The organism is Microcoleus sp. B13-B6 (genome assembly GCF_036705405.1).
In the GTDB taxonomy this organism is placed as follows: Bacteria; Cyanobacteriota; Cyanobacteriia; order Cyanobacteriales; family Microcoleaceae; genus Microcoleus.
In genome coordinates this window covers 1-44,391 of record NZ_JAUBUJ010000072.1, presented here as the reverse complement: position 1 = coordinate 44,391, position 44,391 = coordinate 1, and the positions used below count along the sequence as shown (strand labels likewise).

37 protein-coding genes and 2 pseudogenes are annotated in these 44,391 nt (G+C 44.8%); 22 read left to right on the top strand and 17 right to left on the bottom strand.

Annotated elements, in window-relative coordinates; genetic code table 11:
- Both QUB35_RS26425 and QUB35_RS26420 read right to left on the bottom strand, forming a co-directional pair.
- Positions 1 to 1,397 (bottom strand): annotated as a pseudogene (locus QUB35_RS26425) (hypothetical protein); the annotation flags it as partial.
- 142 nt (positions 1,398 to 1,539) lie between these two features.
- Positions 1,540 to 1,701 carry a hypothetical protein gene (locus QUB35_RS26420; protein ID WP_333144625.1) on the bottom strand — a complete coding sequence of 54 codons (162 nt, stop codon included), beginning with the start codon at positions 1,699 to 1,701 and terminating at the stop codon, positions 1,540 to 1,542.
- 144 nt (positions 1,702 to 1,845) lie between these two features.
- On the opposite strand from QUB35_RS26420, the gene QUB35_RS26415 reads away from it, so the two are divergent.
- The 7 genes from QUB35_RS26415 to QUB35_RS26385 all read left to right on the top strand — a co-directional run bounded on the left by QUB35_RS26415 (position 1,846) and on the right by QUB35_RS26385 (position 11,845).
- A complete protein-coding gene (locus tag QUB35_RS26415) occupies positions 1,846 to 6,846 on the top strand; it encodes a tetratricopeptide repeat protein (RefSeq protein WP_333144624.1) in 5,001 nt (1,666 codons plus the stop codon).
- Between the two features lie 57 nt (positions 6,847 to 6,903).
- A complete protein-coding gene (locus tag QUB35_RS26410) occupies positions 6,904 to 7,962 on the top strand; it encodes a hypothetical protein (protein WP_333144623.1) in 1,059 nt (352 codons plus the stop codon).
- Entirely contained in the window at positions 7,950 to 8,897 is a 948-nt protein-coding gene (locus tag QUB35_RS26405; RefSeq protein ID WP_333144622.1) for an NAD(P)-dependent oxidoreductase, read from the top strand. Before QUB35_RS26410 ends, QUB35_RS26405 begins: the two co-directional genes overlap by 13 nt.
- The gene (locus tag QUB35_RS26400) at positions 8,894 to 9,610 is read left to right on the top strand and encodes a class I SAM-dependent methyltransferase (RefSeq protein WP_333144621.1); all 717 of its coding nucleotides are present in this window, start codon (positions 8,894 to 8,896) and stop codon (positions 9,608 to 9,610) included. The genes QUB35_RS26405 and QUB35_RS26400 overlap by 4 nt, the downstream gene beginning before the upstream one ends.
- Complete coding sequence (locus tag QUB35_RS26395) at positions 9,607 to 10,257, top strand: HAD hydrolase-like protein (RefSeq protein ID WP_333144620.1); 651 nt, start codon at positions 9,607 to 9,609, stop codon at positions 10,255 to 10,257. The genes QUB35_RS26400 and QUB35_RS26395 overlap by 4 nt, the downstream gene beginning before the upstream one ends.
- A complete protein-coding gene (locus QUB35_RS26390) occupies positions 10,247 to 10,660 on the top strand; it encodes a sugar 3,4-ketoisomerase (protein WP_333144619.1) in 414 nt (137 codons plus the stop codon). Before QUB35_RS26395 ends, QUB35_RS26390 begins: the two co-directional genes overlap by 11 nt.
- 72 nt (positions 10,661 to 10,732) lie before the next feature.
- A complete protein-coding gene (locus QUB35_RS26385; RefSeq protein WP_333144618.1) occupies positions 10,733 to 11,845 on the top strand; it encodes a DegT/DnrJ/EryC1/StrS family aminotransferase in 1,113 nt (370 codons plus the stop codon).
- Between the two features lie 69 nt (positions 11,846 to 11,914).
- Here the strand turns inward: QUB35_RS26385 and QUB35_RS26380 are convergent.
- From QUB35_RS26380 to nadD, 4 genes and pseudogenes are all read right to left on the bottom strand, one after another.
- Positions 11,915 to 12,706: pseudogene (locus tag QUB35_RS26380) on the bottom strand (glucose-1-phosphate cytidylyltransferase).
- A 90-nt stretch (positions 12,707 to 12,796) separates the two neighbouring features.
- A complete protein-coding gene (locus QUB35_RS26375) occupies positions 12,797 to 13,756 on the bottom strand; it encodes a GDP-mannose 4,6-dehydratase (protein WP_333144617.1) in 960 nt (319 codons plus the stop codon).
- 966 nt (positions 13,757 to 14,722) lie between these two features.
- On the bottom strand, positions 14,723 to 15,742 hold the full coding sequence (locus QUB35_RS26370) for a type I glyceraldehyde-3-phosphate dehydrogenase (protein WP_333144616.1): 1,020 nt from the start codon (positions 15,740 to 15,742) through the stop codon (positions 14,723 to 14,725).
- Between the two features lie 191 nt (positions 15,743 to 15,933).
- Positions 15,934 to 16,650 carry a nicotinate (nicotinamide) nucleotide adenylyltransferase gene (nadD, locus tag QUB35_RS26365; protein ID WP_333144615.1) on the bottom strand — a complete coding sequence of 239 codons (717 nt, stop codon included), beginning with the start codon at positions 16,648 to 16,650 and terminating at the stop codon, positions 15,934 to 15,936.
- Positions 16,651 to 17,270: 620 nt separating this feature from the next.
- Between nadD and murC the strand changes: the two genes are divergently transcribed.
- The 4 genes from murC to QUB35_RS26345 all read left to right on the top strand — a co-directional run bounded on the left by murC (position 17,271) and on the right by QUB35_RS26345 (position 21,401).
- The gene (gene murC / locus QUB35_RS26360) at positions 17,271 to 18,827 is read left to right on the top strand and encodes a UDP-N-acetylmuramate--L-alanine ligase (RefSeq protein ID WP_333144614.1); all 1,557 of its coding nucleotides are present in this window, start codon (positions 17,271 to 17,273) and stop codon (positions 18,825 to 18,827) included.
- A gap of 150 nt (positions 18,828 to 18,977) precedes the next feature.
- Positions 18,978 to 19,934, top strand: coding sequence for a UDP-N-acetylmuramate dehydrogenase (gene murB, locus QUB35_RS26355; RefSeq protein ID WP_333144613.1), 957 nt, complete (start codon positions 18,978 to 18,980; stop codon positions 19,932 to 19,934).
- A gap of 417 nt (positions 19,935 to 20,351) precedes the next feature.
- Positions 20,352 to 20,702 carry a YbaB/EbfC family nucleoid-associated protein gene (locus tag QUB35_RS26350; protein WP_333144612.1) on the top strand — a complete coding sequence of 117 codons (351 nt, stop codon included), beginning with the start codon at positions 20,352 to 20,354 and terminating at the stop codon, positions 20,700 to 20,702.
- Between the two features lie 207 nt (positions 20,703 to 20,909).
- A complete protein-coding gene (locus QUB35_RS26345; RefSeq protein WP_333144611.1) occupies positions 20,910 to 21,401 on the top strand; it encodes a low molecular weight protein-tyrosine-phosphatase in 492 nt (163 codons plus the stop codon).
- Positions 21,402 to 21,404: 3 nt separating this feature from the next.
- Here the strand turns inward: QUB35_RS26345 and QUB35_RS26340 are convergent, their stop codons facing one another.
- Together QUB35_RS26340 and QUB35_RS26335 are read right to left on the bottom strand one after the other, a co-directional pair.
- Positions 21,405 to 22,145 (bottom strand): response regulator transcription factor, encoded by a 741-nt coding sequence (locus QUB35_RS26340; RefSeq protein WP_333144610.1) that lies wholly within the window; start codon positions 22,143 to 22,145, stop codon positions 21,405 to 21,407.
- A 518-nt stretch (positions 22,146 to 22,663) separates the two neighbouring features.
- Complete coding sequence (locus QUB35_RS26335) at positions 22,664 to 24,262, bottom strand: glucose-6-phosphate isomerase (protein ID WP_333144609.1); 1,599 nt, start codon at positions 24,260 to 24,262, stop codon at positions 22,664 to 22,666.
- 463 nt (positions 24,263 to 24,725) lie between these two features.
- Here QUB35_RS26335 and dusB point away from each other — a divergent pair, with 463 nt between their 5' ends.
- From dusB to QUB35_RS26315, 4 genes are all read left to right on the top strand, one after another.
- On the top strand, positions 24,726 to 25,736 hold the full coding sequence (gene dusB / locus QUB35_RS26330; protein WP_333144608.1) for a tRNA dihydrouridine synthase DusB: 1,011 nt from the start codon (positions 24,726 to 24,728) through the stop codon (positions 25,734 to 25,736).
- 99 nt (positions 25,737 to 25,835) lie between these two features.
- Positions 25,836 to 26,756 carry an ornithine carbamoyltransferase gene (argF, locus tag QUB35_RS26325; RefSeq protein WP_333144607.1) on the top strand — a complete coding sequence of 307 codons (921 nt, stop codon included), beginning with the start codon at positions 25,836 to 25,838 and terminating at the stop codon, positions 26,754 to 26,756.
- A gap of 190 nt (positions 26,757 to 26,946) precedes the next feature.
- The gene (locus tag QUB35_RS26320) at positions 26,947 to 28,257 is read left to right on the top strand and encodes an AAA family ATPase (RefSeq protein ID WP_333144606.1); all 1,311 of its coding nucleotides are present in this window, start codon (positions 26,947 to 26,949) and stop codon (positions 28,255 to 28,257) included.
- Entirely contained in the window at positions 28,254 to 28,745 is a 492-nt protein-coding gene (locus QUB35_RS26315; protein ID WP_333144605.1) for a hypothetical protein, read from the top strand. The genes QUB35_RS26320 and QUB35_RS26315 overlap by 4 nt, the downstream gene beginning before the upstream one ends.
- Positions 28,746 to 28,888: 143 nt before the next feature.
- Here the strand turns inward: QUB35_RS26315 and QUB35_RS26310 are convergent, their stop codons facing one another.
- The 7 genes from QUB35_RS26310 to QUB35_RS26280 all read right to left on the bottom strand — a co-directional run bounded on the left by QUB35_RS26310 (position 28,889) and on the right by QUB35_RS26280 (position 34,492).
- On the bottom strand, positions 28,889 to 29,473 hold the full coding sequence (locus QUB35_RS26310) for a Uma2 family endonuclease (protein WP_333144604.1): 585 nt from the start codon (positions 29,471 to 29,473) through the stop codon (positions 28,889 to 28,891).
- 185 nt (positions 29,474 to 29,658) lie between these two features.
- Positions 29,659 to 31,275 (bottom strand): family 10 glycosylhydrolase, encoded by a 1,617-nt coding sequence (locus tag QUB35_RS26305; protein ID WP_333144603.1) that lies wholly within the window; start codon positions 31,273 to 31,275, stop codon positions 29,659 to 29,661.
- Between the two features lie 83 nt (positions 31,276 to 31,358).
- On the bottom strand, positions 31,359 to 31,508 hold the full coding sequence (locus tag QUB35_RS26300; RefSeq protein ID WP_445252033.1) for an alpha-E domain-containing protein: 150 nt from the start codon (positions 31,506 to 31,508) through the stop codon (positions 31,359 to 31,361).
- A gap of 4 nt (positions 31,509 to 31,512) precedes the next feature.
- The gene (locus QUB35_RS26295; protein WP_333144602.1) at positions 31,513 to 32,298 is read right to left on the bottom strand and encodes a hypothetical protein; all 786 of its coding nucleotides are present in this window, start codon (positions 32,296 to 32,298) and stop codon (positions 31,513 to 31,515) included.
- The gene (locus tag QUB35_RS26290) at positions 32,291 to 33,658 is read right to left on the bottom strand and encodes an AAA family ATPase (RefSeq protein ID WP_333144601.1); all 1,368 of its coding nucleotides are present in this window, start codon (positions 33,656 to 33,658) and stop codon (positions 32,291 to 32,293) included. The genes QUB35_RS26295 and QUB35_RS26290 overlap by 8 nt, the downstream gene beginning before the upstream one ends.
- Positions 33,659 to 33,978: 320 nt before the next feature.
- Positions 33,979 to 34,260, bottom strand: a complete 282-nt coding sequence (locus QUB35_RS26285) for a type II toxin-antitoxin system RelE/ParE family toxin (protein WP_006634284.1) — start codon at positions 34,258 to 34,260, stop codon at positions 33,979 to 33,981.
- Positions 34,250 to 34,492 carry a CopG family transcriptional regulator gene (locus QUB35_RS26280; protein ID WP_333102366.1) on the bottom strand — a complete coding sequence of 81 codons (243 nt, stop codon included), beginning with the start codon at positions 34,490 to 34,492 and terminating at the stop codon, positions 34,250 to 34,252. The genes QUB35_RS26285 and QUB35_RS26280 overlap by 11 nt, the downstream gene beginning before the upstream one ends.
- Before the next feature lie 108 nt (positions 34,493 to 34,600).
- Between QUB35_RS26280 and QUB35_RS26275 the strand changes: the two genes are divergently transcribed.
- Together QUB35_RS26275 and QUB35_RS26270 are read left to right on the top strand one after the other, a co-directional pair.
- On the top strand, positions 34,601 to 36,664 hold the full coding sequence (locus tag QUB35_RS26275; RefSeq protein ID WP_333144600.1) for an Eco57I restriction-modification methylase domain-containing protein: 2,064 nt from the start codon (positions 34,601 to 34,603) through the stop codon (positions 36,662 to 36,664).
- Between the two features lie 134 nt (positions 36,665 to 36,798).
- Positions 36,799 to 38,163: an MFS transporter gene (locus tag QUB35_RS26270; RefSeq protein ID WP_333144599.1), complete on the top strand. Its 1,365-nt coding sequence runs from the start codon at positions 36,799 to 36,801 to the stop codon at positions 38,161 to 38,163.
- 89 nt (positions 38,164 to 38,252) lie between these two features.
- Here QUB35_RS26270 and QUB35_RS26265 read toward each other — a convergent pair whose 3' ends face one another.
- Both QUB35_RS26265 and QUB35_RS26260 read right to left on the bottom strand, forming a co-directional pair.
- Entirely contained in the window at positions 38,253 to 39,611 is a 1,359-nt protein-coding gene (locus tag QUB35_RS26265) for a calcium-binding protein (protein WP_333144598.1), read from the bottom strand.
- Positions 39,612 to 39,826: 215 nt separating this feature from the next.
- Positions 39,827 to 41,269 carry a calcium-binding protein gene (locus QUB35_RS26260; RefSeq protein ID WP_333144597.1) on the bottom strand — a complete coding sequence of 481 codons (1,443 nt, stop codon included), beginning with the start codon at positions 41,267 to 41,269 and terminating at the stop codon, positions 39,827 to 39,829.
- A gap of 53 nt (positions 41,270 to 41,322) precedes the next feature.
- Here QUB35_RS26260 and QUB35_RS26255 point away from each other — a divergent pair, with 53 nt between their 5' ends.
- The 5 genes from QUB35_RS26255 to QUB35_RS26235 all read left to right on the top strand — a co-directional run bounded on the left by QUB35_RS26255 (position 41,323) and on the right by QUB35_RS26235 (position 44,234).
- Positions 41,323 to 41,526, top strand: a complete 204-nt coding sequence (locus QUB35_RS26255) for a hypothetical protein (RefSeq protein WP_333144596.1) — start codon at positions 41,323 to 41,325, stop codon at positions 41,524 to 41,526.
- A gap of 4 nt (positions 41,527 to 41,530) precedes the next feature.
- The gene (locus QUB35_RS26250) at positions 41,531 to 42,067 is read left to right on the top strand and encodes a GNAT family N-acetyltransferase (RefSeq protein WP_333144595.1); all 537 of its coding nucleotides are present in this window, start codon (positions 41,531 to 41,533) and stop codon (positions 42,065 to 42,067) included.
- Positions 42,068 to 42,316: 249 nt separating this feature from the next.
- On the top strand, positions 42,317 to 42,439 hold the full coding sequence (locus tag QUB35_RS26245; RefSeq protein ID WP_333144594.1) for a hypothetical protein: 123 nt from the start codon (positions 42,317 to 42,319) through the stop codon (positions 42,437 to 42,439).
- Between the two features lie 96 nt (positions 42,440 to 42,535).
- On the top strand, positions 42,536 to 43,282 hold the full coding sequence (locus QUB35_RS26240) for a HEAT repeat domain-containing protein (RefSeq protein WP_333144593.1): 747 nt from the start codon (positions 42,536 to 42,538) through the stop codon (positions 43,280 to 43,282).
- 37 nt (positions 43,283 to 43,319) lie between these two features.
- Positions 43,320 to 44,234, top strand: coding sequence for an Rpn family recombination-promoting nuclease/putative transposase (locus QUB35_RS26235; RefSeq protein ID WP_333144592.1), 915 nt, complete (start codon positions 43,320 to 43,322; stop codon positions 44,232 to 44,234).
- The last annotated feature ends 157 nt before the right edge of the window (positions 44,235 to 44,391 follow it).

The window sequence follows — 44,391 nt, the reverse complement described above, 5'->3', positions numbered from 1 at the left end:
ATTGCTTGGGATTGTTCCAATTCGCTCTGAGTCTGATGCAGTTGTAACTGGAATTGTTCCAATTCACTCTGAGTCTGCTGCTGGATTGCTTGGGATTGTTCCAATTCGCTCTGAGTCTGATGCAGTTGTAACTGGAATTGTTCCAATTCACTCTGAGTCTGCTGCTGGATTGCTTGGGATTGTTCCAATTCGCTCTGAGTCTGATGCAGTTGTAACTGGAATTGTTCCAATTCACTCTGAGTCTGGTGCTGGATTGCTTGGGATTGTTCCAATTCACTCTGAGTCTGGTGGAGTTGTAACTGGGATTGTTCCAATTCACTCTGAGTCTGGTGCTGGATTGCTTGCGATTGTTCCAATTCACTCTGAGTCTGGTGCTGGATTGCTTGCGATTGTTCTAATTCACTCTGAGTCTGATGGAGTTGTAACTGGGATTGTTCTAATTCACTCTGAGTCTGATGGAGTTGTAACTGGGATTGTTCTAATCCACTCTGAGTCTGCTGCTGGATTGCTTGGGATTGTTCCAATTCGCTCTGACTCAGTTGCAATTGCAACTGAAATTCTGCCAATTCACTTTGAGTTTGCTGTAGGAGAGCCTTGTTTTGCTGGAATTCTGCCCGCGTCTCATAGGGCATATTGTATAACAGAGGACTCGGCTCGACATTTAATTTCAAGTGAAAGTCACTTGAAAGCTTGGAAAGCTCGATAACGGCGATCGCATTTGCTTGAGAAAAAGGCGAGCCGTATTCCACATAACTCAGTTCAAGAGCATCTAACTCTTCCCAAAGCACGTTAAAACCACGGTCAGTTGTTTCTCGGTCTATTAGCTTTAAACAATTAACTGAGACAGCCTCTTGAGGAATTCCATATTTTTTCCCTAACAGATATAAATACTCTTTACTAAACTGAATATACCATTCCCCGTCTATAAGTTTTCCAAAAGGAACGGTAATCAAGGCTTTGCCATCAGGAGCAAGTAGGTCGTATATCTTAGCAATTGCTTTTAAGGGACCTTCACGATCGCGGTTTTCTTCCTGCTCTCCATATCCACCCGAAGGATCTCCTTTTTGTCCAATGTGTTCGACTGTAGAAAGTGAGACAATCGCGTCGTATTTGTCTTCGGACGGCAGGTTCATTAAGTCTTCATTATCTACCCCTACTTCTACTTCAAATTTATCTACAATTCGTCTTGATGTTATACCAAGCGTTTCACTCAAATGATTTTCATAATGAGAGAGTACATTTCCAACTTCAAGTATGCTTGCTGGTTTTTGGAGAGCGGCCAAAAAGTTAAAAGCAATAGGTATCTCTACAGCTCTTTCGGTAGGGTTGTTAAATTTTATCCGGTTGTAATAAAGTTTTGTTTTATTAAAAGAAAACGTTCTTTTCCATTCTTGCATTGTGGATTCTCCGGTCTTTTCTACATTAAATTTAGTCGGATTTGAGAGTTTTGTGAATTGACGCAATTGATACTGCTACCGATTCCCTTCGACTCATCGGCAAGTCAACCGGATTTTCGCATAAATGATCCCCAAGCGCAGCTTATATTACCCGCATTTCCGTTAGTCTGTTAGGACTGGCTTGCGTCGCTATATGTTCCGTCAGGTTTAATCTCTCATCAAGCAATGTCCCCGCAATTTGTGGTAAGGAATGATTTTCACCTGTTGCACTTACCCAGCCCTCTGGCTGTTTGTGCTGCAACATCAAATACATCGCCTCTCAATAGTCCGGGATTCCACCACAGTTTACACTAAGGTCAGGTCATTAAGATTACATCTTGTCAAAGGTACACAACTTAGTGTAACCTGAAGTTGCTCATCAGCTTAGCACGATTGACAGTAACTCAAGATGGAAGCCAAAAAAACTGCCGTTGATTATTTGGACGAGGGCGATCGATTTCTAGAGGAAGGGAATATGGAGGAGGCGATCGCCGCCTACCACCGTGCCATTGAGCTAAATCCTGACCACTCTTGGTCACACCACAATTTAGGGGAAGCTCTAGCAAAACTTGGTCAATTTGAGGAAGCGATCGCAGCTTATCGGCACGCGATAGAACTCAACCCGGATTTTTCTTGGTCTTATCATCACTTGGGGGATGCTTTAGATCGACAGCAACAGTGGGAGGAAGCGGTTGTTGCTTTCCGCAGGGCCATTGAACTCAATGCCGAACATTTCGGGACTTACTGTGGCTTAGGGCAGAGTTTGGTGAAGTTGGGTCAGTTGGATGAGGCGATCGCTGCTTACCGCCGTGCCAGTGAACTTGAACCAAATGCAGATTGGATTCAGTATAGACTGGGGGAACTGCTACAACAGCGAACTCAGTTGGATTTGGAAGGGGCGATCGCTTCTTATCGCCGAGCGATTGAGCTAAATCCCGATGAAGGATCTTACTATAACTTAGCAGAAGCACTAGCAGCCCAAGGAAACACAAACGAGGCAAGCCTCTGTTACTACAAGGCTTTTAAGCTAAATCCCCATAATATGCAAGCTAATCAAAAACGCCCTCGGATTTATGATTGTTTTACTTTTTTTAATGAAATAGATCTTCTTAAAATTAGAATAGAGGAATTAAAGGATGTTGTCGATAAGTTTATTTTAGTAGAAGCCACTAAAACCTTTAGTGGCAATCCTAAGCCTCTATATTACCAAGATTTTATTCATGAATTTGCTGAATATCAGGACAAAATTATTCATTATGTTGTCGATGATATGCCAGAAGTGATCGATGGCGACAGGTGGCCTCTGGAAATTCACCAGAGGGATTGTATCATTCGACCTTTGAGAGTTATACATTGTGACGATGAAGATATTATATTGATAAGTGATTTAGATGAAATCCCGAAAAAAGAAAAAATAGGAGATGCTATCGAGCTGCTTTCAAATCATAAGTTTGTCATCTTTACCCATGATATGTATCATTATCACTTAGATGATTTTAAGAGTAATTGGTGGTGTGGTACAGTAGCGTGTAAATACAAAGATTTTAAAATTAGAACTGCAACCCAAGTTAGGAGGTCGGACGAAGGTTTTTGGAGTCCAAATTGGAAAGCAGCAGATATTAGAAAGGAAGGATTTCAACACCCTTACATTGAGAAGGGGGGTTGGCATTTAACTTATTTTGGAGGCACCAAAACAAGAAGGTACAAAGTGCAGAGTTTTGCTCATGCAGAGGGAGATAATTCTAAAGAAAAAGGAATTCCTTTGATAAATTATGATGTAGCAAGACCGACCAATGATGAAGAGTCTCTGGGTAAATACTATTACGATGTCAGAGATGTTGAAGGTAAAGATATACCAGATTATCTAAAAAATAATATCCGTCAATATAGACACTTTTTAAAGCCAAAAATGACGCAAATGGCGCTGGCTCATGCAGATTTGCATTTAGAATTAGCATTATATATATATAAACAAAATTTGGATATAGCCGTTAATCTGTGGTGTAGGGCAATGCAATTAAATCCCGAAATAGGGAAAAAAAGAAGCTTTTTATCGGAATTACCACCTGTAGATTATTTTAAAATTTCTCCACAACAACTGTGTAATCGCTCGGGGCAACTGATTCAAAATAAGGATGGCTATCAGTTGGTGAGTTGTTCAGAAGAAGGTCAATTAGTTTCTTTCGGTCCTTATATTAATGTGCCTGACGGGATTTATCGAGTCAAGATAGATGTTGAAATGGATACCAGAGAGGTGAAAGAAACACATAATCATCAGATTTTTGGCTTTAAATTTGATATAGTCACCGATCATGGTAACAGCGTAGCTTGGGACGAGAAGGTAGATATCCAAGATACTCAGATTGAATTTTATTTGGAACTAACGAATGCCCAAGAATTACAAGTGAGATTTTATTCTATGGGCAATAACTTTGCAATTAATTCTATCGAATTAGCGTTGCTTTATCGGCTACAACCAAATCAATCAATTAATTCGGACCAAGATTCCGGTAACAAACGAGACATGAATATTCAAGCTTACTTTGAATATATAAGGCAGAAAAATTTAGAGGAGTTCTTAGCTGAAAAAAAACACCATTCAGGAGAAGAAATATCAAAACCTTTTGAAGATTGTTTAGAGTTAGGAAAAAAAATAACTGAACAAGGATATTGGGAAGGGTCGATTAAAAATTACCGTCAGGCTTGTCAATTAAATCCTGAGTATTTTGGTTCTTATGTGGAATTAGGAAAAAGTTTAGAAAAATTGGATCAGCTAGATGAGGCGATCGCGACTTATCGCCGTGCCAGTGAGCTTGAGCCAGAGGCGGATTGGATTCAATATAAACTGGGGGAAGTGCTGCAACAGCGAACTCAATTGGATTGGGAAGGGGCGATCGCTTCTTATCGTCGAGCTATTGAGCTAAATCCAGATGCGGTGCAAGCCTATTGCAATCTACTGACAATTGAACCAGATAATTGGGAACTTTGGTGGCGCTTAGGCAAGGCATTCGTAAAACTAGAGGAATGGGAAAAAGCGATCGCTGCTTGTCAGAGAGCGATCGAGCTTAACCCAAAAGAAGCATTAATTCACTATGAATTAGGGGAAGTTCTTGAAAAACAGGATCATCAGGAAGAAGCTATCTTCTCATACCGCAAAGCTATGGAACTCGATCCATCTTTGATGTCAAATGATAACTCTCTGGGAAAACTCTTGGCTAAGTTGCTTCAGATGAAGCAATTCCCACCCCAGGAAAAATTATTTTTGCAAACAACAAATCACCTCACAGATGCAGCTTTTGTGCAAGAATCTTTCTGTACTTATCTGAAACGCTCTCTACAGGATGAAGGAATTGCAGAATTTCTGGAAGTTACCCGATCGCTGACACGGCAGCAAATACTTGCGAACATCTGCTGTTCCCAGGAATTTCAGTTGAGGTGGGGCTTTTGTTTATCCACAGCAATGTCACTATCTTTTGAGGAATTGCACTGGCATACAGGAAGCTTTTTTGCAAAACAAGGGCTTTGGGAAGAGGCGAGCGCAGCCTACCACAAAGCAATTATCCTCAAACCAGAAATCGCGATCGCTTACAGCCGTTTGATAGAAGATAGGGGCACGCAAAATGAAATAGATGAGCAATCCGCTTTAAGGTCGAGTTTTTTTAAGTCAATACTAACCAATCCAGATTCGTCAGAAATATACACTTGTCTAGGAAAATTTTTAGCAATCAGAGCTAGGTTTGGGGAAGCCATAGAAATGTATCAAAAAGCAATTTTGTTACAACCTGACTCTTCAAAACAGGGAGAAGTTTACTCAGAAATAGGACAAGCACTTTTATCTAGTCATCAGCTAGATAACGCTCTTGATTATTTTCAAAAATCACTTCAAACTAATCTTGTAAAAAAAGAAATATATAGCGCAATCGCACATATATATTCTCAAACTAATAATGTAGATTTAGCCATTAGTTTTTTTCATAAAGCTCTCGTTCTAGATCCAAAAAACTCAGATTACTATATCCATCTTGGTCATTCTTATTGCCAAATAAATAATTTAGAGTTAGCAATTAGCTGTTACAAAAGTGCTATAAAAAATCCCCCGGTACACCATCATGCCTATATGTCCTTGGTCAATTGCCTCATAGCACAAGGCAAGCCAGAAGACGCAAACTTTATTCTCAAAGAGTTAATTAGCTTAAATATCCCCTTACCTTACACAGAGAAGCTAGAAATAGCCCAGCTTATGCAAAAAGTGGGTTTGTCAGAAGAAGCAGATACCTATCTCCAAAAACGGCAAATTCATCCACCTATTCAAGACATAATTAACTCAGTAAAAGACTGGGCTGTTACTTCAAGTATACAAGTTAGTAACTATATAGAAATACACCCACCTCACATAGTAGAGTTTCCTAATCCACCGAGAACTATACATGAAGATTTAGATCCTAGAGTAGTTCTTCCCAATCAATTTGAATCTCCAAAAACCTTTGTTGTCATAGTGCCGCAGGGACGGTATTCTGCCTGGGATACTACTACAGCAGCTATTACTTCAGATAACAAGCTACTGAATGAACTTACTACGGACTTCCAAGATCCTCACAACATACCTGCTTACCATATTGAAGGTACAGTAGCTGCTTTATCAGCGAATACAGCAGGTAAGAGTTATTACCATTGGCTGTATGATATGCTACCTAGATTTGGACTGCTAGAGCTGAGTGATATAGATATAGACAGCATCGATAAATTTTTAGTCAGTGGGTATTTTTTGAACGCTCACAAAGAAACTCTGGAAGTTTTAGGCATTCCCTCCCATAAAATTATAGACTCTCTGACTTATCCTCATATCAAAGCAGATAGGTTAGTTGTTCCATCCTATGCAGGAATAGTCAACTATCCAACTAAATGGATAGTTGATTTTCTGAGGAAAAAAATTTTACCCCGGGCTGATAATTCCAAATCCGAGCATCCAGAGCGAATACATTTGAGTCGGGGCAGTGCTATGTACCGCAAAATAATTAATGAGAATGAAATGCTAGGTGTTTTGCAGGAGTACGGGTTTACGACTATAGATCCTGCTACCATGTCTATAGTTGAACTAGCTCCGCTGATGGCTAATGCTAAAGTTGTAATAGGTTATGGAGGCGGAAATGCTAACTTATTTTTATGCAGCCCTGGAACTAAAGTAATAGAACTTTTCTCCCCTTATTTCATAGGTCCTAATTACAGAATGATCAGTCATCATCTTGGTCTAGACTACTACTATTTGATAGGAGCAGAAGGTATTGTCTGCCCTTACTTGCGCCAAGTGATTTATCCCGGAGATGGTTATGTAGATAATCTGATCGAGATCGATTCCCTAAAGCACTTGTTCACCCTGGCTGGAGTCGAGCAGAGGAGGAGAGAACTCTGAGGTAAAAAATTAACTTAGGATTTTATGCTCGGTTACTGATGAATGAGGAAGAATTGAATGGCTAGGATTCTAATCGGAGGCTCAGGTGGGGCTCCATCTAACAACTTTATCCGCTCATTACGCGAATCTTCTCGTAATGACTATCTGCTCGGTATGTCTTGCATTCCTTCAGATTTATTCTTAGCAGATACCGAAGAAAAGTATCTGGTTCCTTATGCAGTAGCTCCTGAATATCCACAAGCAATACTGAGTTTATTACAGAAGACTAAACCAAACTTCTTACACCTGCAAAATGATTTTGAGGTGCAAGCTATCTCTCGCCTCCGAGAACAAGTTCAAGCACTGGGAGTCAAGCTTTTTCTGCCTACCTCAGATACTGTGGAAAACTGTATAGATAAGTACAAATCCTACCAAATTTGGAGTCAAGCTGGGATTAAAGTGCCTGAAACTATCCTGCTCGATACTCCAGAAGACCTAAAATTGGCATTTGAAAAGTTTGGTCAGAAGGTTTGGGTGAGAGCCGTTACTGGAGGGGGGGGACGTTGGGCACTCCCAACCGATAACTTTGATTTTGGCAAGTTATGGATCGATCGTTTTCAAGGTTGGGGTGAATGTACAGCAGCAGCGTGCCTAACCTCCCAGAGCATCACTTGGCTATCCATTTGGTACGAGGGAGAACTGGTAGTAGCACAAACCAGGCGACGGAGAAGTTGGAACTTTGGCAACCGTACACTTTCTGGAGTCACTGGAATTACAGGGGTTGCGGAAACCTGTTCCGATACGATTGTAGACCAAGTGGCTCAAGATTCTATCTTAGCAATTGACCCGAAGCCACACGGAATATTTGGGGTAGACATGACCTACGACCAACAAGGGTTGCCTAATCCTACGGAGATTAATATTGGTCGATTCTTTACCACCCATTACTTTTTTACTAAAGCTGGCTTAAATATGCCAGAAATCTACTCTAATATTGCTCTAGAGGAAAAATTCCCAACTCTTGATCGTAAAATTAATCCACTACCAAATGGCTTGGTGTGGATCAGGGGTATGGATGTGGAACCTGTGATGACAACTGTTGAAGAAATGGAAAAAATGGAGCAATGCCAGCTTTGAATTTATTGGATGGAAAGACAGTTTTAGTGACTGGTGCTACTGGGTTCATTGGCACTCATCTAGTGCGTCGTCTGTCCCAGAATCCGGCTATTCATCTAGTGCTTCTCACCAGAAAACCTTTGACCCAAAGTCAATATGGCATAACTTCGGTAGCAGCAGCTCTCGACCAACTGACCCCAGAAACATGGCAAGCAGCAGGCATAGAAAAAATTGATGTGGTACTTCATCTGGGCGCATTTACTCCCAAAAGTAATGATGCCATTAATGCGGTGGAACAGGTGTACCGAGACAACCTTCAAGGAACCCGCAGCCTATTAGAAAGTCTCCCAACTCCGCCTCAACGGATTGTTTTCGCTAGTACCCTTGATGTGTATGCCCCACTACCTGATGGCGTAGCTTTGAGTGAATCCTCACCAGTTGAACCTGGTAGTTTGTATGGGGTCTCAAAGCTATTTTGCGAACTATTGATTCGCTCCTATGCTCGCCAGCGAGATTGCAGTTGCGCTATTTTGCGTTACGGTCATATATTCGGTCCTGGCGAAGGAGCTTATAAGAAGTTAATCCCGCAGACTATACAGCGATTGCTCCGAGATGAAGCTCCAATTTTGTATGGGGACGGGAGTGCAGAGCGGGATTTCTTGTATGTGGAAGATGCAGTTGAAGCAACTTTACGAGCTGCTACTTCCGAGATTCAGGAACTCGGCCCCGTCAACATAGTGCGGGGAGGATCAAGCTCAATCCGCAGTATCACTGAAACCCTCATCCAACTTACTGGTTTTTCAGGGAGTATTCAATATTTAGCGGATAAGCCAAACGGACAGTCTTGGCGTTTTGACAGTATAAAGATGCAGGAACTTCTAGGAAAATGGAAACTTATTTCCCTAGAACAGGGACTAAAAGAAGAAGTTAATTATTTTCGGAGTTATAGCCAATGAGCCATATTGATGAACAAACCAGAGTTGAACAAATATCAGATTGGTATTTACGGGAGCAGCTTGATTTTGACAAGCGGTTAATCGGCTTCCGCTACCAAAGTCTGAAACCTCACTTGCAAGGGCCAGAAGGATTAGAACTCGGACCAGCAGAAGGCGAAATGACCCAATTATTGTTACAAGACTTTGCCAGATTAACCTCAGTAGAAGGCTCCGGCGACCTGTTGGCAAATATTCCTGATGCTCCTAATTTGTTAAAGGTACACGCACTATTCGAGGATTTTGCTCCCGATAAGCAATTCAATACCATTGTTATGGAACATATACTGGAACATATAGAGGAACCCGTGGCTTTATTGCAACGCGCCAAACAGTGGCTAGCTCCCGGAGGAAAAATTCTCGCAGGCGTGCCAAACGGTAATTCTATTCATCGGCTTGTAGCTGTCAAAATGGGGCTGCTGAAACACCCTTGCGAACTCAATGAACGAGATCATGCCTTGGGGCATCGCCGAGTGTACACACCTGAAACATTTAGGCATGACTTAGAGGCGTCAGGTCTTTGTATTGCTGAAATGGGCGGTGTATTTTTCAAACCCGTTTCCAATCAGCAGATTCAGGACAACTGGAACGAAGAGATGATTCAAGGTTTTTATGAATTGGGTAAGGATTTTCCAGAGTATGCGGCGGAATTGTATGCTGTTTGTGAACGGCCATGATTCAATTCGTTATTCTCGACCTAGACGGCCCCATTTTGGAGGGAAAATTTCGACATTATGCCTGTTATAGTCAAATCTTGAGGGAACAAGGCTATACACCAATTAGTTTGGAAAGCTATTGGCAGATGAAGCGAGAGCAAGTGAATCGCAGAGGACAGTTAGCTGCCTCTGGAGCTGAATCAATTTATGAACCATTCTTACAGGCTTGGCTGGAATTAATTGAACAGCCACAATTTCTAGCATTAGATCGGCCACAACCCGGTATAATAGATAAATTACAACAATGGCGCAATTCGGGACTTCAATTAATTTTGGTCACTCTGCGACGCTACCCAGAACGGCTTCATGCTCAACTGGTTGAATTAGGGTTAGATACTCTTTTAGATTATGTATTGCCGTGCGATCATCAATTAGGAGCAAATGGCAAAGTGGCACAGGTTAAAAAAGCAATTCCCCAGGTATCTCCTGAAAATTCTATTTGGATTGGGGATACAGAGGTAGATGTTGAAGCTGCCCGATTACTGGGATGCCCCATCTGGGGAGTTACCTGCGGTCTTCGCACAGAATTATACTTAGCATCGCTATCTCCTGATTTTTTAAGTTCTGACTTAGTAAGTATTAATTTGAGGTGTATAGATGGGAATTGAGCAATGTCGCATCATTGAATTACCCAAAATTTCCGATCCTAGAGGAAACTTAACTTTTGTGGAGGCTAATAGACATATTCCCTTTGATATAAAGCGGGTTTACTATCTTTATGATGTTCCAGGGGGATCGGAACGAGCGGGTCACGGTCATAAGCAATTGCAACAGCTATTTATTGCTATGTCAGGGAGTTTTGACCTACTAATAGATGATGGGCATGAAAAAAAGAAGTATCACATGAACCGTTCTTATTACGGCTTATATGTTTGTCCTATGATCTGGCGAGATCTTGATAATTTCTCATCAGGAGCGGTTTGCATGGTTTTGGCCTCTGATTACTACGATGAGTCCGACTATTACCGTGAGTATCAAGATTTTATTGAAGCTGTAAATCAGAAGAAGTGAATATGACCTCACAACAAATAATAAATTTCATTACCCACTCAATTTAAATATTTAACTAAGGAGCGAAGATCGATGCTTGTTCCCTTTCTGGATCTAAAAGCACCCTATCTCGAACTAAAGGAAGAATTCGATACTGCTTACCAGCAAGTAATGAACTCTGGCTGGTATCTGCTCGGGCAAGAATTAGAAGCATTTGAAGTGGAGTTTGCTGCATATTGCGAAGCGAAATACTGTATAGGAGTTGGTAATGGTTTAGAAGCTTTACACTTAATCTTGAGAGCTCTCGATATTGGTCCGGGTGATGAAGTTATCGTACCCGCTCATACTTACATTGCTACCTGGCTGGCAGTTTCCTATACCGGAGCTACACCAGTTCCCGTCGAGCCTGACAAAAATACCTATAACATTGACCCAGCACTCATCGAAATTGCGATTACAGAACGCACCAAGGCAATTTTACCAGTGCATCTTTATGGCCAACCTGCGGACATGGATTCAATCAATCAAATCGCAGCACGATACGGGCTGAAAGTGATTGAAGATGCTGCTCAAGCTCACGGCGCGCGGTACAAAGGTCGGCGGGCTGGCAGTTTGGGAGATGCTGCGGGTTTTAGCTTCTATCCCGGAAAGAACTTGGGCGCTTTTGGAGATGGGGGTGCAGTTGTAACCAATAACCATCGGGTGGCAGAGCGAGTAAAAATGCTCCGCAACTATGGATCTAAGGTTAAGTACCACAACGAAGAAAAAGGATTCAACTCTCGGTTGGATGATGTGCAAGCAGCTTGGCTGCGAGTCAAATTAGCCAAGCTAGACGAATGGAATGAGCGGCGGCGGCTGATAGCTAGTTTTTATCTTGAAGCTCTTGACGGTTGCCCGGGTTTGACATTGCCTTATGTGCCAGAGTGGGCTGAACCTGTTTGGCATTTATTCGTTATCTGTCATCTCGATCGTACCGCATTACAAAAGCATTTTTCTAATGCAGGCATTGGCACTTTAATTCATTATCCAATTCCACCACACTTGCAGTCAGCTTATGCTGAACTAAATTGGCCATCCCGAAGTTTAATAGTCTCGGAAATGTTAGCCAAGGAGGTACTCAGTATTCCTATAGGGCCTCATTTATCAAAAGAGGGTGTTAATACAGTTATTTCACAGATGCATTCCTTCGTGAATTTATCTCACTAATCGAGTTTGGCGACCCGTTTCTCAAGGAACCATTGAACTCAGTGATAAACACCAAACAATCTCCCATTCTTACTTCCTCTCCCATTCCCACACCTTCCCAGGAGCCTCTCTATTATCGGACAGCTCATTCAAATACTTATATTCCCGGTAAGTATCCATCACGAAAAACAAACCGCCGTGTCGGTAAGCCATTAATTGCCCTTCTGCAGCCAAACGCTGTAGCGGCTCTTGCTCTAAAACGCACTCATCTTCCCCCAAATAATCAAAAATACGGCGGTTGAGTATCATGTATCCCGCACTTGCCCAGCCGTCTACTTGAGGTTTCTCGACAAACTCCCGCACGCTGCCGGAATTGTCTACATCTAAAATTCCGAAGCGAGAAATAGGACGCACTGTCATCACAGTTGCCAGCTTGCCGTGGGACTTCTGAAAATCAACCAGTTTGCTAATATCTACATCAGTAACTCCATCCCAGTATGTCACCATAAAGTTATCGCGATCATCGATGTATTTCTCCACCCGCTTCACCCGCCCCCCAGTAATGCTTTCCGAGCCAGTTTCCGCCAGCGTCACCTTAAAATCTTGCTCGCGATGATCCTCGTGATAAGTAATGCAATTCTGGCTGCCCAAGCAAATAGTAAAATCATTATTCATCGCTTCATAATTGAGGAAAGACTCCTTAATCATGTTGCCCCGATAACCCAAACACACAAGAAAATTATGAAATCCTTAATGGGCATAGGTCTTCATAATGTGCCCGAGAATCGGACGCCCGCCCACATCAACTAGGGGCTTAGGACGAAATTCTGTTTCTTCTCGGAGACGTGTCCCCAAACCGCCGGCTAATATAACTACTTGCATTGTTTCACATCTTGAAAAGGGTACACAACCGCTGATAATTCACAACAGGTATTTATTGCAAACAAAGAGCTATTTTTTCAGAAAAAATCCTCACACCTTACCAATTCTCGCTTCCACCATCATCCGCACCACATCGGGCATTTTATATTTTGCCTCCCATCCCAACTTTTGCTTCGCCTTACCCGGATTTCCCCTCCCAACTGCAATCTCCGTCGGTCTGTAGAGACTCGCATCCGTTACCAAATGTTCCTGCCAATCCAAACCCGCAGCAACAAACGCTGTCTGCACAAACTCCTCCAAAGGATAACTTGCACCCGTAGCAATTACATAATCGTCCGGTTCTTCCTGCTGCAACATCAAATACATCGCCTCCACATATTCCGGCGCCCAACCCCAGTCCCGCTGCACGGAAATATTTCCCAAATGCAGTTTTTCGGAACTGCCCGCAGCAATTCGGCAGACAACAGATACAATCTTTTGGGTAACAAACCTCTCGGGCCGCAGGGGCGACTCGTGATTGAACAGAATACCAGAACACGCAAACAAATTGTACGCTTCCCGATAATTCGCTACTTCCCAAAATGCCGTTGCTTTCGCTACCGCGTAAGGACTTCTGGGGCGAAAAGGCGTATTTTCATCCGCTGCACTGCCTCCAGTATCCCCAAAACATTCGCTAGAACTGGCATTGTAAAGTTTAATTTTGCCGCCTGTAAACCGAATTGCTTCTAAGAGATTCAATGTGCCTGTGGCAATGCTTTCGAGGGTTTCTACGGGTTGTTCAAAAGACAGACCGACGGAACTTTGACCTGCTAGATTGTACACTTCGTCGGGCTCTATTTTAGCAAGCACTTGCAAAACGCTGCGAAAATCGTTGAGAGACATGGATTCTAGTTTTACTCTGTCTCGGATGCCCAAACGGGCCAGGTTTCCGAAACTAGACATTTGGGCGTCCCTGGAGGTGCCACAAACTTCATAACCTCGCTCGAGCAACAGTTTAGCTAAATAAGCTCCGTCCTGACCTGATATACCGCTAATTAACGCTTTTTTCATATTACATTTTGCTTTTAAAACTACACCGTAGCTGTTGCTATGGGAGCATCTCACCTTTGCAGCCCTCCGCTAGAAATTGGAGTTTTGAGGCAGGAGGCAGGAGGCAGGAGGCAGAAGGAAAGAGGAAGAAGGAAAGAGGAAGAAGGAAGGAGCCAGAAGAAGGAAGGAGCCAGAAGAAGTATTTTTACAAATATGAGATGCTCCCGTTGCTATTTTTCCAGGTTTTTAACTTTTATAGTCGGAATTTTTATTTTTTTAATATTTGGGATTTTCCCAGGATTTACCAGAGCAAGTTTAAGCGGTTACTACAAACAAACAACAAATTTATCATCAAGCAGACCCGAAAGCCCGATCGAAGTATTATTGCAAAAAGTTCGATGATCGATAGCTGGGAGTAGCAGCATAAGGATATCCTAGGGACACCGCACTGCCGTCTCCCACGGATATCGGGTAGGGACACCGCACTGCCCATAGGTGTCAACTTAACGTACCACCGATAGTCCGACAGGGGGCGTTGCTGAATACAGGTATGAATGGAAGATTTCCCAATTGCTATAAGCCCTCGGAGGCTGAGCTTTGTAACATCAAGCGAAAAGTTGCTTCATACCGTGAATCAGCAACGCCCGACAGGGGTTGAAACCCCTGCCTCAAAGCTAAAGTCCTCTGAAGAGGACTAAAAAACTCATTAGTCCTCTTCAGAGGACTTTAGCTATTAGACAGGGAATTCATTCCCTGGCGGACTAACGGGTGGGCGGGAGGACTGGTGGACAAAAAGCTTAAGTTAACACCATTGCCCACTGCCGTCTCCCTACCATATTTCATTTTGTACTCGCCAACTATCGACTGCCAAAAGTCTCTAGCGCTCGAAAACAGAAATAACCAGTCAGCTAGAAATCGACTCAAAAGTACAAAATATCAGCATTTTTTACCTTCTGCCGAATGACTAATACCTTCTGCCTTCGGGTACTAGGCTTCCCAACGTTCGGCGACCAATTCAGCCAAGTCAACCACCCGCTGACTGTAGCCCCACTCATTGTCGTACCAAGCCAAAACCTTTACCATGTCGCCATCCATCACCAGCGTTAAGCTGGAATCCAGAATCGAAGAAGCATCACTTCCGCGATAGTCGCATGAAACTAAAGGCAAATCGTTGTACTCTAAAATCCCTTTCATCGAGCCAGAGGCAGCTTCTTTGAATACTTGATTTACTTGCTCGGTAAAAGTCTTTTTCTCTACCTGAGCCACAAAATCAACTACGGACACATTGGGAGTCGGCACGCGCATGGCAATACCATTTAACTTGCCCTTCAATTCTGGAATCACCAAAGCCACAGCTTGGGCTGCTCCGGTAGAAGTCGGCACAATATTCATTGCTGCCGCCCGGGCCCGCCGCAAGTCGCGGTGGCTGGCATCCAGCAAGCGCTGGTCCCCAGTATAGCTGTGGGTAGTGGTCATCATGCCTTTGACGATGCCAAAATTTTCGTGCAGCACTTTCAGTACAGGAGCTAGACAGTTGGTAGTACAGCTAGCATTGCTGATGACAGTGTAGTCACTGTGCTTGTAGTTGTGGTGGTTGACTCCCATCACATAAGTGCCAACTTCAGAACCCTTGCCTGGAGCGGTAATTAGCACTTTTTTAGCGCCGGCAGTGATATGCTTCGATGCACCAGCTTGGTCAACGAAGACGCCGGTCGCTTCAATAATCAGATCAATACCCCAATCTTTCCAAGGCAAGTTTAGCGGGTTGCGATCGCTCACGCATTTAACTGTCTTCCCATTTAGGGTAATGGAATTTTCATCCGCACTGATGTCCACATTCTTCAACGTTCCCATCATGGAATCGTATCTGAGCAAGTGAGCATTACTTCTGGGATCGGAAGTGTCATTAATAGCTACCAACTCTAGCTGGCTGTTTTCTCTGCCCAGCCAGCAGCGCGCAAAACTGCGCCCGATACGTCCAAAACCATTGATCGCGACTCGAATCACTTTAGTACCTCCTAATGATGGCAGCCCCTAGCTCAGGCTTAAATTTTGGAAAAATTTAAGAATTGACTTATGAGACAAGATCATATCGCAAAGGTTGATCCTTTATAACTTTTTGTGTCGATCAAAAAAGCTTGAACTTTTCTAGAAGGCTGAAATTGCAAGGCAGAAGGCATTAGGCTTTCTGCAGCTGGTTACTGGTAAAGCTGATGGGCTGCAATATAAGTCCCGACAACTTCCGGGACTAAGTAGCGGAGGTCGATCCTTTCGGCGCAGCAGCGGCGGATGTGGCTCGACGAAATCTCGATCGCAGCCATCGAAAGCACATCCCAGCGCATTTCCACGTCCAAAAGAGCCATTTGTTCGGCAACTCGTCGGCCCACAGCAGTCGCCTGAACCTGCATCCTGTCCCCCCCGAAATCGAGGGGTTTTCCACCCGGACAATCTCCCCACTCGGACAGTCCCCCAATCTCCCCGGTTTCTGCTGTCACTCGATCTCCGTGACTCGGACGTGGGGCCACCAACCAGTCGCACAACCCGGCAATTTCGGCGCATCGGTGCCATTTGGGAAGAGTAAGGAGTGCGTCACTACCAATAATCCAGTACCAGCGATGATCGCCAGGATACAATTTTTGCAAATACAGCAGGGTGTCGATCGCAAAACAACTGCCTCTGGGATTTGCCGACCGCGGCGAAATTACGAAGTCTGGGCGATCGCCGATCGCCAAAGCCAGCATTTCCCGCCGCCGCTCAAAACTTGCCAAATCCGGGCGCTCTTTGTGAGGAGGAGAGCGATCCGGTACCCAAATGACTCGATCGAGAGCAAATTGACTCGCAGCCGTCTCGGCTACCAACACGTGACCCCAGTGAACCGGGTCAAAAGTCCCCCCCAAAATCGCTATTTTCCCCATATTTCCCCAAAATCAGGATTAGTAGAGACATCGCGCCAATTTTATGTTTATACACTTTTAACCGTAAACTCTATCGCTTTTCGACTTATTCGACTAACTGCATAACTTGGTATATATACAATTAAGTGAGAATACATATTATCTATAGTTGAGTTGCGATCGTGTCAATCTCTGACTTTCAAGAAAAAATAACCGTAGGAGTAGATAAATGACTACAAAATGAGCGAAATTTTGTTGTTCGTGGTAGTGTTTGTAAATCCTTATGGGTTTTACCCTCAATCTTGGTAGAAAGGTTGTGGGGCTTTTGCTGCCGTATCCCAGCACAGCAGGCGGATAGAAATAGAAAGAATGCAGGAGTATGCAACCACCCAAAATTAGTCTATTGGCACAGGCCCCAGACCCCGTTTTCTCTTACCTGCAATTTTCGAGCTGTGACTGTTCCGGAAAACTACTCGGTACTAAGTCATATAGGATACAAGACAAACATCTCTACAAGTCCCTCAAATCTAGGGACGCGCAGAGAATTTTGTACAAAATCTCTAGCGAACTGTATCCTGAAAAAACAATTCTTGATATGATATCGCGTGTTATTGGCGTGGTGTGGTGTGTGAGGAGCAAAGATGCCGAGTTCTGTTGATTTTAGCGGTAGACCATTTCATTTCATCGGCATTGGTGGGATTGGGATGTCAGCCCTTGCCTACATTCTAGCTAAACGCAAGTTGCCTGTGTACGGCTCCGACATTAAATCGAGTCACATAACCGAGCGCTTGCAAGGAATGGGAGCTCATATTTTTTGGAGTCAAGACGCCAGCAATTTTGAACTATTTCAAACGGCCCTTAACGGTAGCAGTCCCGACTGCGGGCAACAGGAAAGGGCAGTATCCTCGATAGTCGCGGGTACGGTAGGGACTTCTGTCGCGACAGCCAAAGCTGTCCAATTGAACGGCAACGGTTCAAGCGCCCAAGCAATTGCGGGATTGCCTCAAGTAGTATGTTCGACGGCTATTCACCCAGCCAATGCCGAATATCGAGCTGCTTTAGATTTGGGCTGTCCGATTTTTCATCGATCGGATGTGTTGGCAGCGTTAATTCAAGATTACCAAAGCATAGCCGTAGCCGGGACTCATGGCAAAACTACTACTAGCAGCTTAATCGGGTTCATGCTGATGGCTGCGGGTCTAGACCCGACCATCGTAGTAGGAGGCGAGGTAAATGCTTGGGAAGGCAATGCCCGTTTGGGGGAAGGCCCCTACTTAGTGGCCGAGGCTGATGAATCCGACGGTTCTCTCGTTAAGCTAGTAGCCAAAATTGGCATAGTAACGAACGTGGAACTGGATCATCCAGACCATTACGATACCCTTGACCAGGTAATAGACACTTTTAAGGTGTTTGCCCAAAACTGTCAAACCTTGGTGGGCTGCATTGACGACCAAATCGTCAAAGACTGCCTTGGGCCTCATGTCAGTTATAGCTTGCAGCCGGACAGCGGTGCTGACTACACGGCTTCGGGCGTGGAGTACGGGGCAGAAAGCACCAAGGCTCGGATTTGGGAGCGAGGAGTTTTCCTGGGGGAAATGGAGTTGAAGTTGCTCGGCACACACAATCTCAGCAATGCACTAGCTGCGGTAGCAGTAGGCCGATTGTTGGGGTTAGAGTTTTCGGCGATTGCCAAAGCGATTGCTGGCTTTGAAGGAGCTCGCCGCCGTTTTGAGGTGCGGGGCTTTCACAATGACATCCTGTTTGTGGACGACTACGCCCACCATCCTAGCGAAATTCGTGTCACCTTGGCGGCGGCTCGCTTGCGTATCGAAGGTAGCGAAAAAAATTCCAAATCCCGAAGAGTGGTTGCAATTTTTCAACCCCACCGTTACAGCCGAACTCTGACATTTTTGCCAGAATTTGCTCAATCTTTTGGGGATGCTGATTTGGTTGTGGCTTGCGATATTTATAGTGCTGGGGAACCGAATTTAGGAGAGATTAGCGGGCAGCAGGTTGCTGATTTGATTGCGAAAGAAGGCCGAGAGGTTGAGTTTGCGCCTTCCCTGGAGTCAGTCACTAAGTTTTTAACCAAAAATCTGCAACCGGGGGATTTGGCTCTGTTTTTGGGCGCTGGTAATCTGAATCAGATTATTCCAGAGGTGATGGCTTTTTATCAACAAGCCGATCGCCCCGATTAGCTCGCGAACTGAGTAGAGTCGATCGACATTATGGCGTTGCACGTTGGGCCGAAACTTCTGTCGGACGGCTCGCTCAAAGGGGCGACATAAGTTAGCTAAATGGATTTTAAACCACGTCTTCGAGCGAAGGTATTTTTAAGGATTTTCAAGATGGTGACTATCTCGAATGACTCCTCTGTTAAGGACAATCGGCGAGTGTATTCTCCTATTTCTTTGCGGGGAACTGATTGCAAGATTAACTCCCAAGTTTCGCTGGCGGGCCTGACTTCCTTCCGAGTCGGTGGCCCTGCCGAGTGGTACGTTGCTCCCCGCAGTATGGAGGCTTTGCAAGCGAGTTTTGCTTGGGCTGATTCTGAAGGGGTGCCTGTGACTCTGCTGGGTGCCGGTTCTAATTTGTTGGTGAGCGATCGGGGTTTGTCCGGTTTGGTCGTCGGCACTCGCTACCTGAAACAGGTGAATTTTAACCCAGAAACAGGTCAAGTTACAGCGGGGGCGGGGGAGTCAATTCCCCGCCTTGCTTGGTTGGCGGCTAAACGGGGCTGGAAAGGTCTAGAATGGGCAGTCGGCATACCGGGCAGCGTGGGAGGGGCTGTGGTGATGAATGCAGGCGCTCACAGAGGCTGTACTGCTGATATTCTGGTCAACGCTCGCGTCCTATCCCCTGGTGGCAAGGTGGAAATTCTGACTCCCCAAGAGTTGGAGTACCGCTACCGGACTTCGGTGCTGCAAGGGGGCGATCGGCTAGTAACAGAAGCGACTTTCCAGTTACAGCCGGGGTTCGACCGATCGCAAGTAATGGCAGAAACTAATGACCATTTCAGCCAGCGGCGGACAACTCAACCTTACCACTTACCGAGCTGTGGCTCAGTCTTCCGTAACCCCGGCCCCAAGACTGCCGGTTGGTTCATCGAACAAGCGGGACTGAAGGGATATCAGATCGGCGGCGCACAAGTAGCGCAGCGCCATGCTAATTTTATTCTTAACTGCGGGTCGGCAACGGCCAATGATATTTTTCAAGTGATCCGCCACGTTCAACAGCAAGTCGAGCAGCGGTGGTCGCTGTTGTTGGAGCCAGAAGTTAGAATACTGGGAGAGTTTCCCTTCTAAGGCATCATTGAAGTAATACGGAAACGGCAGACTGCCAGCCCACACACCATCACAAAGTAGTTGTCAAGAACCTCAGCCCTGACGGCATGAGGCTTGAAAGAGAAATCTAACAAGCCATCTTGACCCGCCTTGCGTCTTAACTGACTACGTTTTTTGAGTCACGACACCGGGCGAATGCGAAGCTAGTTCCCTGCTCTGTCGCTAGTAGTTAAACAGTTCTAAGGTCACTGGAACAGTGCTGCTAGCCCGCGCAAGCTCAGAAAACATTGGCAAAGCTAACTTTACCCCAGAAATGGGAGATTGAGGACAACCATATCCTCACGGGGGGGGCAACCATACCCCCCTACCCCGCAAGGGGATTAAAATTAAATGTAAAGCCGTCCTGTAAGGACGGGGTTTCAGACCCGAGGAATTTTGATGACAAAATCAGGACAGGGATTTGGCTTCGGCCTGGGCAAAATGAAAGAACTGACTGAAGCTTTCAAAAAAGCTCAGCAGGTTCAAGAAGGAGCTAAAAAGCTCCAAGAAGAGTTGGATGTCATGGAAATTGAGGGAACTGCCGGCGGCGGCTTGGTCAAGGTTTTTCTTAGCGGCAACCAAGAACCCCGCCGCGTGGAAATCTCACCGGATGCCCTCGGTGAAGGTGCTGATGTGGTTTCTGAACTCGTCACGGTGGCGATGCAGGAGGCTTACGCTAAGTCTACGATGACGATGCGGGAGAAAATGGAAGAACTCACCGGTGGACTAAATCTCCCCGGTTTCGGTTAGTCATTAGTCATCAGTCATTAGTCATCAGTCATTAGTCATTAGTCAATGGTGATGGATGTTTAATAACGGCTTGATAGCTAATGACTGGTTGATTGGTATGAAGCAGGAAACCTTGGTAATTGGAATGAAAAATATTCTTGCCTCTTCCTTCCAATTACCAATTACCAATTACCAATTACCAATTACTCAATACCAATTACTAATTTAATGTCTTATAAATTATTGTTTGTCTGTCTCGGCAACATCTGCCGATCGCCCTCAGCAGAAAATATTATGAATCACTTAATTGAACAAGCTGGTTTGGGCGATCGCATCACCTGCGATTCGGCTGGAACTGCTAGCTATCACGTTGGCAGCCCCCCTGACAGGCGGATGGCATTGGCGGCGAGGAAGCGAGACATTGAATTGCTAGGCGAAGCCCGCCAATTTACCAGGAAAGATTTTGAAAATTTTGATTTGATTCTGGCTATGGATCGGGACAATTATCGCAATATTCTTGCCCTGGATGCGGCTGGAAAGTATAAAGATAAAGTGCGACTGATGTGCGATTTTTGCCAGAAATACGACCTTAAAGAAGTGCCAGATCCTTACTACGGTGGCCCGGAGGGATTCGATCGAGTAATTGATTTGCTGCTGGACGCTCAAGCGGGTTTGTTGGAGTATGTTATAAATCAGGAAAAATTAAGAATTACCAATTAACAATTACCAATTACCGACTAAATGGTGTTCCATCGCAAAACGAACGAGTTCTGCACGGTTGTTGCTGTCGGTTTTTCTGAACAAGCTGCTGACGTGCTTTTCGACAGTTCGAGGACTCAGGTGGAGTCGATCGCCTATTTGAATATTAGAAAGACCTTCTGTGAGCAAATCTAGCACTTCTCGCTCTCGCTGAGTCAAACTCGGAGAATTTGGGCTGGGAGAGGGGCGTGAAGCGGAGCTATCCCGTAGGGAATCGCCTGTGTTTGGCTTGTGAGTTAAAAAATCCGCTTCTGGCTGGCTGTTGGCTCTGCTGCGTGCCTCTGTTGGCGTCGGTTCAGGTTTTGGGGAATGAGACGGTGCCTGAGCGATTAGGGCGTAGCGATCGAGCAAAGAGCGAATTACCGCCCCCAACTCTGGGAGTTCAAAAGGCTTAGCCAGATAATTGTCGCACCCCATCTGATAGCCGCGAATCCGTTCCTGCGTGCTCGTGCGTTCCGTCAAAAAAATCACCGGCAGCAAGCGAAAAGCGGGACGAGTCCGAACTCGGCGCACGAATTCGTAGCCATCCATCTCGGGCATTGTAATGTCCGTAACAATCAAGTGGGGCTGAAATTCCTCTACCAAGCCTAAAGCTTCTTTGCCGTTCTCAGCAGGGATTACAGAGTATCCGGTAATTTCCAGATAATCGGTAATCGACAAGCGAGTCGCGAAATCGTCGTCAGCAACCAGAATGGTCAAGGGCATGAGGGGAATTTAAAAATTAAACATTAAAAATTAAAAGTGAAATTAGTCACTTTTAATTTTTAATTCTACTGTTTAATTCTGTTTTTGACACTCCCTGACCTAAAGGACAGGGATTCTTAATTCAGCGACTGACCTTAAAATGTTGCGTCCTTTCGGCAATACTCAAACTTTTTAACCGTAGAAAGCCTACCAATTAACGAGCCCGATTCGCAGTCACCCGCCTAGGGTCTATCTCCAAAAGCGTACTAGGATATTCACCTAGAGTTCGGGTATGCCCTACCCTACTTAACAAGACTAAATAGTTTGTTTCTCTGGTTAAAGGAACTGTGTTAAGCCCCTAGCTGTTTATAGAGTTTTCGCCGCTCTTTGTCCCCCGGTTTACGCGCCAAAGTGTGTCGTTAACTGTTTTTATACACGATGGCGAAGGAGTTTAACCTTGACTACTCTAGTATACTAGAAATTGCCTCACTTTTAGGAAGGGATTTAAGAAATTAAAGCCGTCCTAGAAGGACAGGGTTTTAGACCCCATTTCGTTGATAACTTGCTGTTAAAGTAGCAGGCTGCCCTAATGTTCCCTCCAAAGCTACGCCGCGCCCGTTTGCTGCCAAATGCCGCAGAGTTTTGTAAATTGTCTCGATTTGCTCTGGCTTTCCTGCTTTTTTGGCTAGTTCTGCTACAGACAGAGGTTGTTGGGCGTCTTTGAGCACTTGCAGTACCCGTTGCTGCAAGTCCAATACAGCAGCGGCTGCTTTTTTGCCTGCTTCAACCCCTGGCTGGTGATAGGCATTGACATTCACCAAGGAACCGTAAAAACCTACGGCTCTTTCGTAGAGGGCGATTAATGCTCCTACTGTCTCCGGGTTGACTTGGGGAATTGTGACAGTAATCGAATCTCGGTGATTTTCGTACAAAGCTTGTCGAGTTCCCTGCAACAAACCAGACAAATAATCTCCCGAAGTTACGCCGGTTTCTACTTCTGGGGAAATGCCTTGCCTGTCTTGCAAAACTTCGATAAATGTTAGGAAGAAATTCGGCACGCCGTCTCGCAGTTGCTGGACGTAGGCGTGTTGGTCGGTGCTGCCTTTGTTGCCGTAAACTGCGATACCTTGATGAACTGTATTGCCGTCTAAATCTTCCTGTTTGCCGATCGATTCCATGACTAATTGCTGCAAGTAGCGGCTGAACAATAGCAGTGAATCTTTATACGGCAAAACTACCATATCTTTCTCGCCACGTCCGTTGCAAGCAAAATACCAGGACATTGCTAACAAGGCGGCGGGATTATTTTTAATGTCGGGAATTCTGGTAGCTTCGTCCATGACTTTAGCACCATCGAGCATCGCCTGAATGTCGATGCCTTGCAAAGCTGCTGGCAAAAGTCCTACTGCTGACAGTTCCGAAGTGCGCCCTCCCACCCAGTCGGCCATCGGGAAGCTGTCAATCCAGCCTTCGGATTTGGCTAATTTGTCTAGTTTGCTGTCTGTTCCAGTGATGGCAATTGCTTGTTTGGCAAAATCCAGTTTTTGGGCGGCGAAGGCTTTTTGAACTTCGATCATGCCGTTGCGGGGTTCGGGGGTGCCGCCGGATTTGGAGATTGTAATTACTAGGGTGCTGGCGAGTTTGTCTTTAATTTTGTTAAGGATGCGATCGATCCCAGCCGGATCTGTGTTGTCGATAAAATGTATTGCTAGGGGCGGAATGTCTGGGGATAAAGCTTCGGCGACAAATTGGGGGCCCAGGGCCGAACCACCGATGCCGATCGAAATTATGTCGGTAAATTGCGGAGCAAATGGCGGTTTAATATCGCGGTTTTGAACTTTCTTGACAAATGCTTCGACTTGTGCTATGCCTTCGACTATTTCTTGTTTTAATTCTGGAGTGGGAGCTAAATCAGGGTTTCGCAGCCAGTAGTGGCCCACCATCCGGTTTTCGTCGGGATTGGCGATCGCACCTGCTTCCAAGGCTGCCATGTCTTTGAAAGCTTTGTCAAATTTGGGCTTGAGTTCTGCTGCGAAAGCGTCGTCGAATCCCATGCGGCTGATATCGAGGTAAAGTCCCAATCCAGAGTGATAGTAAAGCCAGTCTTGATAGCGTTGCCAGAGTGCTGCGGCGTCCATAGGAATTCTCTACAATTTTTTTAATGTTCGATCGGGGTCGTCAGGAATCCACCAATTGTAGTTTAAAACGATCTGATGTACGGCTTTTGCAGAATCCTAATAAATTTAAGCATTAATCGTCTGAAGGCAGCCGGAGCCGAAGGCAGGCAGAGCATTCGGCAGAATTAAACAATAAAAATATGACTTGGGCAACAGTCTTAGTAGGTAGATCCCCCATTAATGGCCACACCCCATAGATAGATCGAAGTGGCACAGAGATTTAAGTGTAGTCGGGGTTGGGCTTTGGGCCCTGGTTTCACAATATTCAAATTCGGGCGATCGGGAGGTGTAAAATAGGCATTGCGGTCAGGTTAAATATACTTTTAGCTGTCACTCAATAATCGGCTAAAAATATAGTTAACAACAGTCAACTATCTGAAGTGTAGTATAATATACAGATATTAGAATTAAAGTGCGATCGACTATGCTTGCTCTATCTCCCGAATTAAAAGAAAGGTTAGCAACTCCGCTCAAAATCGGCGATTTTGAAGTTAAAAGCCGCGTCCTGCAATCGCCCTTATCCGGCGTTACCGATTTGGTATTTCGCCGCCTGGTGCGCCGCTACGCGCCGGATTCGATGATGTACACGGAAATGGTGAACGCTACGGGTTTGCACTACGTCAAGCAACTGCCGAGAATTATGGAAGTTGACCCGAACGAACGCCCGATTAGCATTCAATTGTTTGACTGCCGGCCGGATTTCTTGGCAGAAGCAGCCCAGAAAGCTGTGGCCGAAGGAGCAGATACTGTTGATATTAATATGGGCTGTCCGGTTAACAAAATTACTAAAAACGGCGGCGGTTCTTCCCTGCTGCGAGATCCGGAAACGGCCGAGGCAATTGTGCGGGCTGTGGTGGAAGCGGTAGAGGTTCCTGTCACCGTTAAAACTAGGATCGGTTGGACTGACAAAGAAATTAATATTTTGGAATTTGCTCGAAGGATGCAAGATGCGGGAGCAAAAATGATTACCGTGCACGGCCGCACTCGATCGCAAGGTTACACCGGCCCGGCAAAATGGGAGTGGATTCGCCGAGTGAAAGAAGTTTTATCGATTCCAGTTATTGCTAACGGGGATATTTTTTCAGTGGAAGCAGCGATGCGATGTCTGGAAGAAACCGGCGCTGATGGAGTGATGTGTTCGCGGGGAACATTGGGCTATCCTTTTTTGGTGGGAGAAGTTGATTATTTCTTGAAAACGGGTGTGGAAAAGATAGCTCCGACACCAATTGAACGCCTCGAATGTGCTAAGGAACATTTGCGGGCTTTGTGGGAATATAAAGGTGAAAGCGGTGTTTGCCAAGCGCGCAAGCACTTAACCTGGTATGCTAAGGGTTTCCCCGGTGCTGGGGAATTGCGGGGCGTGTTGGCTGTGGTAGAAACAGTGGAACAAGGTTGCGATTCGATCGATCGCGCGATCGAGCAATTGCCCGCATAAACCTTACCCGCAGAGGCCAACTAGGGATTACAGAAACAAAATTCACCTCTGCGGGCTAAGATTTAAGACACAGTTAAAAATTTGTGGGTGGGGGAAAGCATGGATTCCTTAAAAGGGCGAGATTTATTAAGTCTGGCAGATTTAAGCATTGACGAATTAAATTATTTGCTGGATCTAGCAGCCAGTTTAAAATCGGGAATGGTCAAGCTGAAACGCAATAAAGTTCTCGGCTTGTTATTTTCCAAAGCTTCAACGCGAACGCGGGTAAGTTTTACGGTAGCAATGTATAAATTGGGAGGGCAAGTGATTGACCTTAATCCCAACGTTACCCAAGTCAGCCGCGGTGAACCTTTGGTAGATACAGCCAGGGTGTTAGACAGATATTTAGACATTTTGGCGATTCGGACTTTCGAGCAAAAGGACTTAGCAACTTTTGCTAACTATGCAAAGATTCCTGTTATTAATGCGCTGACAGATGACGAACACCCCTGCCAAGTGCTGGCAGATTTAATGACAGTAAAAGAGTGTTTTGGCAAGCTAGAAGGATTGACTCTGACTTATTTGGGCGATGGCAATAATATGGCTAATTCGCTGATGTTGGGCTGTGCAATGACGGGAATGAATGTAAGAATTGCTTGCCCTCAAGATTTCCAGCCGAATGCTGAGATAGTGGAAAAAGCTAAGAATATTGCTAATGGAAAAACAGAAGTTACTGTGACGGCGGACGCAGAAGCTGCTGTGAAGAATGCTCAAGTGATTTATACTGATGTTTGGGCGAGTATGGGACAGGAAGAGGAAGCAAAAATCAGGATTCCTTTGTTTGAGCCCTATCAGGTAAACGAACAATTGCTGAAGTTAGCAGATAAGAATGCAATTGTATTGCACTGTTTGCCCGCACACCGGGATGAAGAGATTACCGATGCAGTGATAGAAGGCAGTCAATCGCGCGTTTGGGATCAGGCAGAAAATCGGATGCACGCTCAGCAAGCTTTGCTCGCAAGCATTCTAGAAAGCGATTAGGAATAAAGAAGGGAAGAGAAGAATCGGCGGTTGAAAGAGAAAGCCATCTCTCTATCTCTTCTCTTTCTCTGCGCCCTCTGCGCCCTCTGCGGTTAATAAAAAAACATAATTCACAAAAGGTTATCGAAAAACATGAAATTGTCGCTAATTCACATTTAACACCAATAATCGGCAATTCCCGATCGACACTATGCTAACAGAATTTACCCTCGCAAACTTCAAGAGTTACAAAACAAGCCGATTACCGCTTGGAGCGCTGACTGTGCTCATCGGGGCCAACGCCGCAGGCAAAAGTAATGCAATTGAAGCTTTGCGGTTTTTGTCATGGTTGGCACAAGGTCAAAAACTCACCACTATTCAATATGCGGTCAATAATGCCGATCGCATTATACGCGGTCGAGTCGATGATTTATCTTATCAAGGAGAGTCAAATTTTACCATCGGTTGCCATTTAGACTCAACAAAATGGAACCAACTTGATATAACCCTCAATGTGCGTGAGGGAGAACTGCATATTAGTAGTGAGCGGATTGTTGGCTCGACAACTGAAACAAGTCAAATACCTCTATATGAGCTAAATAAACCATCTCAAGGAATAGGGACGGATGTTGATGTTTCCTATAACAACTTTACCCAAGGAAAAAATAAGCCACGAGTAATTTGCAGCGATCAAATGGCTATCTTTGTTCAATTAGACACACCTGCTCGTTTTGATGCAAAAAACCATAAATCCCAAAAAGTCATTCCTGAAACAGTCCGCGAATATCAAAGAGTATTACAAAACATCCTATTTCTAGATCCCGTTCCCGCCAAAATGCGCGAGTACAGTTTCAAATCGGATAAACGCTTACAAGAGGATGGCACTAATCTTTCCAGTGTTTTGTTTCGCCTATGGGACAAGAAACCAGACAATCAAAAAACCATTTTAAACTTGATTCAGAGCTTACCAGAACAGGCTATAGACAAGCTAGATTTCATTTCTGGTCCGCGAGATGAAGTGATGGTGCGGCTAGCAGAAACCTTTGGTAACAAACCGCGCTATTGCGAGGCTGCTTTGTTATCAGATGGCACTTTGCGGGTGTTAGCAATTACAGCAGCCATGCTATCAGCAACTGAAGGTAGTTTAGTAGTCATCGAAGAAATCGATAATGGGGTTCATCCCAACCGCGCCAAACATCTACTAACCTGCATTCGAGATATTGCCGAGCGTCGTAATTTGCGGGTGCTGCTTTCTACTCATAACCCCGCTCTCATGGATGCCTTACCTGACGCGGCCCTCGGTGATGTAGTGTTTTGTTACCGAGATCCACAAGCAGGGGATAGCCGCCTTATACGACTCGGAGATATGTATGACTATCCTAGCCTGATATCGCAAGGCCCTCTTGGTCAATTGGTAACTGCTGGAGTAGTCGATCGGTTTGTCAAGTCGCCGCACACGCCTGATGAGAGAAAACAGCAAGCAATGGCATGGCTATCTCGTTTGCAGGAGTACGGGGAATGAGTAGTATTTGCCTAATCGATACTAGCATTTTCCTCAACTTTCTTAATGTTCCCAACTGCAATCAGGATAGGGCATTAGTCCTAGAAGATTTTAAGATTTATGCTGAATCTGGTTGTACTTTTTTGTTACCGATGGCAACCATAGTAGAAACAGGCAACCACATTGCCCAGAATGGCGACGGTACAATGCGAAGGAAAACAGCCATGCGTTTTGTTAAAGAAGTTAAAGCTGCATTTAAGGGTGAAGCTCCTTGGTCACTTACTCAATTCCCAAATACAGAACAAATACTACTGTGGATTGACAATTTTCCTGATTTAGCTGGCAGAAACAAAGCACCTGATAAGTATGAAGGAACTAGCTTCGGCGATCTCAGTATCATTGAAGAATTTAATAAGTCATGTCAGCGTTTCCCCATGAGTGAAGTGTTTATTTGGTCACTGGACAGTGATTTAAACAGCTATCACCAAAACGCAAAATACCGATCCTAGTCCTGAACGCATAAATAGGCGATCGCGAAGGGAAAAGCCATTCTCTCTATCTCTATCTCTTCTCTTTCTCTGCGCCCTCTGCGCCCTCTGCGGTTAATAAAAAAAACATAATTCACAAATAAAGAGAATTGATACAGCCGTTTTCAATTTGATACCAGAGGGGGCAACATTGCCAGAATTGCGATATTGAAAGCAGGAAATTCCAGCGGTGAAATGCTCGCGCTTTCTCCCAGAATAACCTCGCTTTGATACCCATCTTCCGCAGGTTCTCGAAAAACGTGCAGTTGTCGATCGCCCACATTTAGCACCCAATAATCGGCAATTCCCGATCGCGCGTAAGCTTTGGCTTTAATTTCGCGATCGAAAGTTAAGCTGCTGTCTGCCACTTCGATAATGAGATATACCTCTGAGGGAGTCGGATGGTGAGTCGCATAGTCAAAAGGATCGATTCTGACTACCGCGATATCCGGTTCGGGTTCAGAATTGTCATCAAGGGCGATCGGATCTTGCATACGTACCCAGGCAAGATTTCTAAAAAGGTATTGCAGCAATCTATCTGTACGCCCTAAAGCGGAGGTGTGAGCAGTTCCTTTTGCACTCATTTTGATGATATTTCCTGAAAGTAATTCGACTCGTTCCTCTGGGTGAAAAAATCCCATCTCTCCTAGTTTGTGATACTCTTTAACTGTCCATTTACGGAGCGTGAAAGGGGCTTCTATTGTTAGCATATCTCGATTAATAAATTTAGAATTTGATGTGGGATGATTTTATTTTAGCTTATGCTATTAACTGGTTCCCAGGCTCTGCCTGGAAACCGATATCTAGAGGCTCTGCCTCGCAAGCTTTTAGGGAAATTGGAGGCAGAGCCTCCGGATCTGCGTTACCAGGCAGAGCCTGGTAACGAGTAAAGCAGTTAAGATGCTCCGAGATTGATTTTGGTGACTTCACCGGCGACAACATTAACTGTTTGTTGAATTTGACTACCGTCAACTTTCAACTGATAAGTTCCCGGAGAAAGCTCGATCGCCCCAAACCATCCTTTACCATCGGCGCGCAGTTGACGCACCTTGCCAGCAGCATCGATCGACTGCAATGTCAAGCTCGCACCGTCGCAAGTTTGAGCGCACCGCTGCAAATTTCCGGCGATCGCACCTGTAGTCGGCCGCGACTTCCAAGGCATATCGGGAACCGCTGCGGTTGTCGCCCACACAGGCTGAGTTTGAACGGTTTTGCCCGTGGCAGCGTCAACGTATTGACTCGGCTGCGACAGCGCAGTGTAAAACAAATCGTTGCTTTGGGGAACGTATTTCCAAGGCTGGCGGGGCAAATCACCGCTACCGCCCGATCGCAGTTCCACATTCGTGTACACGTTGCTGCTAGCGTAGGAATACAGCACCGTACCTGCGACGTGATTTCCTTTCGCAGAAGGCTGTTCGGCGCGACGAATCTGGCCTAGAGTGTCTTCGATGTAGTTGAGGTAATTGCCGGGGCCGATCGCAATTTGGCGGTTGTACTGGTGGTCTTTGGCGTACTCGATCCAGTTGTCGTAAGCGAGTTTTTGCGATCGTTTGTACTCGCGCTGGTAAGTCATCGGCATCGCCATGTCTACGATCCCTTCTTCCAGCCAAGCGCGCCAATCTTGCAATACTTCTTTGTAAGGCTGCGTTTGATACCACCCTGCATCGTTTGTGGGGCCGTCTCCCCAGGCGATCGTGGCGGCGGTAATTTTAACGCGCGGTTTAATCGCAAGGCTTTCTACATAAAGCTTTCGCACTAAATTTGTTACCTGGTCGCGCCGCCACTGCATCCACGCGGGATCGGTGGGTGCGGGTTTGCCCGATCGACCTGTTTGCTGATTGAAACGGGCGATCGCAGTCGGATTGTAGCCCCAAGTCGGCCCGCCGTAGCGCACATAATCCAACTGTACGCCGTCCACATCGTAGCGCTTGATCAAGTCCAAATAGACGGAAACAGTATAATCTACGGCGTCTGGATGGCCGGGATCGAGGAAACCGGGTGATTCGCCGCTCGAAGTCAGCATGGCCCAATTGTCGTTTCCGGGGGCAGAAGGCCCGTGTTGTTGCCAAACGTGACCGGCGGGAAGTTTGCTACCGGAAACCACCGGCAGCGTCACCATCCAAGCGTGTACTTCAATGCCTGCGGCGTGGGCTTTGTCAATCAAATCTTGCAGGGGATCGAAACCGGGGGGAACGTTGGGATCGAGGGTGCGGGGTTCGATCGCACTCGTGTAAAAGGCATCGCCACGGCGGCGGACTTGGGCGACGATGGCGTTGGCATTTGCCCGCTGCGCGTCTGCGATCAATTTTGTGACTTCTTGAGGGGTTTTGAAGCCGGGGTTGAAGGCGTCCACCCAGAAGGCGCGAAATTCGGCGGTTTGGGTTGGCGGGGGCATAGTTGCGATCGCGCGGTTTGGGAACCAGTTTGATAACCAACCAGGAGTCAGCAGAAAACTAATTGTTAAGCCAATCAGGAACAAGCTTGACAAAAAGAATGTTTTGGGTTTAGGCATCAGAAATGTGTGAGAGAGCGTTTAACAGTCCTTTACGGACTTTTGGTTTGAGCGTCCGCTTGACATTTTCGCACAATGGTAAATTAAGTGGGCAGATCGGTAAATAGTTGAGTAATACCGCTGGGAGAGTCGAGAATGAGATTAAAATTGACCTCGGCAAAATGGGCGATATTTTCCGATTTTTCAATATAGCGGTTGAGCCCGTAAATTGAATCCGCTACACCACTTAACATAGTTTTACAGGCTAAATAGGGTTTTAATGATTTTCATTTTGGCTGTATCAAGGCCGGGTTCAAGTTTGGCAATTGGAGTTAGGCTTTTCCACTTGCCTTTATTCGCGGTGAAGATAGCATCGGCTGTTTTTTCAGGATCGATAGTTTCAAAGCCTCCTATTTTATTAGTGTATAAGTAATTGAGACGATCGAAAATTTCATCTCTTGATGCACGTTTCACGCTGACTGCTTGAGGAGGAGGAGGCGGCGGCGGTGGCGGTGATATAGAAAATACTTTAGCAATACAACCTAATCTCGCCTTAGTCAAATTACAACTTTTTAGCTTAGTCAAAGGGCTAAAATCTGACCATTGATCCCGGTTAGATTCTAAAATTTTATTGGCAGCTTCAACTGGTTTTACATTGTTCCAATTATGCTCTTTAACTAAGTATTCAAGTGCAGCTATAATAGTATCTTTTGATGCTGTACTCAGATTGACTGTGGGATTTGCTTCTCGCGCTAGAATCTTCGCTTGTTCAATATTTGATGGTTTTGGGTCAATGACAATACACCATACTAAATCTAATTTGGCTTGTTGAGCTACAGCATAGACAAAGTGATTGCTCACAACTTGATACTGATAGTCGCCTGTTTCTTTAACGATAATCGGAATCCAATTGCGATTACCTGCTTGCAAGACGGCTTCGGCGGCTCCGGCAATGATAAACTCTGACTCAGAGCAGGGTTCTGCTGACTCAATTTTAGATAACTTCAAGTGCATTAACTTACCGATGTTCTCAGAATTACTCATACAAAAAATACTCCTTCGCTAATTTTAAGTAATATTCAGCGGCTTTTTTGTGTTGAAAAACCGCTGGCTTTCGAGAAAAAGCTGCACTTGAAACCACTTCATATTCGGGAACATTGAATATACTTGTGTCAATCACCGTTTTTGTAGATTTAGGCCAATAATAGGGTAACAAATTAGAATCGAGAATATAACTCTCTCCTTTCTTAAGTGTAAGAATTGCTTTAATTTCTGCATTTGCTCTTTTGATTGAAGCCTCTGTTTCTTTATGTTTATTGAAAAATATCGGCAAGGCAATAGGGCCACCGTCCTGCCTAAGCTTCTTAACTTCAGGTAAGAATCCTTTAATCACTTTAGCAGCATTCTTTAAAGATGAAAAATTATTGTGTTCTGTTGGCATGAGGATTACATCGGAAGCTACCACACAGCTTTTACTAAAAAAAGTCCAGTTCGTAGGTGCATCAATTAAGATGTAATCATAATTACCAACAAAAATCTCAAGCAAATCTCGCAGCCTTGCTGAACCTTTCTCAATTTGTGCTTCATACTCATAACTCATGAACTTCGATAATCCTGAATCAGATGGGATGACATCAAATACCTTAACTAATTGACCCGCTTTATTCTTCAGATTAAATGCTTGAATAGTGTCTTTAACATCCAATGTTCCCTCCCTCAAGCAATCCGATAATTTTACTTTTCCCTCCTGTAAGCCTAATGAATCTGTTAAATCTCCTTGTTGTGGATCGAAGTCAACAACAAGCACTTTTTTCGGCTGTTGTCGAAGAATCGCAGCCAAGTTTATTGTCGTTGTAGTTTTTCCCACGCCTCCTTTATCATTATAAATGCAAATTGTTAAAGCTTTGGGTGGGTTTTCCAGCAAGTTCTTAATTTTAGTAATAATCTCAATGATATTATCTTTGGTTATCCTCATGCAGTCAGTAGCAGGCAATACGATTTTACCATGTTTGCGGAATAGCTGGATATCTGTTGAGTTAGTGATAATACCCCATTGAGATGTTTGGCACTTAGGAGCAAGAAGATAACCTGTTATCTGTTCTTTAGCTTTTTTGTACATGGGAGTACCTTCTGCTAAGTTAATGATTGCCTTTCCTGATACTCTCCCTTTAACTTCAATGATTAAGTATGGGTTACTCTTAGCAACTGAAAATTTATCCTCATCGTGATTCTTGCGAGCAGCAAAATCAGCAGGACCCTTCCCTGTTTTAAACTGTTGTACCCACTCATCAGATGTGAATCCAAGTGCATTTAGAAGGCGTTTGACAAATCGATCTTCGACTTCTGGCTCTTCTGCATTCTCTGAAATACTATCTAAAACTTCATTCCAGTTGATAGTTGTCATAACTTAGGCCTAGATACTTAAGTAAAATCATAACGCTTAGTTTCAGTTTGTGTCATCGTTAGCTACCTCCCGATCTAGCTATATGAACAGTAAACATACTTTTGGATAAGTTATATATTTTATAGTCTGCTTGACATTTTTGCACATCGGTGGCATTTTGGGCGAAAATACACTGAACTCGAAATCGCACTTTTTGAACAAATGAGACTACCGCACTTTCAAACGCTAGCTTTTCCGGGTAACAGCTACTCAACTGCAAGCAATTTACTCTATCGAGTAGATTTATACAGGCTTAAATCTCAAATTTAAAAGCAGACGAGCTAATTTTCGGGATACTTTCTTGAACTGTGAAGGATACGGAGAATTTCTACGTTTTCTTCTTTTACTCGATAGATGATCAGATAAGATGTATTGGAAATGACAAGTTCTCTAGTAGCTTCTACGCGACCAACTCGACCCATAAAAGGAAATTCTGCGAGTTGACCTACAGCACTCTGAATCCTTAAAATTAATTGCCTTGCTGCCTCTGGATCGTCTTTAACAATATATGCGTGAGCCTGTTCTAGATTTCGCAAAGCTTGTCGCAGCCACTTAATTTTCATTAGTCAATTTGACAAAAACTGCTTGGACTTCATCATCGCTGGCAAAGTCTCCAGCTTCGGCCTCGGCAACGCCTTTATTAATCTCATCAAGCAGCCATTGATAATTTTCTAGGTAAGAAGCGATCGCTTCGTTCAAAACATAAGTTAAATCGCGATCGGTGACAGTAGCGATCGCCTTCAGCGCCTCTTTTTTTTCGCTATCAAGGAGAAATGTAAAATTTTCTTGACTCATGGCTGCCCTTTGCTGTTATGGGAAGAGAGTAAACTGGTACTATGATAGCCTATAGATTCCTATTTTGGGCGAAAATAAACTGAACTCGAAATCGCACTTTTTGAACAAATGATAGTACCGCACTTTCAAACCCTAGCCCTTCCGGGTAACAGCTACTCAACTGCAAGCAATTTACTCGATCGAGTAGATGGCTGGCGCCAAGAAGCAACCCGAAAGTTGCAGCAAAGCCAGAGAGGAGAAAAGGGACAATTTTTAACACCTTCGTCCGTGGCAAGTTTGATGGCGGGAATGTTTGAATTTAACTGTCCCGATATATCGCTTTTAGATGCCGGTGCAGGAATTGGTTCCCTGTTAGCAGCAGTTGTTTGCGAACTTTGCCAGCGCCCAAACAAACCGCACAGCCTGCAGGTTACAGCTTATGAAATTGACCTTATTTTGATAGAATACCTCAAGCAAACTTTAGAATTATGCAGTATAGAATGTCAGCGTTTTGGGATATCTTTTACCTGTGAGGTTCGCGAAATTGATTTTATTCAAGACAGCGCTGATATGTTGCAGCCCAATCTATTTACACAACCAGTAAAACGGGAATTCACCCATGCAATTATCAATCCTCCCTATGCCAAGATAGACGCTAAATCCCAAGCCCGAACCTTGCTGCGTTCTATAGGACTAGAAACCAGCAATCTCTACGCTGGCTTCACAGTGGCTGCTGCTCACCTGCTCAAACCAAACGGTGAATTAGTGTCGATTACTCCCCGCAGCTTTTGCAACGGTTTGTACTTTCGAGATTTCCGCAAAGTATTCCTTCAAATGATGGCTTTACGCCAAGTACATATCTTTGAATCCCGACAGTTGCCATTTCGCGATGATGCGGTGCTGCAAGAAACTATTATTGTGCGCGCCACCAAACAAATAGAACAGCCAGATACTGTACTAATTACCTCAAGCAGCAGCGTGGGCGACGACCTGGTTTTGTCTCACCAACTGCCCTATACCGCCCTAATTAATCCCAAAGATTCCGAGCAATTTATTCGGATTTTACCGGATTCTGTCAGCCAGAAAGTAGTCGCTCAAATGGCTCAATTTACTTGCACCCTAGAGGAATTAGGCTTAACAGTTTCTACCGGAAAAGTTGTAGATTTTCGTGTTCGGTCTGACTTGCGGCTAAAACCTGAAAACGGTACAGTTCCGCTGATTTATCCCGCACATTTCTCGGCTGGCGGTGTTGAATATCCCACAGCCACGAGAAAGCATCAAGCTTTAGCTGTCACGGAAAAAACTGCTGCACTCCTCGTACCTAACGAACATTATGTTTTGAGCAAGCGCTTCTCCTCAAAGGAAGAGAAAAAGCGAATTGTTGCAGTTGTTTGGGATGCCAATAAAATTAATAGTTCTAGCGTGGGTTTTGAGAACCATTTGAATTACTTTCACCAACAGGGACGCGGATTAGACCTCACCCTGGCGCGGGGATTGGCCGTTTATCTAAATTCGAGTTTGGTAGATGCGTTTTTCCGACTGTTCAACGGACACACTCAAGTTAATGCTACGGATTTACGCAATTTGAAGTATCCTAATCTAGAGCAATTACTTTTACTTGGCGCTCAAATAGGAGAAATATTTCCTACACAGCGGGAGATTGATCAACTTGTCGAGAGACAACTGCTGAAGGCAACAAATCCGTTAGAAAATAGCCCAATGACAATCAAGAACCGTATTGATGAATCTCTAGAAATACTTGCAGCGCTGGGTTTTCCAAAAGGTCAGGTTAACGAACGTTCCGCCTTAACCCTTCTGGCTTTGCTTGACCTCAAGCCAAAGGATGCTTGGGAATTGGCAAAATCTCCACTTCGGGGAATCACACCAATTATGGAATTTATGGAGCAGGAGTACAGTAAAAAATATGCACCAAATACGCGGGAAACTGTGCGCCGCCAAACGGTGCATCAGTTTCTAGATGCAGGTTTAATTGTTGTTAATCCTGACAGTCCCGAACGTCCGGTGAATAGTCCAAAAACTGCATATCAGATAGAAGAAAGTGCTTTGGAATTGCTGCGAACTTATGAGACTTCTGACTGGGAAAAGAATGTTCGCGCTTACCTCGTTCATTTTAACGGAGAAAAATTATTGCAGGCTAATTCACAAAATAAAAATACTTTTAAGTATGAATGATGCTAAAATGCACTATTTATATGGCTGCCGCTGGCATCGGAATGGCATATACTGTGATGCCAGGGGTTGAATTGACCGGAATTGTCGATCGCACTCAGTAAATCAAATAAGTAACTAGGTAAAATATCTCTCCAATGGAAAAAAAGCATAACGCTGGATTGTGGGTATCAGTATTATACTTCGCTCAAGGTCTCCCTTACACCGTCGTTAATTTAATGTCGGTGATTTTTTTGAAAGGTATGGGAACCGACAACGAAACCATCGGATTGACAAGTCTTTTGCAGTTTCCTTGGGTTTTAAAAGGTTTGTGGGGGCCAGTTGTTGAGTTGCATTCCACCAAACGCAAATGGATTTTAACAACCGAAATCATTTGTGCTTTCCTGTTTGCTTTCCTGGCTTTTGGCGTATTAACGCCGGCATCGATTATTATATCGCTTGTTATCTTTACGGCGATCGCCTTTGTGTCAGCTACTCACGACATCGCCATTGACGGATTTTATCTAAACACTCTCAATAAAGACCAGCAAGCCTTGTTTGTCGGGGTTCGCAACACGGCTTATAGAGGTGCTGTCATTGCCGGTAGCGGTGTATTGGTTTTCTTAGCCGGGAAACTGGCAGAACAGCATTTAGTCACCGGAAATACAGGCGACACCAAAACATATCAAAACATTCCACTGTCACTTTTCGGTTCGGATTTTAGCGTGTCTGCGCTTAACTACGGATGGGCGACAGCCTTTGGTATTTGTGCGATTATGTTTGTGCTGATATATCTCTTTCAGCGGTGGTATCTTCCCTATCCTCGAAATTACGATATAGAATCCGAGGCACCCCAACAAACAACAAGCTTTATCGAAGCATTTAAAACTTATTTTCAGCAAGATAAAATTGGTTGGATTGTGACTTATGTCTTGATTTTTAGGTTAGGCGATGCCTTGACGTTTAAAATGGCTCCGCCATTTTTAATGGATAAAGTGGAGAAAGGAGGATTAGGAGTTTCTACATCGGACATGGGTCTGTTATCGGGTACGATCGGGGTAATGTTTCTGTTAATAGGAGGGTTGCTGGGCGGCTATTTGATTGCTAAACAAGGATTGAAAAAATGGATGTGGCCGACGGCAATTCTGCAAAATTCAACTAACGTGCTGTATTGGCTGTTGGCAATCCATCAACCGGGGATTGAATGGGCTTATGCTGTAAACTCGATCGAGCAATTTACTTACGGACTTGGCGTAGCTGCCTATACAGTGTTCTTGATGCGGACTGTCCGCCCTGAATACGAAGCATCTCACTATGCAATTACAACGGCTTTTATGGCCGCAGGAGTGATGATTCCGGGCGTTTATAGCGGCTACTTGCAGGAGAATCTCGGCTATCAAAATTATTTTTTGATGAGCGCGCTGGCTGTGATTCCCGGTATGATGACGATTTTCTTTTTGCCACTAGAAGATGAGAAAAAATTAGCATCCATGCCCAGGCCGGGACTGGACGATTTCGATTAATTAAATTGTATCTGTTGACGTTCCTAGGTGGCGCCACAAAATAGAGGACACAACAATGTTGTGTCCCTACCCCATATCTGTATTGCTAACTAAATCGACCTAAAATCGCTAGCTGTAAGCGGAGTATTTAGTGTGCCGAAGAAACTGGCAAGAACTTCACCTGTGCTGACAACCTCGATCCCCGTTGAAAGCTCCGTTTCAGTAATTCTCAGTTGGTTAAAGCTCAAACCTTTGGTCAAACCGATTAAATCTTCACCCTGTTTAAAGTCAATAAGTGTGTCTGTACCAGCCCCAATTCCCAACACAAACAAGTCGCGTCCAGCGCCGCCAATCAAGAGGTCAGCACCTACTCCGCCAATGAGCGTATCGTCTCCTTCTCCCCCGTTCAAATTGTCATCTCGTTTGCCGCCGAATAACTGGTCGTTGCCGGCGACACCGCTGATAATATCGTTACCTCCATTGCCTATGAGGGTGTCGTTTCCCCCATTGCCCGTCATAATATCGTCCCCTGCCAAACCGGATGCTATATTGTTGGCATCGTCGCCGACTAAACTATTAATTTGGGATAGATCGAGAGCAGTTTGCATTGCCCTAAAACTTCCAAAAAAGCCTTTTCCGGGAGTGGTTCTCAATTGCTCTACTGTGCTGCGCGATTGCAGCGCATCTCCAAATTCTGGTAATGCAAAGTCTAAGCCAGCTAACAGTTCTAAATAATCTGAATCTGTAAAAGTGAAATCAGGGCGGTTCAACTGGTCTACAGAGATTTCTGCCTGAGTCAAGCCGGGAGGTGGAGAAGTTAACAAACCGCTTTGGCCGTGCTTGTCCAAGACAAGTAGTGGGTTGATAATCGGGTTAGTAAATGTTTGAAGAACTACTTTTCCGGGGAGAAAAGCTTCTCCTCCCAAACTCACAAAATCGCCGCTAACTATGTAGTGAGTTACATTTTTTCCCGCACCGGCTTTCTGCTTAAATGAATTGACTGTACTTTGAGCAACTCCCGGGGAATTGAAGGTGACAATATCTCCGATCGCAGATGTGAATTCTGTTGCGGCTAACTGCGTTAAAGCACCGCCCAAGCTGTGTCCGAGAACGTCTGGGGGCAAGCGACGAGGGTTTTTTGCTGTGTCTTGACCGATTTGTGTCAGCCAATTTCCTAATGCCTGTTTGTTGGCTTCAAATTGGTTGAAACCGACGCCGCGCTTGTCTGCGTTGGCAAGATCGTCTGTGGGCGAGTCGGTGCCGCGAAATACCAAAACTGGCGGTTTGTCTGGGGTGGTGGAAATTAAGCCGATCGCGTGAAATCCAGTTCCGGGATCGTCAAAGGTGCGATCGATTTGGTAGCCAGCAGCGGTCAAACCCGTTTGAACTAAAGTTTGAGACTGGGGGTTGTTATCTATGTAAGCAAGTTGCTTGGCTATAGTTTCGTAAGCGGCGGGAGAGGAGGGCATATTTTTTTATTTCCTGTCGTTAGATTGGGAATTAGTGTTTAAGCTACTTAATTAATTTTACTGTAAACTCCGGTTATTAACCATATTAATTGGTCATATTTCGTTGCTTTGTAGGGGCAGATTTAGCAGACATTTTTTGTGGGTAAAAACAATTTTGCTACAAAACCCACCCCGGTTTCGCGCCACTAAAACTACAATTTTTTATCGCCCCCAAGCTATACAAAATCTACCCGCGTAAGATCGCTGGCAACTACGCCTCTGAGAGTAGCAAGAATTTCCCCAGTAACCGGGATAGTAATTAAAGCTCCGTCACCCCCTTGGGTTACTCTAATTTGAGGAAAAGTTAGACCCCGCGACAGTGTAATTAAATCTTCACTATCTTGAAAATCGACAATCACATCGGCTCCGCCGCCGGATTCCAATACAAAGCGATCGCGCCCCGCACCACCAATTAAAAAATCGTTGCCAAACTCGCCGGAAACCAAATCGTTTCCGTCGCCACCCTCCAAATAATCGTTATCTCTGCCGCCGTACAAGAAATCGTCGCCATCACCACCGGTGATGCTGTCATTACCTCGATTGCCTCTGAGAGTATCGTTACCGCCGTTGCCGATAACTGTATCCTCTCCAGGGCCCCCCGTAGCAGTATTGTTGCGAGCGTCGCCTGATAAATAATTCGGTTGTAAGGGAGCTAAACCGTATTGCATTTGTCTGATTAACTGCACAAAAGAAAATTCTGGTGCTGTTCTCACACTCTCTGCACCGCCTCTGCTTCTGATGGCTACTGACACATTGGGTAAGGCCAAATTCATCGCAGCGATAAACTCGTTAAAATCTGAATCGTTGTTATAAGTAAATTCGGGACTGTTTAATTGTTCTACGGAAATTTGCCTCTGCAAAAAACCCACGGGCGGAGTAGTTAACAAATTTTCAGTTCGATGTTTTGCCAAAACAGTTAAGGGATTAATACTCGGGTCTGTAAAGCTTTGGATAAATACTTTACCCGGAATAAATGCTTCGCCAAACAAGCTGACTACATCTCCGCTGACAATGTAGTGAGTGACATTTTTGTTGCCTGCCCTACTGAGATTTCTCCGAAAAGTGTTGAATGTACTCGCTGATACTCCCGGAGAGTTGAAAGTAAAGATATCGCCGGTCAGAGATGTGTATTCGGTTGCTACAATTTGAGCGACGGCTCCGCCCCAACTGTGTCCGATGACATCGGGCAATAATTTGTTGGGGTTTTTACCAGTATTTTGACCGATTTCTGTGAGCCAATTTTGGATATTATCTTTGTTCTTTTCAAATTCCGGTACACCAATGTCCCGCGAGTCGGAAAAGATAGCGTCGCCGTCGATGAAGTCTGTACCTTTTAATACGAGGGCGGGCGGGTTTTCGGGATTGGATGAACCGAACCCGATCGCATAAAACCCGGTTTCTTGGTCGTCGAATATGCGATCGATATAGTAGCCATTAGTATCCAGGAAACTCGAAACTTCATTTTGCTCGCTCGGCTTTTTATTCAAAAAAACAATTGATTTAGCCAGAGCTTCATAAACAGCAGGCGAGGCAGCCATAATATTATATTTTGTGTTTGTTGGTATTTGCGATCGCTCTCTTCTTGAGCTAAGTGTCCAATCAACCATTATAGCTGACAAGATTTGTATGGTACACTTGATAATATCAACTCAAGAATAAAGTTTTTGCGGTTATGGGTATCATTCGTCAATACATTGCTCCATTTATAGCGGTATTAGTATTTTTCGCGGCTCTGGTAGCAGTCAGTGCTCGCATCTTTTTGCCTGGTGACATGGCGGCCCCCGCACCGATTGAGGAAGCGATCCCCCAAAAGCAAGCGGCAGTAGTGAACCCAATTTTCTTGGGGCTAAATTATTCAGCTTTCCGTGTCCGCTGATCTGATGTCTGCTCAACTAATACCGGGCTATCGGCTGCGCTCAGGATCGGGACTCGATCGGGCAAAACTGGTAAAGTTTATGCACCGGACTTACCAAGAGCTTTACCCCGATCGGGAATTGGGACATTTGGCTCAAACTGTCGAGCAGTATTTTTCTAACCAGACGCCGGTTTGGTGGGTAGAGTGCCAGAAAAACAGCCAGGAAGAGGCAGAAATTTTGCCGGCGCTTCCCTCGCAGTATCTCAATCCCCAATCTCAAGCCCAAAATCTCCAATCGGTTGTCGGATGTTTGTGGTTGGGAAATGCGATCGACCAAACCACCGGAGAACGCTACGCTCACATTTTTTTGCTGTACGTCGCACCGGAACATCGCCGTTTAGGAGTCGGTGCAGCTTTAGTTATTCATGCTGAAAATTGGGCGCGGGAAAGGGGCGATCGGCAAATTGGTTTGCAAGTATTTCTGAGCAATCAGCCTGCGGTGAATCTCTATCAAAAATTAGGCTATCAAACTCATTCCCTCTCGATGCTCAAATCCCTTTGAAATATAAATTCTACTGGTTTGGAATCAGGGGTAAAGTCCTGATTCATCCAAATTAGGGGGGCTTCAGTCCTCGCTACAAACTTAAGTAACAGCAGAGATATTCCTTTGTAGTAAGGATTTTAGTCCTGATTCATCCAAATTATGACGACTGAAGTCCTCACTACAAACTTAGGTGACAGCAATTATGAGGACTGAAGTCCTCGCTACCAACTTAGGTGACAGCAGAGGAATTTGTTTGTAGTAAGTCATATGTTGCACCATTCTCCATTAGCCTTTTATGAACAGGCTTTTCGGCCTGTTCCACAAGAAAATTTATCTGTTGTGGAACAGGCCGAAAAGCCTGTTGCTGACAATGGTGCAATATCTCAGTAGTAAGGTACTGCGCGTGCACCCTACAATTATTGACTGCTGACTGCTGACTACTGACTGAGTTGCTTAGGAGCATCCTCTGTGCGGTAAAGTTTTTTTATGAACAATAACGACTACTCCAACGCCCTTGATACTGACACGGAACTGGAAAGCCCTTTGGAGCAAATTTATGACTCCGAACCCCCGCTGCCAGATCCCGATGAAATGCTGCCTTTGCTGGAATCCCCGGAACCTCAGCACCGGATGATTGGGGCGCGGGCTTTTTGCGAAGTGCAGGACGATCGAGCAATTTCGCATTTAATTAATTTATTGAGAGACGGTTGCCCCTTGGTGCGGGTGAGCGCGGCTTATGCTTTGGGGCGAAATCCGAGCCCCGATGCTGTGGAACCCCTGATTCTTCAACTTAACTGCGACTGGAACGGTTACGTTCGCAAAGGGGTAGTTTGGGCCTTGGGAAATTGCAGGGATCACCGCGCTTTGCCATCTTTAATTGATGCTCTAAAAACAGATATTTCGGCGGTGCGTTTGTGGGCGGCGAGTTCTCTGGGTCAAATGGCAAAAGTTGGTTACTATGTGGTGATTGCGGCGATTCCACCGTTGATTCAAGCGCTGCGGGGAGATCCTGTATCTGCTGTGCGGAGCAACTGCGCTTGGGCGATCGGGCAACTGGCCCGCGAATTGCCGAATAATATAGTGTACGCTGGGGCGATCGACGGTTTGATTGAAGCTTTAGAAGAAGATGAAGATATGGGCGTGCGGGAAGATGCTAAATCTTCACTTTTGCGAGTTGGCGACCCGCGCGGATTGCAGATAATTGAAGACTTAGAAATGGAAGGACTTTTGTGATTTAAACCCCCCAATTACCAATTACCCACTATTAATTATGCCTTTCATCAGTGCTAAAACAGATTTTGGTTTCAAAAAAATTTTTGGTTCGCCTCAGAGCAAAGACATTTTGATTAGCTTCCTCAATGCGATGCTCTATGACGCGCAGCCAACCATTGAAGACTTAGAAATTATTGACCCTTACGCCGCGCCGAGCGTTACTCGATTAAAAGACACTTACCTGGATGTTAAAGCCAAAATTACAGGCAACAAAACTGTGATTATCGAAATGCAGGTCATAAATGTAGAAGCTTTTACTAAACGGGTAGTGTACAATGCCGCCAAAACCTACGCAACTCAACTCAGACCCAGGGAAGGATACTCTAAATTAAATCCTCTGATTGCTTTAACAATTACAGATTTTATTCTATTTGAAAATACAGAAAAATTTCTCACCCATTTTGTATTTAAAGAACTAGAAGAAAACTTCGAGTATTATAACAGAGAAATCGAATTAGTGTTTGTCGAACTTCCCAAGTTTAACAAAGAACTAGAACAAATCGAAAACCTAATTCAAAGCTGGATTTATTTTATCAAAAATGCTCCCCTATTCGATGAAATTCCTGAAAGGTTCACATCAATTCCCGAAATTCAAACAGCTTTTTCCATCGCCAGCAGAACTAATTTAACCCTTAAGGAATTAGAGGAATTGGAAAAGCGGGAAATGTTTTTTGAAGACCAACGCGGTGCTGTTATTAAGGGGATGCAAGAAGGTCGCCAAGAAGGCATAATTGAGGGGCAAACAGCATTAATCTTGCGTCAAGTCGCGCGGCGCACTGGCGAAATCCCACCAGAAATTAAAACTCGCATCCAGCAGTTATCTCTCGAACAATTAGAGGATTTAGGAGAAATCTTGCTAGATTTTACCAGTCAACAGGATTTGATAGCTTGGCTGGAATCCGTGTCAGCATGAATTTATAAATTTTGCACTTCTGATACTAAATCCGGCTTTAATACCCCCTTTATGATTTAGTCGGCGCAGGGGGACTGTGTTGGGAGCATGTCACTTTTGCAGTGAGCAATTATACTCATGGAGGTTTTACCTGATTACCAATTAAGCCGTTTAAGTA

What these genes read in the sequence shown, in the direction of transcription:
- QUB35_RS26420 (WP_333144625.1), bottom strand. Translation starts at nt 1,701, where the DNA reads ATGTTGCAGCACAAACAGCCAGAGGGCTGGGTAAGTGCAACAGGTGAA.
- QUB35_RS26415 (WP_333144624.1), top strand. Translation starts at nt 1,846, where the DNA reads ATGGAAGCCAAAAAAACTGCCGTTGATTATTTGGACGAGGGCGATCGA.
- QUB35_RS26410 (WP_333144623.1), top strand. Translation starts at nt 6,904, where the DNA reads ATGGCTAGGATTCTAATCGGAGGCTCAGGTGGGGCTCCATCTAACAAC.
- QUB35_RS26405 (WP_333144622.1), top strand. Translation starts at nt 7,950, where the DNA reads ATGCCAGCTTTGAATTTATTGGATGGAAAGACAGTTTTAGTGACTGGT.
- QUB35_RS26400 (WP_333144621.1), top strand. Translation starts at nt 8,894, where the DNA reads ATGAGCCATATTGATGAACAAACCAGAGTTGAACAAATATCAGATTGG.
- QUB35_RS26395 (WP_333144620.1), top strand. Translation starts at nt 9,607, where the DNA reads ATGATTCAATTCGTTATTCTCGACCTAGACGGCCCCATTTTGGAGGGA.
- QUB35_RS26390 (WP_333144619.1), top strand. Translation starts at nt 10,247, where the DNA reads ATGGGAATTGAGCAATGTCGCATCATTGAATTACCCAAAATTTCCGAT.
- QUB35_RS26385 (WP_333144618.1), top strand. Translation starts at nt 10,733, where the DNA reads ATGCTTGTTCCCTTTCTGGATCTAAAAGCACCCTATCTCGAACTAAAG.
- QUB35_RS26375 (WP_333144617.1), bottom strand. Translation starts at nt 13,756, where the DNA reads ATGAAAAAAGCGTTAATTAGCGGTATATCAGGTCAGGACGGAGCTTAT.
- nadD (WP_333144615.1), bottom strand. Translation starts at nt 16,650, where the DNA reads ATGGGGAAAATAGCGATTTTGGGGGGGACTTTTGACCCGGTTCACTGG.
- murC (WP_333144614.1), top strand. Translation starts at nt 17,271, where the DNA reads ATGCCGAGTTCTGTTGATTTTAGCGGTAGACCATTTCATTTCATCGGC.
- murB (WP_333144613.1), top strand. Translation starts at nt 18,978, where the DNA reads ATGGTGACTATCTCGAATGACTCCTCTGTTAAGGACAATCGGCGAGTG.
- QUB35_RS26350 (WP_333144612.1), top strand. Translation starts at nt 20,352, where the DNA reads ATGACAAAATCAGGACAGGGATTTGGCTTCGGCCTGGGCAAAATGAAA.
- QUB35_RS26345 (WP_333144611.1), top strand. Translation starts at nt 20,910, where the DNA reads ATGTCTTATAAATTATTGTTTGTCTGTCTCGGCAACATCTGCCGATCG.
- QUB35_RS26340 (WP_333144610.1), bottom strand. Translation starts at nt 22,145, where the DNA reads ATGCCCTTGACCATTCTGGTTGCTGACGACGATTTCGCGACTCGCTTG.
- QUB35_RS26335 (WP_333144609.1), bottom strand. Translation starts at nt 24,262, where the DNA reads ATGGACGCCGCAGCACTCTGGCAACGCTATCAAGACTGGCTTTACTAT.
- dusB (WP_333144608.1), top strand. Translation starts at nt 24,726, where the DNA reads ATGCTTGCTCTATCTCCCGAATTAAAAGAAAGGTTAGCAACTCCGCTC.
- argF (WP_333144607.1), top strand. Translation starts at nt 25,836, where the DNA reads ATGGATTCCTTAAAAGGGCGAGATTTATTAAGTCTGGCAGATTTAAGC.
- QUB35_RS26320 (WP_333144606.1), top strand. Translation starts at nt 26,947, where the DNA reads ATGCTAACAGAATTTACCCTCGCAAACTTCAAGAGTTACAAAACAAGC.
- QUB35_RS26315 (WP_333144605.1), top strand. Translation starts at nt 28,254, where the DNA reads ATGAGTAGTATTTGCCTAATCGATACTAGCATTTTCCTCAACTTTCTT.
- QUB35_RS26310 (WP_333144604.1), bottom strand. Translation starts at nt 29,473, where the DNA reads ATGCTAACAATAGAAGCCCCTTTCACGCTCCGTAAATGGACAGTTAAA.
- QUB35_RS26305 (WP_333144603.1), bottom strand. Translation starts at nt 31,275, where the DNA reads ATGCCTAAACCCAAAACATTCTTTTTGTCAAGCTTGTTCCTGATTGGC.
- QUB35_RS26300 (WP_445252033.1), bottom strand. Translation starts at nt 31,508, where the DNA reads ATGTTAAGTGGTGTAGCGGATTCAATTTACGGGCTCAACCGCTATATT.
- QUB35_RS26295 (WP_333144602.1), bottom strand. Translation starts at nt 32,298, where the DNA reads ATGAGTAATTCTGAGAACATCGGTAAGTTAATGCACTTGAAGTTATCT.
- QUB35_RS26290 (WP_333144601.1), bottom strand. Translation starts at nt 33,658, where the DNA reads ATGACAACTATCAACTGGAATGAAGTTTTAGATAGTATTTCAGAGAAT.
- QUB35_RS26285 (WP_006634284.1), bottom strand. Translation starts at nt 34,260, where the DNA reads ATGAAAATTAAGTGGCTGCGACAAGCTTTGCGAAATCTAGAACAGGCT.
- QUB35_RS26280 (WP_333102366.1), bottom strand. Translation starts at nt 34,492, where the DNA reads ATGAGTCAAGAAAATTTTACATTTCTCCTTGATAGCGAAAAAAAAGAG.
- QUB35_RS26275 (WP_333144600.1), top strand. Translation starts at nt 34,601, where the DNA reads ATGATAGTACCGCACTTTCAAACCCTAGCCCTTCCGGGTAACAGCTAC.
- QUB35_RS26270 (WP_333144599.1), top strand. Translation starts at nt 36,799, where the DNA reads ATGGAAAAAAAGCATAACGCTGGATTGTGGGTATCAGTATTATACTTC.
- QUB35_RS26265 (WP_333144598.1), bottom strand. Translation starts at nt 39,611, where the DNA reads ATGCCCTCCTCTCCCGCCGCTTACGAAACTATAGCCAAGCAACTTGCT.
- QUB35_RS26255 (WP_333144596.1), top strand. Translation starts at nt 41,323, where the DNA reads ATGGGTATCATTCGTCAATACATTGCTCCATTTATAGCGGTATTAGTA.
- QUB35_RS26250 (WP_333144595.1), top strand. Translation starts at nt 41,531, where the DNA reads ATGTCTGCTCAACTAATACCGGGCTATCGGCTGCGCTCAGGATCGGGA.
- QUB35_RS26245 (WP_333144594.1), top strand. Translation starts at nt 42,317, where the DNA reads ATGTTGCACCATTCTCCATTAGCCTTTTATGAACAGGCTTTTCGGCCT.
- QUB35_RS26240 (WP_333144593.1), top strand. Translation starts at nt 42,536, where the DNA reads ATGAACAATAACGACTACTCCAACGCCCTTGATACTGACACGGAACTG.
- QUB35_RS26235 (WP_333144592.1), top strand. Translation starts at nt 43,320, where the DNA reads ATGCCTTTCATCAGTGCTAAAACAGATTTTGGTTTCAAAAAAATTTTT.